41 protein-coding genes and 1 pseudogene are annotated in these 48,660 nt (G+C 44.8%); 13 read left to right on the top strand and 29 right to left on the bottom strand.

Annotated elements, in window-relative coordinates; genetic code table 11:
* Nucleotides 1–85: 85 nt before the first annotated feature.
* Nucleotides 86–577, bottom strand: coding sequence for a SprT family protein (locus PV407_RS15035; protein ID WP_332090746.1), 492 nt, complete (start codon nucleotides 575–577; stop codon nucleotides 86–88).
* Between the two features lie 207 nt (nucleotides 578–784).
* Here PV407_RS15035 and PV407_RS15040 point away from each other — a divergent pair, with 207 nt between their 5' ends.
* A complete protein-coding gene (locus PV407_RS15040; RefSeq protein ID WP_332090747.1) occupies nucleotides 785–1,138 on the top strand; it encodes a hydrolase/acyltransferase in 354 nt (117 codons plus the stop codon).
* A gap of 103 nt (nucleotides 1,139–1,241) precedes the next feature.
* Entirely contained in the window at nucleotides 1,242–1,385 is a 144-nt protein-coding gene (gene cmpA / locus PV407_RS15045; RefSeq protein ID WP_332090748.1) for a cortex morphogenetic protein CmpA, read from the top strand.
* A gap of 59 nt (nucleotides 1,386–1,444) precedes the next feature.
* On the opposite strand, the gene PV407_RS15050 is transcribed toward cmpA, so the two are convergent.
* From PV407_RS15050 to PV407_RS15070, 5 genes are all read right to left on the bottom strand, one after another.
* Complete coding sequence (locus PV407_RS15050; protein ID WP_332090749.1) at nucleotides 1,445–3,691, bottom strand: Tex family protein; 2,247 nt, start codon at nucleotides 3,689–3,691, stop codon at nucleotides 1,445–1,447.
* 179 nt (nucleotides 3,692–3,870) lie between these two features.
* The gene (locus tag PV407_RS15055; RefSeq protein WP_138878988.1) at nucleotides 3,871–4,221 is read right to left on the bottom strand and encodes a type II toxin-antitoxin system PemK/MazF family toxin; all 351 of its coding nucleotides are present in this window, start codon (nucleotides 4,219–4,221) and stop codon (nucleotides 3,871–3,873) included.
* Between the two features lie 3 nt (nucleotides 4,222–4,224).
* Nucleotides 4,225–4,506, bottom strand: a complete 282-nt coding sequence (locus PV407_RS15060; RefSeq protein WP_332090750.1) for a CopG family ribbon-helix-helix protein — start codon at nucleotides 4,504–4,506, stop codon at nucleotides 4,225–4,227.
* Nucleotides 4,507–5,138: 632 nt separating this feature from the next.
* Nucleotides 5,139–6,299 (bottom strand): alanine racemase, encoded by a 1,161-nt coding sequence (gene alr / locus PV407_RS15065; protein ID WP_332090782.1) that lies wholly within the window; start codon nucleotides 6,297–6,299, stop codon nucleotides 5,139–5,141.
* A gap of 217 nt (nucleotides 6,300–6,516) precedes the next feature.
* Nucleotides 6,517–7,641 (bottom strand): outer membrane lipoprotein-sorting protein, encoded by a 1,125-nt coding sequence (locus PV407_RS15070; protein WP_332090751.1) that lies wholly within the window; start codon nucleotides 7,639–7,641, stop codon nucleotides 6,517–6,519.
* Nucleotides 7,642–7,796: 155 nt separating this feature from the next.
* Here PV407_RS15070 and PV407_RS15075 point away from each other — a divergent pair, with 155 nt between their 5' ends.
* The 3 genes from PV407_RS15075 to PV407_RS15085 are packed head-to-tail and all read left to right on the top strand — an operon-like array spanning nucleotide 7,797 to nucleotide 11,087.
* Nucleotides 7,797–8,927, top strand: coding sequence for a mannosyltransferase family protein (locus tag PV407_RS15075; protein ID WP_332090752.1), 1,131 nt, complete (start codon nucleotides 7,797–7,799; stop codon nucleotides 8,925–8,927).
* Nucleotides 8,928–8,939: 12 nt separating this feature from the next.
* Nucleotides 8,940–9,536 (top strand): hypothetical protein, encoded by a 597-nt coding sequence (locus tag PV407_RS15080; protein ID WP_332090753.1) that lies wholly within the window; start codon nucleotides 8,940–8,942, stop codon nucleotides 9,534–9,536.
* A gap of 45 nt (nucleotides 9,537–9,581) precedes the next feature.
* Nucleotides 9,582–11,087 carry a sugar transferase gene (locus tag PV407_RS15085; protein WP_332090754.1) on the top strand — a complete coding sequence of 502 codons (1,506 nt, stop codon included), beginning with the start codon at nucleotides 9,582–9,584 and terminating at the stop codon, nucleotides 11,085–11,087.
* A 477-nt stretch (nucleotides 11,088–11,564) separates the two neighbouring features.
* Here the strand turns inward: PV407_RS15085 and PV407_RS15090 are convergent, their stop codons facing one another.
* The 13 genes from PV407_RS15090 to PV407_RS15145 all read right to left on the bottom strand — a co-directional run bounded on the left by PV407_RS15090 (nucleotide 11,565) and on the right by PV407_RS15145 (nucleotide 27,030).
* A complete protein-coding gene (locus PV407_RS15090; RefSeq protein WP_332090755.1) occupies nucleotides 11,565–12,437 on the bottom strand; it encodes a methyltransferase domain-containing protein in 873 nt (290 codons plus the stop codon).
* Between the two features lie 192 nt (nucleotides 12,438–12,629).
* On the bottom strand, nucleotides 12,630–13,751 hold the full coding sequence (locus PV407_RS15095; protein ID WP_332090756.1) for a glycosyltransferase family 4 protein: 1,122 nt from the start codon (nucleotides 13,749–13,751) through the stop codon (nucleotides 12,630–12,632).
* 66 nt (nucleotides 13,752–13,817) lie between these two features.
* Nucleotides 13,818–14,693, bottom strand: a complete 876-nt coding sequence (locus tag PV407_RS15100) for a decaprenyl-phosphate phosphoribosyltransferase (protein ID WP_332090783.1) — start codon at nucleotides 14,691–14,693, stop codon at nucleotides 13,818–13,820.
* An 81-nt stretch (nucleotides 14,694–14,774) separates the two neighbouring features.
* Nucleotides 14,775–15,185: a GtrA family protein gene (locus PV407_RS29570; RefSeq protein WP_442951665.1), complete on the bottom strand. Its 411-nt coding sequence runs from the start codon at nucleotides 15,183–15,185 to the stop codon at nucleotides 14,775–14,777.
* A gap of 28 nt (nucleotides 15,186–15,213) precedes the next feature.
* A complete protein-coding gene (locus tag PV407_RS15105) occupies nucleotides 15,214–15,627 on the bottom strand; it encodes a divergent PAP2 family protein (protein ID WP_332090757.1) in 414 nt (137 codons plus the stop codon).
* A 97-nt stretch (nucleotides 15,628–15,724) separates the two neighbouring features.
* Nucleotides 15,725–17,893 carry a hypothetical protein gene (locus tag PV407_RS15110; RefSeq protein ID WP_332090758.1) on the bottom strand — a complete coding sequence of 723 codons (2,169 nt, stop codon included), beginning with the start codon at nucleotides 17,891–17,893 and terminating at the stop codon, nucleotides 15,725–15,727.
* Nucleotides 17,894–17,946: 53 nt separating this feature from the next.
* Nucleotides 17,947–20,472, bottom strand: coding sequence for a glycosyltransferase (locus PV407_RS15115; protein WP_332090759.1), 2,526 nt, complete (start codon nucleotides 20,470–20,472; stop codon nucleotides 17,947–17,949).
* Nucleotides 20,456–21,865 (bottom strand): FkbM family methyltransferase, encoded by a 1,410-nt coding sequence (locus tag PV407_RS15120; protein WP_332090760.1) that lies wholly within the window; start codon nucleotides 21,863–21,865, stop codon nucleotides 20,456–20,458. The genes PV407_RS15115 and PV407_RS15120 overlap by 17 nt, the downstream gene beginning before the upstream one ends.
* A gap of 27 nt (nucleotides 21,866–21,892) precedes the next feature.
* Entirely contained in the window at nucleotides 21,893–23,179 is a 1,287-nt protein-coding gene (locus tag PV407_RS15125) for an ABC transporter ATP-binding protein (RefSeq protein ID WP_332090761.1), read from the bottom strand.
* Nucleotides 23,179–23,952 (bottom strand): ABC transporter permease, encoded by a 774-nt coding sequence (locus PV407_RS15130; protein ID WP_332090762.1) that lies wholly within the window; start codon nucleotides 23,950–23,952, stop codon nucleotides 23,179–23,181. Before PV407_RS15130 ends, PV407_RS15125 begins: the two co-directional genes overlap by 1 nt.
* A gap of 32 nt (nucleotides 23,953–23,984) precedes the next feature.
* Nucleotides 23,985–24,926: a GDP-mannose 4,6-dehydratase gene (locus PV407_RS15135; protein WP_332090763.1), complete on the bottom strand. Its 942-nt coding sequence runs from the start codon at nucleotides 24,924–24,926 to the stop codon at nucleotides 23,985–23,987.
* 13 nt (nucleotides 24,927–24,939) lie between these two features.
* Nucleotides 24,940–25,914, bottom strand: coding sequence for a GDP-mannose 4,6-dehydratase (gene gmd, locus PV407_RS15140; protein WP_332090764.1), 975 nt, complete (start codon nucleotides 25,912–25,914; stop codon nucleotides 24,940–24,942).
* A gap of 39 nt (nucleotides 25,915–25,953) precedes the next feature.
* Entirely contained in the window at nucleotides 25,954–27,030 is a 1,077-nt protein-coding gene (locus PV407_RS15145) for a mannose-1-phosphate guanylyltransferase (protein WP_332090765.1), read from the bottom strand.
* Between the two features lie 333 nt (nucleotides 27,031–27,363).
* Here PV407_RS15145 and PV407_RS15150 point away from each other — a divergent pair, with 333 nt between their 5' ends.
* From PV407_RS15150 to PV407_RS15180, 7 genes are all read left to right on the top strand, one after another.
* The gene (locus PV407_RS15150) at nucleotides 27,364–28,590 is read left to right on the top strand and encodes a glycosyltransferase family 4 protein (protein ID WP_332090766.1); all 1,227 of its coding nucleotides are present in this window, start codon (nucleotides 27,364–27,366) and stop codon (nucleotides 28,588–28,590) included.
* On the top strand, nucleotides 28,529–29,623 hold the full coding sequence (locus tag PV407_RS15155; protein ID WP_332090767.1) for a glycosyltransferase: 1,095 nt from the start codon (nucleotides 28,529–28,531) through the stop codon (nucleotides 29,621–29,623). The genes PV407_RS15150 and PV407_RS15155 overlap by 62 nt, the downstream gene beginning before the upstream one ends.
* 94 nt (nucleotides 29,624–29,717) lie before the next feature.
* Nucleotides 29,718–32,201 (top strand): O-antigen ligase family protein, encoded by a 2,484-nt coding sequence (locus PV407_RS15160; RefSeq protein ID WP_332090768.1) that lies wholly within the window; start codon nucleotides 29,718–29,720, stop codon nucleotides 32,199–32,201.
* A 144-nt stretch (nucleotides 32,202–32,345) separates the two neighbouring features.
* Nucleotides 32,346–34,145: an S-layer homology domain-containing protein gene (locus PV407_RS15165; RefSeq protein WP_332090769.1), complete on the top strand. Its 1,800-nt coding sequence runs from the start codon at nucleotides 32,346–32,348 to the stop codon at nucleotides 34,143–34,145.
* Between the two features lie 281 nt (nucleotides 34,146–34,426).
* Nucleotides 34,427–36,031: an S-layer homology domain-containing protein gene (locus tag PV407_RS15170; protein WP_332090770.1), complete on the top strand. Its 1,605-nt coding sequence runs from the start codon at nucleotides 34,427–34,429 to the stop codon at nucleotides 36,029–36,031.
* A 180-nt stretch (nucleotides 36,032–36,211) separates the two neighbouring features.
* A complete protein-coding gene (locus PV407_RS15175) occupies nucleotides 36,212–37,885 on the top strand; it encodes an S-layer homology domain-containing protein (RefSeq protein WP_332090771.1) in 1,674 nt (557 codons plus the stop codon).
* A 281-nt stretch (nucleotides 37,886–38,166) separates the two neighbouring features.
* Nucleotides 38,167–38,382, top strand: a complete 216-nt coding sequence (locus PV407_RS15180; RefSeq protein WP_332090772.1) for a hypothetical protein — start codon at nucleotides 38,167–38,169, stop codon at nucleotides 38,380–38,382.
* A 227-nt stretch (nucleotides 38,383–38,609) separates the two neighbouring features.
* On the opposite strand, the gene PV407_RS15185 is transcribed toward PV407_RS15180, so the two are convergent.
* The 9 genes from PV407_RS15185 to PV407_RS15225 form a co-directional block, all read right to left on the bottom strand.
* Complete coding sequence (locus PV407_RS15185) at nucleotides 38,610–39,053, bottom strand: hypothetical protein (protein ID WP_332090773.1); 444 nt, start codon at nucleotides 39,051–39,053, stop codon at nucleotides 38,610–38,612.
* A gap of 337 nt (nucleotides 39,054–39,390) precedes the next feature.
* Nucleotides 39,391–41,022 (bottom strand): chaperonin GroEL, encoded by a 1,632-nt coding sequence (groL, locus tag PV407_RS15190; RefSeq protein WP_332090774.1) that lies wholly within the window; start codon nucleotides 41,020–41,022, stop codon nucleotides 39,391–39,393.
* 107 nt (nucleotides 41,023–41,129) lie between these two features.
* On the bottom strand, nucleotides 41,130–41,411 hold the full coding sequence (gene groES / locus PV407_RS15195; RefSeq protein ID WP_332090775.1) for a co-chaperone GroES: 282 nt from the start codon (nucleotides 41,409–41,411) through the stop codon (nucleotides 41,130–41,132).
* 220 nt (nucleotides 41,412–41,631) lie between these two features.
* Nucleotides 41,632–42,393 (bottom strand): twin-arginine translocase subunit TatC, encoded by a 762-nt coding sequence (gene tatC, locus PV407_RS15200; RefSeq protein ID WP_442951666.1) that lies wholly within the window; start codon nucleotides 42,391–42,393, stop codon nucleotides 41,632–41,634.
* A 77-nt stretch (nucleotides 42,394–42,470) separates the two neighbouring features.
* On the bottom strand, nucleotides 42,471–42,764 hold the full coding sequence (locus tag PV407_RS15205) for a twin-arginine translocase TatA/TatE family subunit (protein WP_332090776.1): 294 nt from the start codon (nucleotides 42,762–42,764) through the stop codon (nucleotides 42,471–42,473).
* A gap of 47 nt (nucleotides 42,765–42,811) precedes the next feature.
* Complete coding sequence (locus PV407_RS15210) at nucleotides 42,812–43,834, bottom strand: molybdopterin-binding protein (RefSeq protein ID WP_332090777.1); 1,023 nt, start codon at nucleotides 43,832–43,834, stop codon at nucleotides 42,812–42,814.
* A 3-nt stretch (nucleotides 43,835–43,837) separates the two neighbouring features.
* On the bottom strand, nucleotides 43,838–44,326 hold the full coding sequence (locus PV407_RS15215; protein WP_332090778.1) for a MogA/MoaB family molybdenum cofactor biosynthesis protein: 489 nt from the start codon (nucleotides 44,324–44,326) through the stop codon (nucleotides 43,838–43,840).
* A 90-nt stretch (nucleotides 44,327–44,416) separates the two neighbouring features.
* Nucleotides 44,417–44,905 (bottom strand): cyclic pyranopterin monophosphate synthase MoaC, encoded by a 489-nt coding sequence (moaC, locus tag PV407_RS15220; protein ID WP_332090779.1) that lies wholly within the window; start codon nucleotides 44,903–44,905, stop codon nucleotides 44,417–44,419.
* Between the two features lie 268 nt (nucleotides 44,906–45,173).
* Nucleotides 45,174–45,794, bottom strand: a complete 621-nt coding sequence (locus tag PV407_RS15225) for a 5-formyltetrahydrofolate cyclo-ligase (RefSeq protein WP_332090780.1) — start codon at nucleotides 45,792–45,794, stop codon at nucleotides 45,174–45,176.
* A 347-nt stretch (nucleotides 45,795–46,141) separates the two neighbouring features.
* Between PV407_RS15225 and PV407_RS15230 the strand changes: the two genes are divergently transcribed.
* On the top strand, nucleotides 46,142–48,130 hold the full coding sequence (locus PV407_RS15230) for an ABC-F family ATP-binding cassette domain-containing protein (RefSeq protein ID WP_332090781.1): 1,989 nt from the start codon (nucleotides 46,142–46,144) through the stop codon (nucleotides 48,128–48,130).
* Here the strand turns inward: PV407_RS15230 and PV407_RS15235 are convergent.
* Nucleotides 48,100–48,660 (bottom strand): annotated as a pseudogene (locus PV407_RS15235) (hypothetical protein); the annotation flags it as partial. The gene PV407_RS15230 and the pseudogene PV407_RS15235 sit on opposite strands and share 31 nt — an antisense overlap.

Raw genomic sequence — 48,660 nt, forward strand, 5'->3', positions numbered from 1 at the left:
CCAAGAGGCTCTGTATTCCCAGCACAACACCTATCATGAGGCCTTCTGGTGACGGGCGGCCTCCACACTACAAAAAGTGACATTTTTACTGCTCAGTTAAGGTGACATTTTCACAGACGCTTGACAGTTCCACGAGCCGCAGTTTTCCCCGGCATTTGCCGCAGGCGTATTTCCGCGGATCCATCCTGCGTTTGCGCAAATATGCGGTGCCGCAGGATACGCATTCGAGCTTGTAGCGGTAAGCGGCCGCCCGTTTCCGCATGCCGAGCGATTGGCAATAACGCGTTCCGCCCACTTCCGCGAGCAGCTTTTTAAAGTCCGCGTCCCGATGCCGGTAGCCTTTTCGCTGCAAATGCAAATGGTAATGGCACAGCTCGTGCTTAATGATCTTCTCGACTTCCTCCGCTCCGAACGCTTCGTACTGGTGCCAGCTGATGTCGATATTGTGCGAGCGCATGAAATACCGCCCGCCGGTCGTCCGAAGCCGCCGGTTAAACGTCGCCCGGTGCAAAAAGGGCCTTTTGAAGTACTGCAAGGACACCCGTTCGACCCATTGCTGCAGCTGCTTGTCCTCCATGCCCTCTCCCCCTTTACGAACGGCATTTCCGGCACGAATCCTTACTTGAATTTTTACTAGATCATAAGCTACACTGTCAAGTATAAGCCCCCCACAAAAAAGAAGCGTACCTTCGAAACCCATTCCGCTTTACGGGGACCCCAGAATGATCATTTAAAAAGTAGATAGAAAGCGACCGCGAAAACCCGAGAGGAGAACGAACCTGCCATGCCCAAAATGCGATATGCCGTGCTCAAGCTCGGCGATGTCCTCGAATTCGTAGAGATGCCGGCCGATCACGCCTACCAGCTGACGGCGCTGAATCGCCGCCTGCACAAGGAGCTGAGCAAGCTGACCGCCGCGAACGTCCCGCAGCTGCCGCATGTCGTTGCGGAATGCGACGCCCTCGATGTCGTCGACAATGCGTGTCCCGTCCTGCACGGACTCGAGTATATGAACCAGCTGGAGCGCTCGTTTGCCGCTCTGGACGAGAAAGCGTACCCGCTCATTTCGCTGCTCACCGAGATCCGCGCGCTGCAAGCGCAGCTCGAGCAATGGTACGAAGAAGAGGCGGAATCGTAAAACCCGCTTTTTCCGGCGGGACCTGCACCGGATTCGCTCCTTCCCCATATCCTATAGGTAGAAGCACATCATGTGAAGAGACCTTGGAAAGGGGATGGAAGCTATGCCGCAGTGGCTTTGCCATCAGCTGGAGAAAGCGTTCCGCAAGCAGGATATTCGGCAAATTCGGCTGCTGAACGATTGCTGGTTCTTTTATCGAACCAAAATCACCGACTCGAAGGAGTCCGTTCATATATCCCGACCTTAACAACGCCCCGGGGAAACGTCCCCAGGGCGTTTTTTTCGCCAAGCCGGCAGCCGGCCGAATCAAGAGCTTTTGCCCGGATTTTTCATCGTCAATCCGACGCGGCCCTTTTTCAAATCGATGTTCAAAACCCATACCGTCACCGTATCGCCGACCGAAACGACGTCCATCGGATGCTTCACGAACGTATCGCTCAGTTGGGAAATATGGACGAGTCCGTCGTTTTTAATCCCGATGTCGACGAACGCGCCGAAATCGATCACATTGCGAACCGTTCCCTGCAATTGCATCCCCGGCGTCAAATCTTCGATCTGCAGGACGTCGGTGCGGAAAATCGGCGGCGGCAGCTCCTCGCGAGGATCGCGCCCGGGCTTCTGCAAGCTGTCCAATATGTCTCTCAGCGTCGGCACGCCGACGTTCAGCTTCACCGCCAACGTTTCCACGTCCGCATGCTGCAGCTTCGCCTTCAGCTCCGCGGAGCCGAGCGCGTCCAATTCGAGCCGCAGCTCGCGGAACAGACGGTCCACGACCTCGTACGACTCCGGATGGATCGGCGTATTGTCGAGCGGGCTGACCCCTTCGCTGACACGCAAAAAGCCGACGCACTGCTCGAACGTTTTCGCGCCGAGCCGGGGCACCTTTTGCAGCTGCTTGCGGTCCGTGAACTTGCCGTTTTCCTCGCGGTATTTTACGATATTTTTCGCTATCGTCGCGTTGATGCCCGATACATAAGACAGCAGCGACGGCGACGCCGTATTCAGATCGACGCCGACATGGTTGACCGCCGATTCGACGACCGCCTTCAGGCTCTCGTCCAAATGCTTCTGCGCCACGTCATGCTGGTATTGGCCGACTCCGATCGCCTTCGGCTCGATTTTCACCAGCTCCGCGAGCGGATCCTGCAACCGGCGCGCGATCGAAATCGCGCTGCGCTCCGCCACGTCCAGCGTCGGAAACTCCTCCGCCGCCAGCTTCGAGGCGGAATAAACGCTCGCCCCCGCTTCGCTGACGATCAAATATTGCAGCCCGCGTCCCTTCATTTTGCCGATCAGTCCCGCAATGAACTGCTCCGTCTCGCGGGAAGCGGTGCCGTTGCCGATGACGATCAGCTGCACGCCGTATTTCTCGATCGCGGCCTTCACCTTCGCTTCGGCTTCGGCGACCTTATTGTTCGGCGGCGTCGGGTAAACGACATCGATGTACAGCATTTTGCCCGTCTCGTCGACGACGGCCAGCTTGCAGCCGGTGCGGTAAGCGGGATCGACGCCCAGCACGACCTTTCCTTTAACGGGGGCCTGCAGCAGCAAATTCCGCAAATTTTCCGCGAAAATTTGAATCGCATGCTCCTCCGCCTTCTCGGTCAGCTCGCCCCGAACCTCGCGTTCGATCGATGGCGCAATCAGCCGCTTGTAGGCGTCCTCGATGACGAGCAGGAGCGTTTGCTTCGCCGCGGACTCGCCTTTGACGATTTGCTTCGCCATGTAATCGTGTATGCGCTCGACCGGGACGTCCAGCCGTACCTTCAGCACCTCTTCCCGCTCTCCGCGGTTGATGGCGAGCGTCCGGTGCGGCGGCAGCTTGCGAACGGGCTCCTGGTACGCATAGTACATTTCGTACACGGACTCCTGCTCGGCATCCTTCGCTTCCGTTACGACAATGCCCTGATCGTGCGTAAACCTGCGCACCCACGCCCGGATTTTCGCATCGTCGGCAATATTTTCGGCGATAATGTCCATGGCGCCCTGGATCGCCTCTTCGACCGAGCCGACCTGCTTCTCCGCATCGACGTATTTCGCCGCCTCCTGCTCCAGGGAGCCTTGCCGATGCTGCGCCAGGATCCATGCGGCGAGCGGCTCCAGCCCCCGCTCCTTGGCCACGCTGGCGCGTGTCTTCCGTTTTTGCCGGTACGGGCGGTACAAATCCTCCACTTCCTGCAGCTTGACCGCCTGCTCGATCGAAACGCGCAGCTCGTCCGTCAGCTTCCCCTGCTCGTCGATCAGCCGAACCACTTCCAGCTTGCGGTCCTCCAGGTTGCGCAAATATTGCAAACGCTCCTCGATATCGCGCAGCTGCGTCTCGTCCAGCTCGCCCGTCATCTCTTTCCGGTACCGGGCGATAAACGGAATCGTATTGCCTTCGTCGAGCAATTGGACCGAAGCGCGCACCTTGCCGAGCGGCAGCTCCAGCTCCTTGGCGACCTGCTTCAAAATGCGCTCCTGCCTTTGCGCCTTTTGCTCGTCGGTAAGCTCGTATTTGCCCGCTTCCGTTGCCCGGGCGGGTGCTTGTTTCGTTTCCAATTCGTTAGCCATGCCTTACCTCGCTTTTCGCTGTATTCGTCCGACAGCGGGTTTCGGAGCGTTCGGCGGCGCGTTGGTACGCGGCGATCGTTATGCCGTGCGCCCGATCCCGACCCTAAGGGCAATTATACCATACTCCCCCGAAGGCAAAACAAAAAACGAGGGCATCCCCTCGCTTTGTTCTGCCGCTTCTAAAATTCAATCAAGCCGACGCTCACTTGCAGCGCCTCGTCCACCTTCCGCATCGACTCGTCGTCCAGATGGGTGATTTTGTCGGTGAGCCTCTGCTTGTCGATCGTCCGGATTTGCTCCAGCAAAATGACCGAATCGCGGTCGAACCCGTGCGCCTCCGCATCGATTTCTACATGAGTCGGCAGCTTCGCTTTCTGAATTTGCGCGGTGATCGCCGCAACGATGACAGTCGGGCTGAATCGGTTTCCGATATCATTTTGAATAATGAGTACAGGCCGTACGCCGCCCTGTTCGGATCCCACGACAGGTGACAGATCCGCAAAAAATACATCGCCACGTTTCACAATCAAGCTCTACACCCCGCTAACTAAGCGATCGAGGGTACCGTCCGCATCTTCCTCCGCTTGAAAGGCCTCCGTTGCCATATGCAAATTGATTTTCGCCATTTCCAAATAACCGCGCTGCATCGATTCGCGCAAGTGCCGTTTCTTGCGTTCCATCAGGTACAATTTCATGGCCTGACGAATGAATTCGCTGCGATTGGAGTTTTCCTTCTCCACGATGCCGTCCACTTCCTGCAGCAAGTTATCCGGAAGACTGATCATGATCCTTTTCGTGTTATGCGCATTGGCCACCGATCTCGCACCCCCAAAACATTCCCAAACCGTTACTTCCATTATGCCGTTACTGAAGTCATTTTATACAAGACCAAGTATATGCTTGGGATATATCACGTATGTATATCCTTTTGCAAAATATTGTCCGTCGCGAAAAGCCCCAAAAAATCATAAAAAACGTTTCCCCCGAAGGCCGGAAGCGGCATCCCCGAGATTCCGCTTACAGCCGCAAGCAAAACGCCTTTTGGAGCGATCCCCCTAAAAGGTCCGTCTATATCTATTCGATACGGGTCCGGGTTTTCCTTCGCCCGTTTCGCAAAAAAACGCTGGAAAATGTTTCACATCGCAATGCGGACACCTGTCCCGTATTGCATGCAGACCGGTTCCCGCAAGACTTTGGCTGGGTTAGGTAAAGCTGCATTGAAGCTTAGTAAAGGGCGGCAGCTTATATTGCAAAATGCGAAATTGAAAAAAAGCTTTCGCGGGCTTTACGTGCCGGCGAGAAAGGCGCCGCCAATGTCCGACGACCAACAAATCTCCGCACACCTATTTTAAAAGTCGGCCCCCGAGCTTCTTCGATACGTACGCACTAAATGTCGATTTGTCCGAGACCTTCCCGTCTCTGGTCTCGAATTCTCTGCCTCGAGCCTTTAACGCACCAGAGGATTAACTACGCTAACGCGTTTACCGCCTCTCGTATAGACGCGGGGCACCCGATGCGACACCATGCACGTAATTTCGTAATTGACCGTACCGAGCAGCCGGGCCAGTTCTTCCGCGCTGACGACTTCGTCGCCTTGACGGCCCAGGATGACCACTTCCTCGTCCTTCGACGGGTCCGGGATCGAGCTCACGTTCGCCATGCATTGGTCCATGCAAATGCGCCCCACGATCGGCACCCTGCGACCGCGCACGAGCGCATGCGCTTTTTGCGACAGCATCCGGCTGTAGCCGTCCGCATAGCCGATCGGAAGCGTGGCGATCGTTTCTTCCCCTTCGGTTCTGTAAATGACGCCGTAGCTGATGCCGGAGCCCGCAGGAACCGTCTTAATATGCGACATCTTCGTTTTAATGCTCATGACCGGTTCCAAACGAATCCGCTCCCGGTTCACTTCCTCCGAAGGATACAGACCGTACATCGAAATGCCGAGACGAATCATATTGTACGACAGCTCGGGACAATCGATGCCCGTCGCGCTGTTTCCCGTATGCAAATATCGAAACGAAACGCCCTTTGCCCGAAAATAGGCCGCAATCCGTTCAAACTTGGCGTGCTGCGCCAGCGTATACGACTTATCCGCCTCGTCGGCGCTCGCAAAGTGCGTATACATCCCTTCCACGTCCAAAGCCGGGTGCCGAAGCGCCCGCTCCACGTAAGCAACGGCTTCTTCCTCCGTTTGCAGGCCGAGCCTTCCCATTCCCGTATCGATCTTGACATGCACCTTCAGCTTGCCGTCCCCGATCGTATCCAGCGCCGCCCACAGCTCGTCGTGGAATACGGTCAGCGTAATGTCGTGCTCCCGGGCCGGTCGTACGCCTTCCGGAGGCGTATAGCCAAGCACCAAGATCGGTGCGGTCACACCCGCCCGCCGCAGCTCCAAGCCTTCATCCAAAAACGCGACGCCGATATAATCGACACCGCAATCCATCGCTTCCTGCGCCACCTTCATCGCGCCGTGTCCGTAGGCGTCCGCCTTGACGACGGCCATCAGGCAAATATCCGCCGGGAGCGCCCGCCGAAACGCCTCGATATTGCTTCGCAGCGCATCAAGCGAAACCTCTACCCACGTCGGGCGATAAAACGTCTCCAAGCTGTTCACCTTCTTCTCCGAAGCAACTCCTCTCAGGCGGAGGCGCCATCTAAAACCCTTCATCTATGGTAATGCGCCCGTCGCCGACTGTCAATGAATAAACGGTCATAAATCGATCACCGTCTGCGGGAAAATAAAGGAAACACCCACGCGCTTGCCGTCTTTACGGTGCGGATGGGTGTTTCATTTCTACAATTATCGCCTAATTCGCCTTATCTCATTTACCGACTTGCCCTTGAACCGACTGCGCGATTTTAATCATTTCCGTATTCGTAGGCAAATCTCCGGAAGACAAACGGTATTCGATGCCGTCATACGTCCACGTCAACGTCCGCATCCCCTTCTCCTCGCCCGTTAAAATGCCCAGCGTATACCCAAGATCGACGATATCTCCCGTAAGCGAAGTAACCGTCTTGGCCTGCGGCATCGACTCAAGGAGCGTATAGTTATACGTTCCGGAGTAGCGGAACAGCACCGCTTTCTCGTCGCCCAGCTTCACTTCCTTCAAATCTTGCTTCTTCACGCCTTGAGGCATATAGCTCGGCTCGACGATGCCGAAGCTTTGCGCCGCTTGTGTTTTGCTATCGGTCGTACCGGCTTGCTGCGGCGAAGTTCCCGAGGAATCCGGCTTGACGGTTCCAGTCGCGGTTGCACCTTGTTTGGCAGCATCGCCTGCTTTGCCGCCGGTCGGCATCGTTTGCTGAACGTTCCAGCTCGTCATATTGCGCTGCATGTCGAAAGAATCTTTATCGAACTTTTTGCCGAATTCGAACTGCGAAAATTTCACCGACACCATGACATTGTTGTTCTCGTCCGATACTTGCACCTGTTTGGGCGCATAATCTTTCTTGCTCAGCCAAATTTTTTGCCGGGACAGCAGTCCGTTCTGGTAGTTGGCCGCGACATCGAACACGTAAGCATCTTTTTCTTCCGTAAAATGCCGTTCGTTATCGTTCACAATGCTTTGCACAAGCGACTGAAACAAATAAACTTGTCCGGAATTTTCCGGCCAATCGCTTTGGAAACGGAACATTTTATTCAAATGCGGCGTCAGCACGAACACGCCCTCATCGTTACGAAGCACGATCTGCGTAATATCCTTCGCCTCATTCGTGAGCGCAATCCGGTAATAGTGCGGATTTTTGTACCAAACATCCACATTATAATCCTGCGCCTGCTGTCCGGTTTGCAGCGTCATTTTGCCCGATCCTTGATAGCTGTCGAGCTTCCCGATCACATGATCCAAATCTTTGACAACCTGTTCCGCATTTTTCGTCCCACAACCGGCTGCAATCCATGCAACGCACATCACGATGGCCAGCATCCATGTGACCCGACGCATCTCATCAACCCCTCACACGAAATAATGATTACTTGTACATCTCTATGTGGGGGGGTGGACAAATATGCATTTGTAAAGCGTCTATTAATTTAGTGCAGTTAATGATATCATATCGCTGACAAAAGATCAGAAAAATTTGTTACTAAGGTGAATATATGCTTAAACTAAAGCAATGGACAAAAAACGACCTTCTGCTTGCACTACTGCTAATTTTAAGCTCCCGAATATTCTATATTTTTTTCGGAATCATTTTTAATATTTATAAAGGTAGTGACAAAAATTATTTCGATTTGATGAATCAGTGGGATGCTGGATGGTACTTTAGCATTTCTGAAAATGGATATGCCAAGGAACCAACCGGACATGCAAAAGGGGACGCGGCAAACTGGGCCTTTTTTCCTTTATATCCTTTAGGTATTCATTTTTTTTCACGTTTAGTTTCATTGCCGATACAACAATCCGGCGTCATACTCTCGACAATCTCACTGATTGTAGCTACATCGTATTTACTAAAATACGTCACAATAACCCGTAATCGAACTATTGCTGTCATAGCTGCTGTATTGATCACGTACGGACCGTATTCATTTTATTTTTCCTCGACTTATACAGAATCGCTTTTTGCAATGTTGATCATATTGACCCTCTATAATGCACAACAAAAACGTTGGTTGTTATGTGGATTGTTTGGCGCATTTTTATCAGCAACAAGACCAACTGGCGTTTTGATATTCATCCCTGTATTACTGGAGATCGTAATTCCCATTTTTAAAGAAAAAAGAAATATAGCTAACGTTTTTCTCGATTTAATCAAGGATAGCAAAATCCTATTCTCATTATTACTGATCCCCTCCGGTTTGTTTGCTTACATGACTTTTTTATACTTTCATGTAGGAGATGCATTCGCTTTCAGCCACGTCCAAATTGCATGGGACCGCGAAAACGGAAACCCATTTAAACTATTGTTGGACGGTCTTTTTCTAAAAGGGCTATACTCTAAATACGCTTCGATCTGGGGAATTGTCGCAATATCATTGTCTGTATATCTTTTTATTCGTAAAAAATTTGGCGAAGCCATATTGGGTTTTTTATGTATTATTATTCCTTTATTATCAAGTCTGCAATCCATACCTAGATATGTCGTAGGATGTATTGTCCTTACCATCGCTTTAAGCGAAATTATATGTCGTTTAACTAAATGGAGATGGGCAATAGTAGTTCTATTCTGTATCGTTAACGTCCCGCTCACATATCTTTGGTTTTCGGCAAGTCCGTATATGGCATAGGAGATTAAAGTCATGAAATCATTATTATTAAAAATCACTCTTTATTCTGCCGCATGTTTACTTTGCATCTGGTATGTTACGGTATTGTATTTGTCACAAAGACCCAATGTGAGTACAGAATACTATATGCACTACATTGCCAAAACATTAGTTGATTGGCCTGGAAACGGAGGGCTCCAGTATCAGATAGGAACTAAACTTTTTATGGGATCGAGAGCTACAACAAATGAAATAACCCCGGCTAAAAATCGTGGACGAGGTTGGTTGGCCCAGGAATACGATGGGCAGTGGGCTGATAATGATGCACAATTATTTTTTATTATTAATCAAAGTGCTTTTACCCATGATCTCCGGCTTGTCGTGGACGCTACCATTAAAGGCACTACTCGAAAAGTCAATGTTCTTATTAATGGAATGATGGTTGGTCAAATTAATTCAAATGGATCCAAGAATACTTATGAAATCAACATTCCGTATACAGTAATTAATAAATTTCCAATTGTATGCGTAGAATTTAAAATAAATGACGAAGTAGTCGATCCAGAACTGCTTATACATTGGGTCAGTATTAGCGCATCAAGAGGCCCCAATAACGGATCTATTCTGTGATATAATGAATAGAAAAGAATTTTTAATATTCTAAGGAGCCTTTTCATGAGTATTCAGGTTCATACAAATAATTCTTTGAAACCAGGACGACTTTTAATTGCCGAAGACATTGTAAGCTATAAAAAGAAAACGCACCGACTTGAATTTTTCTTAAATTTTATTTTTATCACTCTAGAGTATCTTTTTTACTTAATTAGCTTTTTATTCCTTTTTTATTTCAAGGTAATCCCTGATTACGACAATATAAATTTCGAAAATTGGTTAAGTAGTTTACTACAGATTCCGGTTATCGGTGAGTATGTGTTGCTACTAACAGTCATTTTCTCTATTTATACCGGGTTCCTTTATCAACGAGGAATGTTTAAGTGGAATCGTGACATCAAAATTGTTGAAGATACAATAATAGCTTGTAAGGCTGCCGCATTCTCTTTCTTAATTGCTTTGGGACTCTTCTTTTTTCTTAAAACAAGTATCATTTATTCTCGTATTCTGATCCTTTCCCTTGCCCTTTTGATGGTAGCATGCTTTCTCTTGACGAGAATGATAAGAATCGGAGCAATACGAGCTTTGCGGAACACCAAATATTATTGTAAAAATGTATTGATTATCGGAGCAGGCCGCGTCGGAGAACAAATTCGCAATAACTTGATCTCCAATAAAATATCAAGTTCCCGATTTATTGGTTTTCTGGATGACTACAAAAATGGCGATCAAGTTCTTGGCAAAATCAGCCATATTGAGGAACTTGTACAGAAGTATAAGATTCACGAGATGTATATTACCATTCCTTCGGAAAGAGGTATGATTAATAAGCTTATTACAAACGTACGAAAATACGATGTTCAAATAAAAATTATTCCAGAGATGTTTGAACTAGTAACTTCAAGCGTTTCGTTTGATCACGCATTCGATTATCCATGCATCGAAATCGTAAGGACACCGCTTCGCGGTATTAATTTATTTATGAAAAGAAGTGCTGATTTTATTTTGTCAGCTATTGGAATTGTTCTGATTTCACCATTACTGGTGATAATTGCATTGGCTATAAAGTTGGATTCTAAGGGACCAATTCTAATCAAACAAAAACGAATAGGTAAAAACGGTGCTCCTTTTTATATGCTTAAGTTTCGATCAATGGTTGAAAATGCGGAACAACTTAAGGCATCATTGGTAGAAAAGAACGAAGCAGTGGGGCCCGTATTTAAAATTAAAAACGATCCTCGTATAACACGAATTGGCCGTTTTATCAGGAAATATTCTTTAGACGAACTCCCCCAGCTTTTTAATGTACTTTTTGGCCAAATGAGTTTAGTTGGACCACGTCCACCATTGCCTAACGAAGTAGAGCAGTACTCAGATTATCAATGGAGAAGATTCGACGTTCGACCAGGAATAACCGGACTGTGGCAAGTAAGCGGTAGGAGTGATTTACCGTTCGATGAGTGGGTAAAACTTGATATTTACTATATCGAAAGATGGAGTTTATCTTTGGAGTTTAAAATAATTCTCAAGACGATACCAGTTGTCTTAAAGGGCGAAGGGGCCTATTAGTTTAACATTAAGTTTAATTCCAATTATCCCTAGGCAGCTCCCTCTTTTACAAAGAGAAGCTGCCTAGATTCCTGTTTTGACCATAATATTCGTATAGGGTCAAGCATCTTAAATAATTCCAATTCATATATCATAATAGCACATAACGATTTGTCGGTATTATTTGACTGTTTTACATCTTCTGACTTCAACTAAATTGTTCTTTTCTATTTTATTAGTAGCGAAGCAGAAGAATCATGGTGAACCCCAAAGATAGCGTAGTTCTAAGCTCCATAATCACCTATAAACGGTTTATACTGCTAAGCTAATTCGTCACGGAAAATCCGCCAAAATCTTCTCTTTCTAGGGATTGCATATGTGATTGAGAATGAATCTCAAGGTATATAACGAAGGGGAGTTTTGTCTTAAGGTTTATGTCAGACAATGAATGCATTGGGTTCAACCATTTTTTTCACATTGTATTGACTCCAAAGTCTATTATCTAACCTGGGCTTCACCTCTGAGCCAGTAGGGAATCCCAAGTAAATAATCTACTGGGATAAATTTCAGGAATCGTACCGCTAACTTTGTTTTTAGACTCAACTTCTCAGATTGTAATAAGTATGCAACCTGCTCATCCGATCTAATAGCTTTATATTTTACACTTATATTTACAAACGACGCTTTTAGGAGAGTGTATCTTAGTACACGCTTTGTAAATAAATTAATATGACCGGGAAATGTAGGGGGCTTTTTAAAGCCTCGAATAAAATCCTGAATCTCGGCCCTCCATTTCAAACCCGCTTCATTTGGAACTTCAATACATATAATAGAACCCGATGGCGAGATGCTTTGAAGAAAATTCAAATATTTCGTTGGGTAAGGAACATGTTCCAATACATTGTCCATCAAAAATAAAGCCTTTTTATTCAATGAAATAACCTCTTTAACCGCGTTCTCCAAGGAAACTAAGGGATCACCGGTAAAAACTTTAGTTCCTTGCCCCATCAAGTAGTCAGCAAATGTTGAATTAGGTTCAATGGCCATATAAGGTATACTAGGGTTTATTTCTCTAAGTTGTTTTGCAACAGAACCTAAACCAGCCCCAATTTCTACTACAATAAAATTTTCATTCCATTTAGATAATAGCCAGTTTGCTTTTTCCTTAGCGATTTTATCAAATATTCTACTGGACTCAATGTATCTTTTATAAACGTCATGCAGCGTATCACTTTCTCTTTCCAACTCACTTATATAGGACTTCAACCTTCCTCCATTGCAATTATTACACTTTACCCAAATTAAATTACTATATTGTATAATTTTTTTGTAGGTCGCTGCATTACTACAAAAGGGACATTCTTCATTCATTTAGTATTAACCTCTTTTCGATATTATGATAATTTTACAATCTATACTCAAAGTGGACCAAACAAAGTATTTAATACCAAACCACCCCATTTAAAGCGGTTAAATAAATTTAAGCAACTGCTATTCATAATAGTGGTGTAAGTGCTAGGATCCCTGGTGCCTTATTCCAATTACTACCCAAGATGCCAACTCTCATTTAATAATTTTACTTATCAGAATTTTATATTTATCTATTGCGCTTTCGATCCCATAGCATTTTTCTACCAGATGCCTTTCTTTTATATATTTCCTCTTATTTGATGCCACTTTAATTATTCCCTGAGCTAGACTCGATACGTTACCTGGTTCTATTAATTCACCCATACCTGTGTTTTTAACTACTTCTCTAACTCCTGCAATATTTGAAGCAACCACAGGGGCTCCACTTAACATAGCTTCAACTTGGACCATTCCGAATGCTTCGAGCGAATTAATACTTGGTAAAATAAATACATCAATAGAGTTATAGAACTCTATAAGTTCATCCTCTTTAAGTTTTCCAACGAATTTAATATAGCTTTCATCCCATGCCAAACTTTTTTTCAACTTCCTGTAAATGCTTCCGCCTGCAATCCCCTCGTAATCACCAACAATTATAACTTCAAGATTCGGAAATCTTTCTCTAACTAAAGGCGCAGCTTTAATTAGTACGTCTATCCCTTTTTCTTCGACAATCCTACCACAAAATCCAATAATAATATTACTTTCATCAATGGTATTCTTATTTTTATTTTTAAGTTTTTTGTAAAAAGATGAAAAAGGGTGTATCTGTTCCCATTTCGATCTGAACTTTGGAAGTATTCTTGAATTTTCAGCATAATCATAACTTCCTACTACAATTTTTTTAGCCCTAAATAAACAAAAAAAAGAAGATATATCCATGATTCGAACCATCAAATTGTTAAATAGTGAATGGGGTAAATTAATATCACAATGATAAGTTACAACAATTTTCTTCCGATTAGTAAGCCATGCAAAAAGGCCGGCTTCAACCATCGGTAAATGCAAATTAACTATATCCATTTCTTTTTGTAATCCAATAAATTTATATATGAAAGATGGACTAATATAACCCTTACTTATTTTAGAAACGATACTGGCTCTAATAACAGTAACTCCATTAACTATCTCTGTATCTTCAAGATCTTCAATATGTTTCCCCGTTAGTACAGTTACGTTATGTTCCTTTGCTAACTCTTCAGCTAAAGCTCTTGCATATTCTGATAAACCACTTATATATGGCCAGTAGTAATTAAGCACAATAAGTATTTTCATTTTTTTCATCCTCTAGCAATTGTAGTATTACACAGTTCCCTCATAAAAAAGCCGTAAAATCATTAATCAATCTAAATATAGTATGACTAATGTAGCAACAACATATAGAAATACGGTCAGCAAAATGTGCTTATCCTGTAATAGAAGCTTTTCTGGTGCCCCTCCTTTGCCCTCCACATGAATGATATATAAATATCTGAATATCCCATAAATAACTAGAGGTATCGTCCACATTAAATATAAAGAGTGCCCAGAAGTAAAAGTAAATATCGCATAACATATAATTGTCGCTGTTGTTACAATTCCGGTAAACTGATCCAACAATGTAATCGTATAACTATCAAGCACCTTCCTGTGTATGCCTTTGTTTTGTTGTAATAACACTAACTCATGCCTTCTCTTTCCAACTGCTAGAAACAAGGCAAGCAATAAAGTACATAATAAAAACCACGGAGTAAATTGGACATTAATTACTAATCCCCCGCCAATAGCTCGTAAAACAAAGCCAGACGCAATTACCATAATGTCGAGTATAACGATATGCTTTAATTTGAAGGAATAGGCGATATTAATTAAAAAATAAAGAAAAATCAATAAGCCAAATAACATTTTTAGATAAAAACCAACAGCAATCGACAAAGTTAAAAGTACCATCCCAAATATTAATGTCATAACGGGATTTAAGGCGCCAGAAGCCATTGGACGATACCGTTTTTCAGGATGGAGCCGGTCAGCCTCCCGATCAACATAGTCATTAACTATATATACACAACCTGAAACTAAACAAAAAAGAATGAAGGCTACTATAGTTTTTAAAGTGCCTTCCAAATTAAATAGATTTTCTGAGAAGAATAGAGCAGCAAAAACCAACAAATTTTTCGTCCATTGTTTCGGTCTAAGTTGTTTAATTAGAAGAGTTATTATGTTTGAGTTCTTTTGTATATTAGCAGGCTCGAGTTTGGCAATGTCAGAGTTGAAATTGTTCACAAATTTTCCCCAACTTTCTCGAAACATTCTATATGATCACTTATTTTTAAAGATAATAAACTTTGATAAAATAAAATTCAGTCCAATGACCAACACACTAGCAATTATTTTTGATAGCATAATAGGTAATAGAAAAAATTCGATAAATAAGGTTAACAATATACTATCCAAAATAAGTGTAGTTATTCTCATAATAATAAACAAGCAGAATTCTTTAAAAATGATATATATTCCTGCAGAAATGTTTTTAAAAATATAATATTTATTGATTATGAAGAATAAAAGGGTAGCAATTAAATATGATATAACATTACTTGCAAGGTAACCTAAAGAAAATTTCAATAATAAGTAAAACAATATAAAATTTATGCTAGATATCAATATCCCGGTAGCTACATATTTCAATGTCTCAATTATATTTTTGGAGGATATATATCTCTTTATCACAATTTTTGATCCTCTTCACTTTGATTTTTTAAAATATTAATAGTGATCCTAGGTATCCAAGAATTGCTCCCACCATCAATCCTCCAATCACCTCGAATATGTTATGCCCTTGCTGCTCTCTAAGTTTATTAAAATCTTTTATATCTTTGTTCATAAAATTAATTATAGTTGCATGTTTACCTAAAGATCGTCTAATCCCCGTCGCATCAATAATAACAATCATCAAAAGAGCAACCGAAACTGAAAATGTACTCGTAAAACCTTCACTGAATAGTATAAGAAAAGTAACAGATGAGACGACACTGGTATGAGTACTAGGAAATCCTCCATTCCCGACTTTCTTCAATGCTTCAGAGCCATTTTTGAAGTAATTAATCAAAAATTTGATAGTCCCGGAAACTATCCAAGATAGAATTGGGATGACAAGATATAGTATATTCATTTAAATTCCTCTTGACTGGTTCAATATAGATATTCGACTGCCCGACATTCTTAAAAAACATATTCGAGCAGCCGTGAAAATGCAATTTGTGCCAGTACTAGTATATTTCGATTTCCTGAAACGCTAGTCCTAGGACCATTTCTGATGTTGATTGTGCCGGTAAATCCTTCAATACAAATTTGACTTGATTCTTTTGGGTGAAGTTTATTGGTTTCGACTCATAATGTCTCTCATTACTATTTATATTTAATTCATCAATAGTTTGACCGTTCACAATTATTTGCAAAGTTGCACTAGTTTTATTTGGTGGTAAATAAGCCTTAAATCTTAATCTTCCTATTGATTCGTTCCTACAGCTAACTTCAATGGATGCCTCTTTAGAAATCCAGCGAGCAGGTAGATTGTCCCATATAATGTCATAATGCGGCCATCCTTCAGAAAGTTTGATATCATAATTGGTTTGGCCATTAATTTTGAAAATATTAATTGCCCCGTTACTATAGATGACTTCATTTTTTTCCTTGATGATATCATTTCGTCTTTTTATTACATAAGAAACCGGTTGATCTTTTATTCCTTCAATTGAGTTATCCTTTACTTGCAAAAAGAAATCACTAGGGTTATTGAATATGACTTTATTATCTTTTAAGTAGTATGCAATTATATGCTGCTGATTAATATCAAACCCATCCACTTGTATAATATCATTCTTACTTATTGTACGAGATATATCTTTAAGATCGTAGAATTCTTCTGTTAAATAAGAAGAAGAATTTATATAAGCTCTCTCATGCAGTATTATATTCTTTATATTTATGCCTACAATCATGCACAATATTATGCAACCTATTATCAGTAAAGGTCTGTATTTAAATTTTACAAATAGCTGATATATACCGAATGCTAATAAAAAGGCAAAAATCCAATAGCTATAATATAAATTTTTTAGAAAGTGGTTATCAGCATTATGAAGCACATTAATAAATACAAATAAGTAAAAGAAAATGAAAGGGGCAAGAAATATTAGAATATCTTTTCTCAAGGTTATAGCACCTATAATAAGCAATACAACAAGAATACTTGCTATAAAATATTGAAGCGCAGTTGGTTGAGCATAAGAACCTTCATGAAAACCAAACATCATTAAGATTCTTTGTATGATAGTCATGAATTGTTCTGTATCATTAGTAGTAGTAACAATATTAGCAATTAATAAATTATATTTAAATGTGATATAGGATGAAATAGGGTTAAATAATATTGTTCCTACAGACATAATCAGTCCATAAGCTATTATTCTCTTTACATTTTTAAAGTCTGAAAGAACTTTATATAAAACTAATAAACATACCGGTATAATGACATATGCAGTAAATTCACTGTAAACCGAAAGCATTCCACTAAAAATAATAGAAAAGTAAAATATATACCTTCTATTCATTTCAAATAGCACTTTATAAGCCAACCCAATACTCATAATTATGAAAGCTATTCCTGCTGTTTGAGGCACCATATGGTGTGATAAAGTTGAAAATATAGTAAAACTTAATGCCATTAAGCCGCAATAAAAATACGCTAATTTCCTCGGTAATTTGAACACATAAAAGCAAAGAAAATAACACGCAAAAATTATTAATAGATAATAGAAAGCTGCCGATATAAAAAAAGTATTAAAAGGATTTACTTGAAAAACAGAATTTGGCATAATACCAAAAAAATCCGTTCCGACTCTGGAGAATCTAGAAAAGTGCAACGCTGCGCTCATGTAAAAAGGTTGAATCATAGAATACGTTGGTGATGTAAAATAACTATTATTTTTTAGCCATTCTTGTATAGAACTATAATAAGCAATATCGCCACCACCGTACATGGTTGGTAATCCTATGTTAAATGAAGGATATAAAATAAAAAAAACTGGCAACATACATATCGATATTACAATTAACTTTTCATTAGATATCGGATTTTTTTTAATTACCATTATTAATATTAATAAAGATATAACCATTATATATGTCAAGATAATTGATATTAATTTAGAACTTATGAATGGATTGGTGTTTTGTAGGATCGTTATAAGTGCTGCCATGCCGAGAAAAGGGTACAAAAAAAACTCCTCTTCACTCTCTATGCTAGTTAATTTGTTTAAAAACTTAAATCTTTCGGATAATTTATTACCGACGTACTTATACAACGAAACTATCAAATATCCTGCAGTAAAGCTTATTAAAATAAAATAAATTAATATACCTAGAGTGTTAAACATCAAAATTTTACTCCTTATTAAACTAATATCGCTTTATATTGACAAACTACTTATTATTTTAGATATACTAGTGTTTTAGACAATTCATAAATATCCTCTTCATTCTTTTTATTGGATATATATTCTATAAGATCTTTTAATACTTGTTCAGTTAGATATGATTGACGGTTACTTATAATACAATCAACGTATTGTTTTGTAATTTTTTCAATATCTAGATTATTTTTTGCATATTGCCTTGCATTTTCACCAAGCTCTTTGATTTTTTCTGGATTAACTACCAGTTCTTTTAATTTTTGATAAACCAAACTAATTTCTTCTTCCAGAGTTAAGTTTTCTGGAGATTTAATTTTAATACAACAATGATCAGGTATTTCCTTGAAGCTTCCAATATCAGAAATCAAAACACATTTCCCTTTTGCTAAAATTCTCATAAGACTTCCCGATGTTTCACCGTTATAAGGAAACCTCAAATTCATACAAATATCTGTAGCTTCCATGTATTCTTCAAATGAATCTAATTCAGTATATCCGGTTACTACTACTTTATTTTTTAAATCATTATTCTTTAAATACTGCTCCAGTTCATCCTTAATACCCGTACTGGAAGAAGGTTGTCCTACTAAATACAATAATACATTGTCGTGATTTTCCGACAGTTTTTTGAACGCTTTAACGATGGGCATTATCCTCTTCGTTTCATGAATGTGGCCGAAGGCAGATAGAATGATTTTGTTTTCATCTATTTTATATTTTTTACGGATCTCTTTTAAATCAGGGATTTCTTTAATTTCAGCGTAATGCAATATTTTTCGCACACTTCTCTGGATATTTTTTTCCAATAAGAGTTTCTTGGCATAGTCGCTATGAACAATTATTTTTTTGGCATAATTAATGACGACTCCATTAGTTGGAAGTTCGAATATTTTTGGATGAGATCTTCCCATTCTGAGTTCGTTAATATAATGATCAACGAAATCATTCGGATAATCTTCATACAAAAATCGTTTATATTTTTCCATATCGCCGGTTGCTGCAGTTATATGATACAGCAAACCATGCAAATTATAATCATGCAGCACAAGAGTTCCAGAAGTGGTTTTGATATAATCTAACATATAGGCATGAAATTCGCTATTCCCCATCTGGAATATTACATCATCGTATTCGTATTTTTGAGAATAGAACGAAGTATGTTCATATACGGAAATGTTATGAGCAAATTCACACTCAGGAGTGTAGTTTTTATCAATATAGACATCAATGTCAAAAAAATTTGAGAGCCCATTTATGATATCAAAACTATAGTCCGCGATACCTGATTGTAAAGGTGGCAAAGGAGTGAAGAAGGCAATCTTCTTTTTTTTATTTTCAATTTTATTTACTTTCATAGGTTTAATGGCATTAATGGCATTAATGGCATTCAATGTACTCAAAGAAACATTGTTCCAATTAAATTGTTTAACACGTTCATATCCTTCTTCTTTCAATTTATTAAGATCTGTATTTTCAAGTATCTCTACTAGCCCCCTGGTAATATCATTGATATCAAAAGGATCAACTAGAACCGCTGCTCCTGAAGCTATTTCGCCTAGACTCGAATTGTTTGAAGTCAATACTGGTGTTCCGCATGCCATGGCCTCTACAACCGGCAATCCAAAGCCTTCATACTGAGAAGGAAATGCAACAATATGCGCAAGATTATAAAGTTTCACAAGATGATCCAATGGCACAAAATTAGTAAGTATAATCCGGTCTCTAACATTATGTTTACTTGCTATGTTATAGTAGCGCTCCATCGATTCTCTACTTAACTTGCAAGCAATAACCAGCTGGTATTGATCAATTAGTCGTCTAGGCATTTTAGAAAAGGCCGTGATTAGACCGCCAATATTCTTACGATCGTCGTCCCCCCCAGTACACATAATAAATTGGTCTTTGATACTATAGGTTTGTTTAATTTCATCTAAATCATCTTCGGATATCTCGATTTTTTTATAGCATTCATCTGTTCCCGCATATATAACATCAATTTTTTCTGGATCTATATGAATATGGTGAACAACATCAACTTTCGCACTTTTTGAAATAGCCAATAGCTTGTTTATTTTCTTTAAATTGCTTATATGGCCCATATACTGGTTGTATGTGAATTTGTCAGCAAGATATCTATTTTTAAAAACGTAAGGTATTATATCGTATAATGTAGCAATCGTCGTAACATCCTCGAACCAATCCATGTTATACGAAATTAGAGCGTCAAACGGCGAAGTGAAATAATATATTTCAATATCATGTTCTTTAATGAATTTTTTAATCAATTCGCCAAAAAGCTCCGAAAACGATTTATCTTTACCAAGAAATCCTCCTTTCCCCAAATAAAAATAATGTTCGCTTACATTGTCAGAATAATTTAGTAGTGATTTAAGGTCTATATCCTCATAAAAATTCAACAGAAAATATCTATTACTTTTATCCAATTCAAATAATTTCTTCAACTGACTTGTACTATAATTACCGATACCTCTATTTTTAGAGTCCGGTCCAAGAATAGCCAAAACATCAATTGCTATATTCATTCTCTTTATTCCTTTCGTTCATATATCTTTTGTCTAGAAAAATCGAATTAATTCCAGTAAAAGCATATTCATCATAACCCATGCTATTCAGAAATTCTTTAATTGCTGCATTCTTTGTATTGTAATTCAAATTAATATCATATTTGATCATTTCGGTTACAACAATGAGTGGTCTATAATTAACAAAATCGATTGATTTTAAAACCTCCATGTCTTTGCCTTCGATATCTATCGAAAGAATTGTAGGAGATTTACCAAGATATTGCTTTACAATTGTGTTATATGATATGGTTTCTATAACCTTTTTGTCGATTATTTTTAAACTAGGATTAATTTCACAAAACTTTACCGCAGCTTCATAATCAGGTGTGCTTAGTCCATCCCCATTCAATATATAAAATTCAATTTTATTATCATCTACAACATCTACACATTTATTAACGATTATATCTCTGTGCCGGTAAAACTTAAGTTCCGGAATAAGGACAGAATTAGCTTCTACTAGAACACCCTTTGCACCTTTTTTATAGAAAAAATACGTATTACTTAGTTCTTTTGCATGATTAGCGCCAAGATCTATATAACTAACTTCCTCAAAAGGAATTCCAAGTACATGTATGATATATGCTATTATACTGTCCTCTCCGGATTGCGCGAATGTATTTTTTTCAAAGAAACTGCTGCTTTCACTATCCCCGCTGAAAATATCCATTTCTTCAATCTTATTTACAAAAAGGGTATTTTGATTATTATATTCTTCTTGTAAGCTTTGTTTTTTTTCAATTAAAGCGATCCTATCTTCAAATTGTCGGTTCATATCATTTATTTTTTCTATAAAGCGTTCATGTAACTCTTGCTTGATTTCGGAAAGTGCTTCGTGATATTCTTGCTTGCGCACAAATTGTGGAAGTTCAGCAACAATTTGATTGTGTTCTTGTTCTTGAACATATTTCGAAAACTCGTTATCAAGCTTTATTTGCTTTTGTTGCAATTCTTGCGTAGTTTGAACAAATTGCTCAACCATTCCAGTTTTACTTAAAAGCTCTGAAGCTAACTCTGTCAACCTTCCGATTGCCGGTGTTACCGCGTTATTAAATTCTGTTTGTTGAATAGTAACAGGCTCAAGGTACCATTTTAATAGTTTTCTTACAACCTTCTTACCAAAAACTATTAACGGTCCTGTTATTTTTCGATGGGAAAACAAGTATCTGTAAGCATGATTTTCTCTTGTTTTCAACATAGTATTAATGAACCGATGAAGTTCTGATAGATATTGATGGTGTCTCTCCGCGGATGGTACTTGGTTAACATCAATAACTTCGGTATCTTTCAGGCTTTCCTTTAATTTATTAAAAATTACTTCGTGTTCAATACTTTGAAACTGCTGGCTCATAAGCTCGCCCCTATCAGTATGATAGACTTACCTAACTTCCCAGTTATAATCTATAGAAAAGAATCCTACCGCTTTATCATTTGATACAACTGAGAAATCCATATAAAATTTTATAAAGTCTAAAGCTCTGTGATCTCCATCGACAACTGCGACATTAAGTTTGTAATTGCCTGTTAAAAGACTACATTGCTTTATTTTGAACTTAATAGTTCCTGTTTGATCTATGTTATTTAATTTCATTTTTCCAATTTGTGTATTATTTCCATAAAGAAGAATCTTATCAGACGAATAAAATCCCATTCCAAAAATATACTCTTTTTGCGGCACGTTAACTTTATAATCTATTTCAATGACAACTGCTTCGCCAGCAGAAATAACATTGGTGGGTTCACCTTTATGATTTATTATTCTTGCTTCTGTAATAATTACTTCCTTGGAGCCCCATCTTACATCTTCTGAAAATTGAATATTTTCTTGAGAAATCATCGAATCTAAAGCTGCATCGACCTTTTCACTATCGTGGCTATTGCTATTTGTCATTTCTTCTAGATATTCTTGTTGCCTTTGTTCAACAAATTTTTTATGCATATGCTGAGTATATAGATTCACAATTCTATCCGGTTCACCTTGTTCTATAATGTGGCCTTGATCCATCCATACTACCTTATCGCAAATTTTCTCTATTGTCCCTAAGTCATGTGCAACTATAACAATGGTTGCTCCACTTGCTTTAAAACCTTCGATTTTGTCGAAACATTTTTTTTGAAAGTTAGCGTCTCCTACAGATAAAATTTCATCAATCAAGAGAATTTCAGGGTTTACATTAATGGCAACAGAGAACGCTAATCGCATATACATCCCTGATGAATACGTTCTTACCGGATTTTCAATAAAATGACCCAATTCAGAAAATTGAATGATTTCATCAATTTTCGAATCTATTTCTTTCCGCGATAATCCAAATATCGAAGCATTAATATAAATGTTCTCCCTACCCGTAAAATCAGGATGGAAGCCTGCACCTAGTTCAATTAGGCTTGAAATCCTACCTCTAACGTCGATATGACCGCTATCAGGGTATAAGATTTTTGTTATGAGTTTCAAGAGTGTACTTTTGCCACATCCATTATGACCGATTAATCCTACCGTTTCGCCCTTCTTAATATCCAAACTAACATCACGAAGGGCAAAGAAGTCACTATATTCGTTACTTCGTAACTTCAAAAACTTTTCTTTCAAAGTTACTGGTTTATCGCGATAAATTTTAAATGACTTACTAACATTTTTTATAGATATTACATTTTGATCATTCATTACAGATCCTCCGCGAAGGTCTTTTCACTTTTAGTAAAAATAAGCACCCCTATTAGTAATAATGCTACACCAACTAATACAGAGTACGCTAATAGGCCCCAATTAGGCTGAGTCCCATAAAGAAGAACATTTCTAAAAGATTCAATAATTGGAACCATTGGGTTATATCGAATTAGTTGAGCAATGTGTTCAGGAAAAATACTGATAGGAAAGACAATCGGGGTTAAATAGAACCAAACAAAAGTTACCACCCCTACAATATGCTCTAGGTCTCTAAACTTAACGTAGAGCGCGGATAATATAAAAGCCAGACCTACAATAAAGATAAACTCTATCAATATAATGATAGGAAGCCAAAAGACATTAAGCGTCAAATGAACTCCTGTCAGTAAAAGGGCTGCAAAAACGATAACTAAACCATAAATATAGTTCATAAGGTTAGTGCAGACGACTGATAGAGGAAGAATTATTCTCGGAAAATAGATTTTTTTTACTAAATTCGCTCCTGCTGTTATGCTTGTTGTCGCCCCTTGAACGGATGAAGTAAAAAAAATCCATGGCAATAAAGCAACAAAGAGAAACATTGGGTAGTTTTCCTGTTGTACTCTTAATAAGTAAGGAAATACAATAGAGTAAACAATCAATTGCAGTAATGGGTTAATAAATGTCCATAAAAAACCGAGAAACGACCCTTTATATCTTGAACGCAAATCTCTGCGAACTGTGTTAACCAGCATCTGTCTGTAACTAATCAGTTCTTTCAAATTATCCAACATAATAGTTTCCTTACCACCGATCTAATATGTCATTTATAAAGTATACTTTTCCAATAGAGGTATACATCTTTCAGACTGGTTTCTAGCGGGATGATAGGCTCCCAGCCAGTTGTATGGACTAATTTATTATTAGAGCCATAATATTCTTTAACATCGTTTGGCCTTAATTTCTTTTCATCAACTTTAATTTCAATCGATCTTGATGAGTACGACACAAGTGTATTAAGAATCGTTTGTATTGATATACTTGCTCCTGAACATATATTGTAGATATGTCCGGACTCACCCTTTTCGTATAATAATCGATATGCATTTACTATATCTCTTACATCAGTAAAATCTCGTTTGCTGCTTAAATCCCCTACATACAAGGTTGGTTCAGCATTACCATGTTCAATATCTACTATTTGTTTTGCAAAATCGCTTGTAACAAATCCCAGCGTTTGTCCAGGGCCTAAATGATTAAAGGCTCTAGTGTGAATAATATTTAATCCGTGGAATTTGCTGAAGTAGGTAATTACTTGGCTAACAGCAAGCTTAGAATGTCCATAAGGGTTCATTGGATTAGCTACTTCTTCCTCTAAAATAGGAAGGTTTCTAACTAATCCGTACTCTTCAGACGATCCTGAAGAAATTATCTTTACATTATTTTTAAACGAACAGCTCTTTATTGCTTCAAATAACCCGATAGCATCCATTACATTAGATTGATATGTTTCTTGAATGTGATCCCATGAATATTTTACCGAACTTTGTCCGGATAAATGAAATATAGCATTTGGTTTTAGCTCCTCTAATACATCTACAATTTTACGAGGTTGCGAAAAATCTAGTTCAACGATTTTTTCACCTGAAGAAATTCGGGTGGAACACTTACGCGTTCCACCCCATACTTCATATCCGTTTTCTATTAAATTTTGCTCGAGATGACGCCCTACAAAGCCAGTAACCCCAGTTATTAGAGCTCTCATTGGAAATGCTCCTTTAATTTTTAATTCTAAGTGTATTTCGGGCTAAATCGCTATCAACCATCATCTTAACCAATTGTTCAAATCCTACTTCAAGTCTCCATCCAAGCTTTTGCTTTGCTTTCGAGCAGTCGCCTAATAACAAATCCACTTCAGCAGGGCGGACAAATTTAGGGTCAATAACTACATAATCTTTCCAATTTAAGCCAACGTGTGAGAAGGCGATATCGACAAGTTCTTCAACAGTGTGCGTCTCCCCGGTAGATATAATAAAATCATCCGCTTTTTCTTGTTGAAGCATTAGCCACATAGCCTTTACATAATCTCCCGCAAAGCCCCAGTCACGTTTAGCATCAAGATTCCCCATACGAAGCTCTGATTGTAGTCCCAATTTTATTTTTGCTACTGTATCAGTTACTTTTCTGGTCACAAACTCAACTCCGCGACGCGGAGACTCATGATTAAACAAAATACCGGAACATGCAAACATATCGTAGCTTTCTCGGTAATTTACAGTAATCCAATGTCCATATACTTTAGCTACGCCGTACGGGCTCCGGGGATAAAATGGAGTTGTTTCTTTCTGAGGCGTTTCAACCACTTTTCCAAACATTTCGCTGCTGGAGGCCTGATAAAACTTTGCATCCGGCTTCATTAACTTTACAGCTTCAAGCATATTTGTGACCCCGATAGCTGTCAACTGACCTGTTAGCACTGGCTGCCCCCAGGAAGTGCCGACAAACGATTGTGCAGCAAGGTTATAAACTTCATCAGGATTGGATTGTTTCACCGCTTGAAGCAAAGAACCTTGATCTAACAAATCTCCTTCAATAAATTCGATTTCGTTAACGAGATGTTCGATATTTTCTAAAATTGGCGAGCTTGTCCTTCTTCTCAGACCATATACTTTATATCCTTTTTCAAGAAGAAGTTCAGCCAAATAGGAGCCATCTTGACCCGTAATGCCTGTAATCAATGCTTTCTTTACCATTTCCAAACTCCTCTGCTAAATTAATAGAGTTATATAAAGTTATAAGTATTTCTCCATCTTCTGTTCACGTAATTCTTTAAGCAGTAATTTGACTTCTTGCGCTTTGTCTTTAGAACATATTAAAGTAACATCTTCGGTATCGATTATAATAAGATCTTCAATACCTAGTGTAGCAATTAGTTTTCCATTACTTTCGATAATGCATCTTTTCGTATCCAAATTTAAAATATTGCCTTTAATTACATTGCCATTATCGTCTCGTTCGTTAATTCGATCCAATGCTGTCCAACTTCCAACATCATCCCAACCAAATACACAAGGAATAACATATATATTATTGGCCTTCTCCATAATACCGTAATCGATCGATTGATCCGGCATTTTTATAAATTCTTTCTTAACGATCTCTTCTCTGTTCGAATTTTTGAAGGCCGACTTCATTGTTTCCAATACATCGTGCATATCAGGCATCAAATCTTTAATGTATTGTCTAATAACACTTGTTTTCCATACAAATATACCGCTATTCCAATAATAATTTCCTAGTTCTAAGTACGACTTTGCTCTTTCATAGTCTGGTTTTTCCACAAATTTATTTACCCTAAATACTTCCATTTGGTTTAATTCAATCATTTCCTTGCTGCTTTCGATATAACCATATCCTGTTTCCGGATATGTAGGCTTTATACCAAGCGTAACTAAGTTATTGTCTTTCTGTGCGACTTGAACCGCTGTTTTGATAATCCTCGTAAATCCATCTTCATTTTCGATAATATGGTCAGATGGCAGCACTACCATCGTGCTTTGCGGAAATTTTTCTTCGATAATAATAGAGGCCAAGCCAATACAAGGAGCCGTGTTTCTTCCAATGGGCTCTATTATAATGTTGTCTAAGGGCAAATTTGGTAGTTGGGCTCGAATAAGTTCCGCGTAAAGTTCGTTCGTTACAATAAAAATATGAGTAATATCAATCATTCTTTCAAGTCTGGATACAGTCTGTTGGATCATAGATTTTGATCCAGAGATGTTTAAAAATTGTTTTGGTAAGTTTGTTCTACTTTTGGGCCAAAATCTTTCGCCTTTTCCACCTGCCATAATAACTGCTGTAACTGTCACAAAAATAACCTCCAGTGAAAATTCAACACTTTATTTATGTTTTTTATTAGTATTTTTCTGTAATTGATTGAATTTATAGTACACTAAAGGAAAGGCAAAGATAGGAAACTACTCTTTCGTCTATATCTGTTATAATCATAACAAGAGTTATCCTCACTTCAACCGCTTAATATTTACCAGACTCGACGGATCTTCGTATTGCATGTTTAGAACGGAAACCATCATTAGTTATTTTAGCAGATGTACTGAGCTAAGTGTGATTAATTTTCCTATTTTGTCTAAAAACCAATAATTTTGTTGTAGATAAACTAAATAATGCGAGGAGTTTGTCGAGTGAACATTTTTCTTGATGCCCAACCTTTGCTAGGAAGCAAATCCGGAGTTGCTCGATATATCGACTGCCTTTATAGCGAATTGAGTACGCACCATAACTCAAATGTATACTTAGCATTCAATAGAATTATTAAAGGAATTAATTTGACTGATATCACTGACAGGAAGCCAGGTCGGATAATTAACCAAAGGTATCCCTATAAAGTAATAAGAAGGTTATTAAATCCAAATTTCCTATATGATTTCCCTTATGATTTTTTCAAGTTTAAAAAAGCGGACATTTTCCATGGAACGAACTTTACACATAATGCAACCAGAAAAGGTAAGAGTATTATAACGATTCATGACTTGGCTTTTCTAAGATTCCCTGAAACTACTAGTGAAAAAATCTATAAGCATCATAGCAAATGGGTACCTTATAGCGCTCGCAAATGTGACCATATCATCGCAGTGTCTGAACAAACAAAAAATGACATCGTAGAGTTACTTCGAGTTCCGGAATATAAAATTTCTACCATTTACTCTGCTGCGGATACACGTTTCTTTAAATTACCGGAACCGCAGTACTTTCCCGTTATTCAACACTATCAGCTACCCGAGCGATACATTTTATTCGTAGGCACAGTGGAACCAAGAAAAAATTTGCTCGGCCTTTTGAAATCTTACTTAATCTTCAGGAAAAATTCAGCTCTGTCTGATAAACTCGTTATAGTCGGAGCCAAAGGCTGGAAATACTCGCCTATCTTTGATTTTATAAAGGAAAACAATCTTGAGTCGGAAGTCATATTTACGGGCTATATAGAGGACGAACATTTGCCGGCCATTTATAATGGAGCCACACTTTTTGTAATGCCCTCGATCTATGAAGGATTCGGGATACCGATTCTGGAAGCAATGGGCTGTGGCGTTCCCGTTATTGGATCCAACGTCTCTTCTATACCCGAAGTTATCGACTCATTCGGGGTAATGGTTTCACCTACCGACTATGAAGGATGGGCCGCTGAAATACATCGATTCTTAAGCGACGAGTCTTTACGAAATAAGTACTCTAAGCTTTCCTTAGAACGTGCCAGCCACTTCTCGTGGAAACGAACGGCCGAAGCAACCAAGCAAGTTTATATAGATGTTTTGAATTCCAACTTACCGGTAAGTAAGGGGCTATCTTATGAAAATAGCGTTAGTGCACGATTACCTCAATCAGTACGGGGGAGCGGAACGAGTACTTGAAGTTTTTATGGAGATGTTTCCGGATGCTCCGGTATATACCCTTATAGCGAATTTATCAAAGATGCCTGAAAGATTCAAAGAAGCCGATATTCGCACATCTTTTATACAAAGCATTCCTTTTTCTAAAAATCATTATAAAAAAATGCTGGGTCTGTTCCCTATAGCCGTCGAGCAGATGGATTTAAGAAATTACGATCTTGTCCTTAGTTCATCCAGCGCGTTTGTCAAAGGCGTCCTTACAACGCCGTCACAAATTCACGTATGTTACTGTCACACGCCGATGCGATATGTTTGGGATCTGTACCATCAGTACATGCAAGAAATCACAAATCCTGTTTTCTCAAGAGTGTTGCCGTACATCCTGCACAAGGTCCGAATTTGGGACCAAGTCAGCTCCCAAAGACCGGATTATTATATTAGCAATTCCCATAATGTATCGAAACGCATTCAAAAGTACTACAATCGGAATAGCCATGTCATTCACCCGCCTGTTTCATTTAGTCAAACGGGTTTGCTTGGAGAGAGTGAAGACTTTTACCTTATTGTTTCCAGGCTCCTTCCTTACAAAAGAATCGATTTGGTCATAGAAACGTTCAATCAACTGGAGTGGCCTTTGGTTATTATTGGAGACGGTTATGATAGACAAAGGCTTGAAAGGCTAGCCGGCCCTACCGTTAAAATGTTGGGTTACCAGTCAGACGCCGTAATCCATGAGCACTACTCGAAGTGTAAGGCTTTTATTCTGGCCGGAGAAGAGGACTTTGGCATAACGCCTCTCGAAGCCCAAGCGCACGGAAAGCCGGTTATCGCCTTCGGTAAAGGAGGAGCGTTGGAAACGGTTAAGGATGGCGTCACAGGCGTTTTTTTCGATGAACAGACTGTTGAAAGTCTGATTCAAGCTCTAAACCGACTTCAAAACCTTAACCTTAATCCGGCTGCTATCCGCGATCATGCCGATAGTTTCAACGAAAACCGTTTTAAAAAGCAGATCATGGATTTTATTCACGATGCGCTGAGTGCAAAGAGCCGATAGTATCCTCCATAAATCTTTATTCTTTCTTTTATAATTCCGCTTTGATAAAATCATTGTCGTATAAAGGAGAAGAGAAACGAGGTAATTTGACAAAATGAGTCGACCGGTATATGGCAAAAGTACTAATACGAAAACGCGTCTCGAGAATAATGAAACATCTTCTATGCTTTACTGGCTCACGCTATTTTTTGTCGTGTTCTTTATGTTTTTCTCGGCATTTCAAACGGCATTATTCAATGGCGAGTCGAACCAAGTCTACGCGGTGAACTCATTTGAGCGGCCGATCATTACCGCGGTTCTTTGGTGCTCGATCATTCTGCTTTTGGCTGCGATTTTTTTCTTTAATCGATGGAATTTGAAAAACCGTGCGGATTTGCTTTCGCTGTATGTTTGGTTAATCCCCCTGGCATACGTACTTTCTTCTTTTACTGCTGCGTCGTCGCATTTATCGACGAAAATGATGTTGCTTGAAATTATGTACGCCACGTTTTTCATTTTAGGTATCTATTTGACCCAAAATAAATGGGGTAATGCCATCCTTGTTAACTCCATTATGATCTGCGGATATGCCGTTGTGATTTACGGGATACTTAATTTGCTCGGCAACGCTTATTCCAGAGATGGAGTTATGTTGACCGATCAAGGGTTGCGAATGACCTCCGTGTTTCAATATGCCAATGCTTATGCAGCATTTTTGATGGCTTTGCTTTTCGCGGGGCTGTATCTTCTCATTCATTCGCGTTCTTGGTCTGCCATTATTCTGCATAGCGTGATGCTGGTACCGATTTTGCTGTCGTTTTTTCTTACGCTTTCGCGCGGCGGGCTTGTTGTATTGCCAGTCATATTGCTTCTGGTATTGCCCTTCATATCGCTTAAGAAGCAATTGCTATTCCTCCTCTATTTGGTCTTATCGGCTCTCGCATCCCTAGCCATTACGGATCGAATGGACGCATTAGGCAATGACATTGTGAAACGGGTTCTGGCAACTCGTACGGGAGCGGATCAGGTTACGCTGCTGAGTCTGTCCGATCCGAAGGTGCTGCAAGGCTGGACTACCTTCCTTATTGCAACTTTAGGGCTCGCAGCGATCGTTGTTCTTATTCAAAAATTTGCGGCGGAACGTTTTCTTGATAAGCCGATATCCTGGTTATCTTTCAAATACTCGGCATTTGTATTGCCGCTCGTCGCTCTTGTTGTTGGATTAATCGGCGCTTATATTTTGCTCAGCGATTCTCCGATTCGCAAAATGCTGCCGGATACGTTGGAACAACGGATCGACAATATTAATTTCGAGCAGCATAGCGTTTTGGAAAGAGCCACCTTTTATAAAGATGCCTTTAAGTTGATCAAAGATCATCCGGTTCTCGGCGCAGGCGGCGGCGGTTGGGCGGCTTTGTACGAAAAATACCAAAACAACCCGTATACGAGCCGACAAGCGCATAACTTCTTCCTGCAATTCTGGATTGAAGTCGGGACGCTTGGAATTCTTATTTTGGCCATCTTCCTGTTATATATTTTTTACCAGTACATTCGTAATTATATTAGAGGAAATGAATCCTCTCGTACGGATAAATTTATCTTCTACATTATCGCTCTTTCTTTGCTTGTCCATAGTGCAATCGACTTCGAAATGAGCTATGCCTTTATCGCGGCGCTTGTGTATCTTTGTTTAGGCGGGATGGCTTCCGGCCTATCTTCTGACGAACTATCTTTTGCAAAACGTCCCTTGCTCACTAAAGTGCGGATTGCCTATCCACTAGTTCTTGGCGCTGTAGCCGTTGTAGCCTTTATTATGTCCGCCATCCAATTTAGTGCAAATAACAAATATGCGTTGTCGCTCAATAATGCAGCAGCCCAGAAGCCGCTTCAGGACGTTATGACTCCTTTGAACGAAGCCTTGAAACAGAAACCGGATCATCCGGACTACGTAGCAACAAAAGTGGGATTTCTAACGCAATTATATTCTCAAAACAAAGACGAGAATTTTTTCAATGAGGCCATTCAATTACTGCAGCATACCAAACGCTACGAAACAAATAACAAAATACTGTTTGGGCAAGAACTTCAATTGTATACGTTAAAAAACGATCAGGCGAAGATCATGGATCTTATCCAAGTAGGTCTGCAAAAATTCCCATGGGATAACTCTTTGTACGAACAATCTGCTACTTTAAACCTGATGCTCTACGATCAGACAAAAGCATCAAACAAAACGTTAGCCAATTCATATGCCGATAAAGTAATTGAAGCGTATAATACCGTCGTACAAAAAGTGAAGCATCTGGAAACTTTGCCGAAGGGACAACTGCAAGGTGCAACTTTTGTCATGACTCCCGACATTTTATCCGCAGCTGCACAAATCTATATCGCTCGCGGCGACAATGCTGCTGCTGAAAGTATATTGAAAGGTTCTATAGGCGGTAATCTCGATGATGCCAAAACGCAATTGCTTGTCAGATTATACCTGGTCTCAATCATGAAACAAGGAAAGGCAGATCAGGATCTTTATAACAAATTGATTGCCAAAAAGCCCAACGAACAGGCCGAAATCGACAAAATGCTAAAAGCCGCGCTATAATGCGCGGCTTTTCGTTTTTTTCAAATATTAGATATTTCCAAAAGTTCTTCCATCCAGTAAAATAGATTAGCAGAGGAGGTGAGTACTTAACCTATGTTAATACAAAATTCAACAAAAAATAATAGAGAAAGGAGGAACCCATATATGTCCAAGCTGACGATGAAAAAGGTTTCGCAACTACTGGCTGCGGTTTTGTTGATCTCCATGTTGATGCCGATCGTTGCAATTGGTGCCCCTAGAATCAATGCGACATTTGACGGTAAAAATGTGTCCGGATCGGTTTATTCGGATACATATAACTCTGCCGGTGTTTCGGTAAGCTTCTTTTCGCCAGACGGTACCTTGCTTGGAGTTGTGCCAGCCGTGTACGTATCTGATAGCGTATATGAATGGAACTTCTCGTCCATTTCCGACTCCGCCTACGAATATGTCACGCTAGTGTATGGCGGCGTATCCCAAGCAGTTTACGACTCTAAGGCACCTGAATGGGGAACTGGAAACTTGACCGCTTCAGGCGTGACTCAAACCTCCCTGAAGTTAAACTGGCCGACTGCGCAAGATAACAATACCGTTAGTTACAAAGTATACCAAGGCTCTGCAGTATTGGGTACGGTAACGGGCCAAACGTATTATAACGTTTCTAACCTTTTATCTTCCACCACGTACTCCTTTAGCGTATATGCTGTCGACTCGCTCGGCAACGCATCGAAACCGTTGAATACTTCTGCTACTACAGGAAGTTATGGAGGCGGTATTGGCGGTCCTGGAGGCTCCACCAACCCGACCAACTCCGACGGATCGATCAATGTAACGAACGGTCAAGTTGATGCAACTACGTTGAAGAACGCTTTTGCAAACAAAGCCGAGGTTACTTTGGTAGTTAAAGGCGAAACAGTGACGATTCCGGTCTCCGCTCTTGTAGATGCTGCGAAGAAATCGGGTTCGACTCTTATCATTAAGGGCGATAATGGTACCTATGTGCTCCCGCTTTCTTTGTTCAATCTTGATGCATTGGCAAAAGAGCTCGGCGTTGCTGTCGGCGATCTGAAGATCACGGTTAGCATCAAAAAGCTTTCCAGCGATGCAGCAAAACCGGTAACGGATGCTGTAGCAGCAATCGGCGGTAAAGTAATTGCAGAATCGGTCGATTTCAGCATCACGATCGAAGGAAAAGACGGCAAGAAAGTCAGCTTCAATTCCTTCAACGATTATGTGAAGCGTTCGATTCCGTTGAAATCGAAACCTGGTAAAAACGCCACTGTCGTTCTGTATAACCCGGATACGAAAACGCTCAGCTTCGTACCGAGTTCGCTTTCGGATACAACAGCCGAATTTTACCGTACGGGCAATAGCGTGTACACGGTCGTTGAATACAGCAAAACGTTCAGCGATATCGCCGACCACTGGGCGAAAGACGAGATCGAACTGCTTGCAGGCAAGCTGATCGTGGACGGTGTTACCAGCACGACATTCCAAGCGGACCGCAACATTACCCGTGCAGAGTTTGCGGCACTGGTCGTTCGCTCCCTTGGCCTGACTCCTGTAGCAGGCGGCGCAAAATTCAGCGACGTGAAGTCGTCCGACTGGTTTGCAGGTACAGTTGGAGCCGCTGTCTATGCAGGTATCGTTAACGGCTATGAGGACGGTACGTTCCGTCCGCAAGCGCAAATTACTCGCGAAGAACTGGCGGCTATGGTTGTCCGCGCTTACGAGTTTGCAGATGGTAAAGTTGCGATCGACCAAGCTTCGATTACAAAAGCTTTATCGAAATTCAGCGATTCCGACAACATCGTTTGGGGTCAAAGAGAAGTTGCAATTGCGTTGTCTACCGGTTTGGTAAATGGCATGACGGATACGACTCTTGAGACTGACAGTCAAGCTACCCGCGCTCAAGCGGCTACGATGCTGAAACGGTTCTTGTCGAAAGTGGGATTCATTGACTAATTTTTCCTGATCAATGCCTCGCTATTCCTAACGGAATATGCGAGGTTTTTTTCTTTTCAAAATCTTCGTCGTTGCTCATATTTTTAAGTCCGTTTTTCTTTATATTTCATATATGGAATTTTTCTTCCAACCCCCTTATTCTTGTTCCATATGATCGAACATATATATTTAGGGAAATGGAAGGTGGCAATATTTGAAAAGGAGGTGAGCTGAACATGAATGGGCCAAGCCTATTCCCAAGCAAGCTAAAGAGAAAGAAAGAGGAAAGGAGCGGGAGACACTTGTCGAATAACAAAACGCTGCTCAAAAAGACATCCAGTTTTCTAGTTGTCCTTATGATTATATCCATGCTTGTTCCGGTACTGGCTTCTGCGGCTATGTACTTTAACGGTACGTTTAACTCTAATGGAGTAGTTTCCGGTCAAGTATATTTTGATGGTGAAGTTGGGGATGCCGTATACGGTAAAGACGATGTTAAACTTTCTGTGTACGGGACAGGCGGTCAACTAATCGATGTTGTCACCGTCACATATGACTCTTACAGCGATGGAAAGTCTTACTACAAGCTCCCTAATAACACGGTAATTCCTTCTGTGTATAGCGCAGTGTACTTCCAATACAGTGACGATGACATAACTGACAAAACAACCGTTATTAACCGTCAACCCGCACCTCCGACAGGTTGTACGTACTGCGGCGGCGGCTGGGGTGGCGGCGGCGGTGGCTCCTCCAGCAGCGGTGATACGATCACAGCCTTAAACGGAACCGTTACTGCGAGCGAACTGAAGAGCGCGCTGGAGAAGTACACGACGGTAACGATCAAAGTATCCGGCGATCATGTATCGATTCCGGTATCCGGTCTGTTGAACGCTAAAGAAGGTTCGATCCTGAAGATCGTGACTGATCACGGAGCCTACTTCCTTCCGCTCGATGCATTCGATTTCGAAGCTTTGGCGAAATCGGTAGAGTCTACGGTAAACGATCTGCTGCTGAATGTCGACATTAAAAAGCTTTCGGGCGATGACGCGAAAGCGGTCGCCGACGCGGTTGCCGCACTCGGCGCCAAATCGCTTGCCGATGCAGTCGATTTCGGATTGTCGGTTGAAGGCAAAACCAACGGCAAAAAGGCATCTATCGATTCGTTCGATCGTTATGTGAAACGCGCACTTCCGTTGACCGGCACAGCAGCTCAAACGGCTACCGTCGTCATGTACAACCCGAGCGACAAAAAGCTCAGCTTCGTACCTGGCACGATCTCCGAGACGGAAGCCGAGTTTTGGCGGAACGGCAACAGCGTATATACGGTAATCGAACTCAGCAAATCGTTTAACGACATCAAATCGCACTGGGGACAATCGTACATCGAACTGCTCGCCAGCAAGCTGATTATCGATGGCGTGACGGATACGACGTTCGAACCGGATCGCAACATCACTCGAGCCGAATTTGCGGCACTGGTCGTTCGTTCGCTGGGCCTGAACACGGTATCGGGTACGACTTACTTTAACGATGTAAGCTCCAGCAGCTGGTATGCGGGTGTTGTCAATGCGGCAGCGAAAGCCGGCCTGGTTGACGGTTACGAGGATGGCTCTTTCCGTCCTAACGCGCAAATCACTCGCGAAGAGCTCGCCGCAATGGTTGTTCGTTCGTATGAATATGCGGGCGGCAAAATTGAAGTTGACGCTTCCACGCAATCCCAAGTTTTGTCCAAGTGGACGGATGCCAACAAAATCGTATGGGGTCATCTTGAAGTCGCCAAAGCGGTTAAAGCGGGACTGATGGACGGTATGACCAATACGACGCTGGAAACGTACGGACAAGCTACCCGTGCTCAAACGGCCGCTATGCTGAAACGTTTCCTGTCCGAAGTCAATTTCATCGACTAATCGATTCGAACTAGCTGAAAACCTTGTCTTCCCTAGTTGGAAGCAAGGTTTTCTTTTTTCTCGTTTTTCGCCATTGTTGTTTCGAAAGTAATTCTATTGGTTAAATGGTAGTGGTACTTCTATGAAAGGAGGTGAACTTAAGGCGAAATGAGTAATGATTCGAAAAGGAGCGAGACCGTAATGTCCAAGTTTCATTTATTGAAAAGAGCTTCCGTTTTTGCTGCCGCACTATTACTAGTATCGATGCTCGTTCCTGTTTTGGCTTCCGCGGCCATCGTCGTGAACGGTTCGTTTGCGAGCGACGGCAAATTATCCGGACAAATCCGTTTCGACGGTACGGTTGGCCAAGCTGTCTATAACCAGCCGACAGTGACGCTTGGCGTGTATACCGCAAACGGTCAACACCTCCAAGATGTGACTGTATCGTACGCCACTTATGAAAACGGCGTATCGGTTTATACGATTCCGGATGCTACCGTAATCGATTCCGTATACGATGCCGTCTACTTCAAGTATGGCGCAAACGAGGTAAGCGGAATGCTGTACCGCGAACCGGATAACTCCAATCCCGATCCGGGGGATGGAGGAAGCTCCGGCGGCTCCGGCACGGATGGCAGCGGTGGCGGCTCATCCGGCGGCACTGGAGGCGGAAGCGGAGAAGGCAGCGGCGGAAGCGGCAATAACGGCTCCGGTCAACCCGGCGACGTTAGCGACACGATCGATGCGGTAGACGGTACCGTAGATGCCGATAAGCTGAAAGCGGCGCTGGCCAAATACACGGAGGTTACGATCAAAGTAACGGGAGATAATCTTTCCATTCCGGCTTCCGCCTTGGAAGGCGCAAGGGCAAAATCCCTTCTTCATATCGTAACCGATCACGGCACTTACCATCTGCCTCTATCCGCATTCAACCTGGAGGAGCTGGCCGACAAAATCAATTCCGAGATAGCCGACATGAGCATTCATGTAGGCATCAAGGTACTAACAGGCAGTGTAGCTGAAGCCGTAACGAAGGCAATTGCAGCGATCGGAGGCAAGGCGCTCTCTCCGGCATACGAAATGAGTTTTTCAGTAGCCAATAAAACCGGCGTTAAAACGAACATCCCTAACTTCGATATGTACGTAAAACGGGATATTCCGCTTACGACGGCACCGACGCAATCCGCTACGATCGCTCTATACAATCCGGATACGAACCTGCTTAGCTTCGTTCCGGGATCGATCTCGTCGACAAAAGCAACGTTCTGGCGGACCGGCAACAGTATTTATACCGTTGTCGAATTGAATAAGCAGTTTGCCGATATTGCGTCGCATTGGGCGAAAACGGATATCGAGCTGCTGGCAAGCAAACTCATCGTCGAAGGGATGAGCGAAACGTCCTTCGCACCGGAGCGCAGCGTTACCCGCGCTGAATTCGTAGCGCTCGCTACGCGCGCATTCGGGCTCGTCGACGTAAACGACGGCACATACTTTTCCGACGTGGGGCTGGGCAGCTGGTACTCCGGTATGATCGCCGCAGCGGCCAAAGCCGGAATTATTAACGGCTACGAGGATGGTACCTTTCGTCCGAACGCGCCGATTACACGCGAGGAGCTTGCCGCCATTATCGTCAGAGCCTACGCTTATGCCGGCGGGCAAATCACGGTTGACTCTTCCGAGCAATCGAAGCTGCTCTCTCGTTACGACGATGCGAACGAAATCGTCTGGGGGCATAAAGAAATTGCAAAAGCAATTTCGAAAGGCTTTGTGCAAGGAATGACAGACGATACATTGGAAACATACGCAACAGCGACACGGGCTCAAACCGTAGCCATGCTGAAGCGAGTGCTGTCGACCCTGGAATTTATCGATTAAGGGCAGGGCCATCAGCGTCTCCTCGAGACGACTGGTGGCTTTTCTATCTCTCTCAAGAAACAGAGATCTGTCGAATATCGCCAAAAACGATCGCTTATAGTAAAATAGATGGTAGAAAGGCTGAAAGGGGGCGGACATACGTGAGCGACCAATTGCTGAACCAAATTTTGATCGAATTGAAAGGAATCGGAGGACGGCTAGATCGGATCGAAAACCGATTGGACGGCCTAGAATCTCGGTTGGATCGTGTTGAAACTCGACTGGATAGCGTAGAATCTCGATTGGATAGTTTGGAAACGGAATTCAAACAATTCCGCGAGGAAGCCCGGACCGAGTTCCAAATCTTAAAAGGCGGACAAAAAGGAATCCGTTCCGAGATCACGGATCGGTTCGGAGAAGCGAAAAACGAAGTGATCGCCCAACAGTTCAGCATCGAAATTTTGAACCGGGAGCAGTTCAAAATGAAAGCCGACATCGAGATGCTCAAAAATCGGTAAAACAGTGCCGCCAGAGACCGGATATTGCACATAGGATGATGAAACATGATAAACTTCACGATATACTTGCTTGAGATTAGAAAAAGGCGTCGCGAATTCCAAATGAATTTGCAGACGCTTTTTCTATATTAAAAATCTAGTGCTTCTGCGTCTGCTAACGGCGTTAATGAAGGCCCTTGCACTTGTGCAAGGGCTGAATATTTCCTGTTAAGTATCCGAATCGACTATTAACCTTCAGATTCTGGTACAATCCAGAACCAGGCATCATCAATGCCGTTTTGTTCGTAAACGCCAGTACTTGGATTATAATGATAAGTTAATATCACAACCTGAATATCCGTAAACCTAGGAAGAGAATTCCACAAATAAGCAGACAATATAATATGGCCGTAATTGGAGCCCGGCGGGATACTGGAGTACAGCGGTTGGATTCCGGTATCTGTTGAGCTGAATGGTGACGTAATAATCATACGATAATGTGTAGTATTGGATGGATGCAGCCAGTTAAAGATTTGATCGGTATTACCCTCCATTGCTGTCGGACTAGTCTTCGTACCTTCCGGGTTCGTCATCCTAGTCGAGAAATCTGCAAAAGCTGATGAAGTAAAACTAAGAACAAGGACCAGAGCCAGTAGGATTGTGGCAATAGAACGCTTTTTCAAAAATCTCATTATAAAACACCCCTATACCGAAATTGTAGATAATCCGTTGGCCAACGACTCTACAAGAATGATTATACTATAATTACATATATTTACATGGTAAAATATAACTATATACGAGCAAAAAATGTCATATACATTGATAGTTCCTTAAATTTGCAAAAAAAAGCATTGCCTATTCAATTTAAAACTCGTTGTATAACCGGAAAAGTAACAGCAATTCCGCACACCGCAATCTCCGGCGTCAATATCAACATATATTCCTTAGTCTTGGTTAATCGGAAACGTAAAAAAGAGGCCCTCTGAGAGGACCTCTACTTGATATTTAAGGGTTCTTGAGCGGGGATTACATCATGCCGCCCATACCGCCCATGCCGCCCATATCCGGCATTGCAGCGGCTTTTTCTTTTTCTGGCTTGTCGGCGATGACGGCCTCGGTGGTGAGGAACATAGCCGCAACGGAAGCTGCGTTTTGCAGAGCGGAACGCGTCACTTTGGTCGGGTCGACGATGCCGGCTTGGAACATGTTGACCCATTCGCCGGTGGCCGCGTTGTAGCCGATGCCTGCCGCTTCTTTCTTGATGCGGTCGACGATGACGGAGCCTTCTTGGCCTGCGTTCGTAGCGATGATGCGAATCGGCTCTTCCAGAGCGCGCAGGACGATGTTAACGCCCGTTTGCTCGTCGCCGGACGAAGAGATCGCGGCTACCGCGTTGTAGACGTTCACGAGAGCCGTACCGCCGCCGGAAACGATACCTTCTTCCACAGCAGCGCGAGTGGAGTTCAGGGCGTCTTCGATGCGCAGCTTGCGCTCTTTCAGTTCGGTTTCGGTTGCAGCGCCGACTTTGATAACGGCTACGCCGCCGGACAATTTAGCGAGACGCTCTTGCAGCTTCTCTTTGTCGAAGTCGGAAGTCGTTTCTTCGAGCTGAGCGCGGATTTGAGCGACGCGCGTGCCGATGTCTTTCTTGTCGCCTGCGCCGTCGACGATAATCGTGTTTTCTTTGGATACGCGAACTTGGCGAGCGGAACCGAGCGATTCGACCGTCGTCGATTTCAGGTCGAGGCCGAGCTCTTCGGTGATCACTTGACCGCCGGTCAGGGCCGCGATATCGCCGAGCATCGCTTTGCGGCGGTCGCCGAAGCCAGGAGCTTTAACGGCTACGCAAGTGAACGTACCGCGCAGCTTGTTCACGACGAGCGTCGCCAAAGCTTCGCCGTCGACGTCTTCCGCGATGATGAGCAGCTGACGTCCGGATTGAACGACTTTCTCGAGCACCGGCAAAATGTCCTGGATGCTGGAGATTTTTTTGTCGGTAATCAGGATATACGGATTGTCGAGAACGGCTTCCATTTTGTCCGTATCGTTAACCATGTAAGCGGACAGGTAGCCGCGGTCGAACTGCATGCCTTCGACAACTTCCAGTTCGGTCACGAAGCCTTTGGACTCTTCTACGGTAACGACGCCGTCGTTGCCCACTTTCTCCATCGCTTCGGCGATCAGCTGGCCGAGCTCTTCGTCGGCTGCGGAGATTGCGGCGACTTGGGCGATCGATTGTTTGCCTTCGATCGGCTTGGAAATTTTCGCAAGCTCTTCGACAGCGGTTTTAACGGCTTTCTCGATGCCTTTGCGGATTACCATCGGGTTAGCGCCGGCCGTTACGTTTTTGAGGCCTTCGCGGATCATCGCTTGAGCGAGAACGGTAGCGGTCGTCGTTCCGTCGCCGGCGACGTCGTTCGTTTTCGTAGCGACTTCTTTAACAAGCTGAGCGCCCATGTTCTCGAACGCGTCTTCGAGCTCGATTTCTTTGGCGATCGTTACGCCGTCGTTCGTGATCAGCGGGCTGCCGAATTTTTTCTCGAGTACGACGTTGCGCCCTTTCGGTCCGAGCGTTACTTTAACCGCGTTAGCCAAAGCGTCGACACCGCGGAGCATTGCCCGGCGAGCGTCTTCACTGAATTTGATTTCCTTAGCCATGTATCGGATACCTCCCGAATTGTTTTGGTGGATCACAAGGCAATTCCCAAATGTTGCTTAAGTATAGTTTACCGGTTGCAGTGCACGCTAAAGAAAACGGCGTTTTCTTAGGACAATACAGCCAGGATGTCGCTCTCGCGCAAAATAAGCAGTTCTTTGCCCTCGAACTTCACTTCGGTGCCGGCATATTTGGAGAACAGAACGCGGTCGCCTTCTTTGACTTCCAATGCGATGCGTTGTCCGTCTTTCAAGTGGCCGCTGCCAACGGCAACGATTTTGCCTTCTTGCGGCTTTTCTTTTGCCGAGTCCGGCAATACGATACCACTAGCTGTAGTCTCCTCCTTGGCAATAGGTTCAAGAACTACGCGATCACCGAGCGGTTTGATCATGAGAAAACTGCCTCCTTCGATTAAAGTGATTGGGATTGAAGGTTTGTTAGCACTCGATTGTGGTTAGTGCTAATAACAATATTTATATTAATCATTTCACGGGTGCTTTGCAAGTATTTTTGACGCATTTCATAAAATTTTAATCGCTCCCGTTTTTTCCACACCTTGGCTATTGTATCCGCGCCCGCTCCCTTCTATTCAAAAAAAGGGAACACTCCGTTTAGGCCTGCTCCGCTTCGCTGAGCCACTGCTTGTCCTGTTCCTGCTGAACCTTGTAAATTTTCGCCGACAGCATAATGCTGATCTCGTACAACAGGATCATCGGCACGGCGACCAAAATGTCGGAGATGAAGTCCGGCGGCGTCACGAACGTCGCGATGACGACCAGCACCAAGTAAGCGTACCGGCGCAGCTTTTTCAAGCGGGCCGGATTGAGAATGCGCAGCTTCGTCAAAAACATGACGACGACCGGCAGCTCGAACAGAAGCGCCATCGGAATCAATATATTGAACATAAACGAAAAGTATTGCGCGGCGCCGTACGTTTCCGTCAAGCTCAAGCTTTTCGTGACCGTCGACGTAAAATAAAACGCCATCGGGAAAATGACGAAATAGGCGAACGACAACCCTAGCAAAAAGAGCAGAACGGCTCCCGGAATATAGCGCAGCGTCGCTTTCTGCTCATGCTCGTGCAAGCCCGGCTTGACGAACAGCCAAATTTGCGTCAAAGCGAAAGGAAGCGTGACGACGAGGCCGATGGCGAACGAAAACTGCATATACAGCCGAATCGCATCCCAGGGGGAAAACGTATTCAAAGAGACAATGCTCGAAGCCGGCTCCGTATGCATTAAATAGACGATGATGGGCTTGGCCGCAAAAAAGCCGCCGATCATTGCCACGACGAGGACGGCGACAACCCAAATAAGCCGTTTGCGGAGCTCGGTCAGATGCTCAACCAAGGATGCCGTATGTTCTTGCACCAACTTTCACCAACCTCACCGTTTAAATGGGGGCGGCGGTTGCGCCGCGGGTCTTCCCGGTCGATTCGGACTCCCCCGGCTCAGTCGGGGAGTCTTTTGTCGGCGCTCGGAGCGGGAGCGGCTTGGGCTTGCGCCCCGGACGATGCTTGAACGACCGGCTGCTGCTCCGTCTTGGCCGGTTCCAGCTTGGCGGCGGGCTCCGCTTTCGTTTCTTTGCCGTCCGTGACGTCTTCCATAATTTCTTTGGCTCCGTTTTTGAACTCGCGCAGCGTGCGGCCGAAGGCGCGGCCGAGCTCGGGCAGCTTGCTCGGACCGAACAACAGAAGGGCCACCAAAATGATCAAAATGAACCCGGTTGCGCCGATGTTAGGCATGTCAATTCCCTCCTAAAATGAGTTGGCCTTGCGTTATTCCTTTTCCCCTACCCTCTATCCGCGAACAAGCCGCCGTAGCCGAGCCGGGTAATCGCTTGACGCTCGATCGTTTCGCCCGCACATATTCGCGGCAGCAAAACGTCGAACACGGTAAATTTGTCATGCATGACGCTGCCGGGCAATCCGACAACCGGAATGGCGCCCAAATAGGCGACCAGCAGCATCGAGCCGGGCAGCATCGGCGTCCCGTGGCTGACGATGCGCGCACCCGCCTGCTTGATGGCGCCCGGCGTGCGGTCGTCGGGGTCGACGGACATTCCGCCCGTTACCAAAATCAGGTCGACCTGCTGCTCCTCGAAATATCGAATGTGCCCCGCGATTTCCGACGCGTCGTCCGTGCTGAACCGCTGCTCGGCTACGAACGAACCGAAAGCCTCCAGCTTCTTCCGGACGACGGGGCCGAATCGGTCTTCAACCAGTCCATTATACACTTCGCTGCCCGTCGTGATGAGGCCGGCCCGCATTGTTCGAAAAGGTTTCACCGATATGGGGCCTTCTCCCAGATGGCGTTCGCGCCACTCGCGAGCCAGCCGTTCGACGGCCTCCACCTTCTCCTTGGCAACGATCAGCGGAATCGCCCGCGTTCCGGCGACCGACTGCCCGCTTGAGACGACCGTATGGCTCGGCAGCGTCGCCATCGCCAGCTGGTCGATGGAGTTGACTTCGTCGATGAACGACCGGTCGATCATAGCGAGTCCCCGGATCGCCGACTTGAGCAGCACTTTCCCTTCGCCCGGTCCGAACGGCTGCAAGTTCGACCCGCAAGCCGCCTGCGCCATTCGGATCGCCGCGTCGTCCTCGTGCACGTCGCCGTCGCCGAGCTCGAGCACGTAAATGTGCTCTTTGCCGATCCGCTTCAGCTCGGGGATATCTTCCTCGCGGATCAGATGACCTTTGCGGAACGCGATTCCTTTAAATCGGCCGGGATCGATGCGCGTCAAGTCGTGGGCGAGCGGCAGCCCGACCGCATCGTCGACCTTCACTTCCCGAAGCACGCTCTCCCTGCCCATCGGTCACTCATCGCCCCCTTTGCCCCGAATTTGCGCCAGCGCCGCGGGCAGCTGATCCATGACGGCCGCCATGCACTCATGAACTCCTTTCGGGTCGCCCGGGAGATTGAGCAGCAGCGTTCGGCCGCGTATGCCGGAAACGCCCCGGGTCAACATGCCCATTCCGGTTTTCTGCATCAGGGCGGCGCGCATCGCTTCGGCAAAGCCGGGCGCCTGGCGGTCGATCACCTCAAGCGTCGCCTCGGGCGTAACGTCCCGCGGTCCCATTCCGATGCCGCCGGTCGTCAAGATCAGATCGGCTTTGTAATAGTCGGTCATTTCAATCAACGCGGCGATAATTTCGTCGCTCTCGTCCGGAACGATCCGGTATTCGATTATGTCCCCCTGCAGTTCTTCCTCCACGAGTTCGCGAATCACCTGTGCACTGGTGTCTTCCCGTTCGCCGCGAGAACCTTGGTCGCTTGCCGTTAAAAGGCCAACTTTCCAGCGCATCAGCGTTTCCCTCCCCAGTTTCGAACTACGTCGGCGGCATTCCGGCAATCTGCATGCCGGATGAAAGCCCCGCATGCCGCTTAACGACGTTTACGTTTCACTCCGCGAAAAATCGCCGCTTTTGCCGCCCGTTTTGGCGAGTAGAACGGTCGGTCCGATGCTCATCTCTTTTTCGAGCGCCTTGCACATGTCGTATACGGTGAGCGCGGCAGCCGAAACGGCCGTCAGCGCCTCCATCTCGACGCCGGTCTGCCCCCTTGTCTTGACGGTCGCTTCGATCACCAGCTCGTTCGCACCGTTGTCGGAAAAACGGATATCGATTCCGGTCAGCGGCAGCGGATGGCACATCGGAATCCAGTCCGACGTTTTTTTGGCGGCCATGATGCCCGCCACCTGGGCGACGGCGAGCACGTCGCCTTTCCCCGCCTTGCCCTGCTTGATGACGTCCAGCGTAGCCGGCCGCATCGTTACGGTCGTGCGGGCGGTCGCCGTGCGGTTCGTTTCCGCTTTGCCGGAAACGTCGACCATTCGGGCGCGGCCTTCGCCGTTAAAATGAGTGAGACCGGACGAGTCCGTCATCCCGTCACCCCTCTTTCGTTCAAACGTTGCATGAATAGGCCTGGTTCAAAAATAAGTTTCGGAACTTGTCGGCGTCAGGCAGCGGTAAAATGCTGTTTCGTGCAGCGGCTGTTACGGTTTTTTTATAGAAGCGCGATTCACTCACGCCGGTTCTTTTCACTTCGACACTCGAGGGGCCATGTCCTTTTTTTGCTTCCTAAAGAAAAGATAAATTCCGGATTGTTTCCGTACGGTTCGGTCCTCCGCACGCCGGCGCTCTCCGAAAGCTTCAGTCGGACCGGGCGATCGTCCACCCGCGCCGTTCCGTCACGACGGCGTCCACGCGAAAATCATGGTCGTCCATCGGCACCTGCGGGACGATCTGCACGTCGAAAGCGATCGCCAGCTTGAACGGCTCCCGGCCGGCATTTTCGTTGCATCTGCGCACGAATGCGTCGTAATAGCCTCCGCCGTAGCCGAGGCGGCCTCCTTCGGGATCGAAGGCGAGTCCCGGAACGAGCATCACGTCGATCTCCGACAAGTCGGCGAGCACCGGAGCGAGCATTCCCGGCTCGCGGATGCCCCATTTGCCGGCTTCCAGATCGTCCATCCCCCGAATGACGTGCAGCGACATCAGCTTCCGGTCGGGGATCACTTTCGGCGCGACGACGCGCCCTCCCCGTTCCCAGCACCAATCCATCACGGGCGTCACGTCAAGCTCCGTGCGAAACGGAACGTAGCTGAACAGCGTAAACGACCTGTCCGTGACGAGGCTCCGGCGCTCTTCCAGCATCCGGATCGCTTCGCGGCAGGCGGTCGCCGAATATGCGGCGCGCTCCGCTTCGGCAAGCGACGCTCTCGCCGCTTCGGCCCGTTTGCGCAGCTCGGATTTCAGCGCTTTTGCGGTCATCGTTTTTTCCTTCTTTCTGGCTGCTGTGCGACCATTTCGTATTCAGTTTATCATACAACCGGCGGGAAGAAAAAGCGGCGTCCGGAGCCGTTTTGGCCTGCTGCGTGCCGGTTTCTCCCGTTCGGAAAAGCATGGTGACGTCGCCGTCGCTCCGATCGGGTCCGACCTGCCTGCATTTGCCGGACGCCCGTCCCGCATCGTCCGAACGTTCGCTTCTATAGAAACTGTCATTTTACAAAAGACGGTCCCATCGGTAAACTTGGGTTATACCGGGATGCGGGCCCGCGCTTGCTGAAGCGCGGCCGACGCTCCCGCAAACAAGCATCATTTCGGAGGAAGACGCGGACATGCTTTTGCAAGTAAACGGACTCGGCAAACATTACGGCACGACAACGGTGCTGTCGAATATAAACATGCAAATCCAGGAACGCGACCGGATCGGCCTAGTCGGCGTAAACGGCGCGGGCAAATCGACGCTGCTCAAAATTATCGCCGGCGAGCTTTCGGCGGACGAAGGCGACATATTCCGCTCCAAGGAGACGCGCATCGGCTATTTGGCGCAAAACAGCGGGCTGCAGTCGGACCGTTCGATCTGGGACGAAATGATGGGCGTTTTCGCCGATCTGCTCGAAGCGGAGCGGGAGCTGCGCGAGCTCGAAGCGCGCATGGCCGATCCCCGATTGGCCGAGAACGGGAAAGCGTACGAGGATGTGCTGCACCGGTACTCGGTCAAATCGGACCAGTTCCGCGAGCGGGGCGGGTTCCGCATCGAAACCCGCGTGCGCAGCGTGCTGCACGGCATGGGCTTCGGATCGTTCGATCCGGCGACGATCGTACGGACGCTGAGCGGCGGGCAAAAGACGCGGCTGGCGCTCGCCAAGCTTTTGCTGCAGGAGCCCGACCTGCTCATGCTGGACGAACCGACCAACTATTTGGATATTCCGACTTTGACGTGGCTCGAAGATTATTTGCGCGGTTATGCGGGCGCGGTGCTGGTCGTTTCGCACGACCGTTTTTTCCTCGATGCGATGACGAACGTCATTTACGAAATCGAGCGCACGCGCTGCAAGCGGTATACCGGCAACTATACGCGGTATATGGAGCTGAAGGCGGCCGAATACGAGATCGAGCTGAAGCATTACGAAAAGCAGCAGGAAGAAATCGCCCGCATGGAAGATTTCGTCCGCCGCAATATCGTGCGAGCCACTACGACGAAGCGGGCGCAAAGCCGGCGCAAGGCGCTCGAGCGAATGGAACGGCTCGACAAGCCGGCCGGCGAGCTGAAACGGGCGTCGTTCCGGTTCGAAACGGAGCGGCAATCGGGCAAGGACGTGCTTCGCGCGCAAAACTTGTCGGCCTCATACGACGGGACGCGGGTGCTGTTCGAGCGCGTCTCCTTCGAGCTTCGGCGCGGCGATATGGCCGCCCTGATCGGTCCGAACGGGATCGGCAAATCGACGCTGCTCAAAATTTTGACCGGCCAAAAGAAGCCGGACGCCGGCACGTACGACTGGGGGACGAACGTGACGATCGGCTATTACGATCAAGAGCAGCAAGGACTGAACCCGGACCATACGGTGCTCGAGGAGCTGTGGAGCGAGTATCCCCATCTGGAGGAAGTGCGCATCCGCACCGTGCTCGGAAGCTTCCTGTTCAGCGGCGAAGACGTGCTGAAAAAAATCGCTTCGCTCAGCGGCGGCGAAAAAGCGCGCGTCTCGCTCGCCAAGCTGATGCTGAAGCAGGCGAACGTGCTCATCCTCGACGAGCCGACGAACCATCTCGACCTGTTCAGCAAAGAAGTGCTGGAGGCCGCTTTGCTCGATTACGAAGGCACGCTGCTGTTCATTTCCCATGACCGTTATTTTTTGAACAAAATGGCGGACCGGATGCTAGAGCTGCATGCCGGCGGCATCGACGATTATTTGGGCAACTACGACGACTATGTCGAGAAAAAGCGCGAGCTGGCCGCGTTCGAGGCCGAGCGTTCCGCGGAGGCGGCGACGGGCAAATCCGCCGCGGCCAAAGCGTCGGGAGCCGCTTCGGCGGGGGCCGCCGTCCGGGACGGCGCAATCGCCGCCGATACGGCGGCCGGGCCGAGAGATTACGAGGCGGAAAAGCAGCTGAAGCGCGAGGAACGGGGCCGTCAGCGGAAAATCGAGCAGCTGGAGCAGGCGATCGAAGCGGCCGAAGGCGAAATTGCCGCTTTGGAGGCCGATCTGTTGAACCCGGACGTGTACAACGACTATGTCGCGGTGCAGAAGGTAAACGCCGACCTCGAAAGCAAAAAGGCCGAGCTGGACCGGCTTTACGCGGATTGGGAGCGGCTGTCCTCCTGAAGCCGGAGCAGCAGCATCGGTACGGCGGCATATACGATCATCGTCCCCGCCGCCACGATGCCCGAATCGTTGAACGCCAGCGCCGCGACGGCGCCGACGGCGATCGCGATGAAGCCGTTCATCAAATGCGGGTACCGGCTTTCCCAGCGCCGAAACGCGCCCTTCGGGCGGACGACGGCGACGGCCATGACGAGCAAGCCCGCGGCGAGCACTTTCGTCCACGCCGATACGCCGATCAGGTGCGCGTTCATTTGCAGCTTGCGCACGATCAGCGCCGCGATCCAGTCGAAGCGGCCGTCGCCGAGCGCGTTCATCGCCCGCCCGATGTGGCTTTGCCGGCCGGCGTCCGCGGGAACGGCGCCGTTCAGCAGCCACAGCGCGGCGAAGCCCGCGCAGACGAGGACGGCGCAGACGAGCGCGAGCGGCGCCAGGCGGCCGCGGCGGAAGATGCCGCCGGCGAAGCTGCGCAGCCACGCGACGCCGAAGGCGACGGCCGCCGTGACGGCGCCGCCCGCGTTCGTGCCGAGCCG

Source organism: Paenibacillus sp. GYB003 (assembly GCF_036577625.1).
Lineage (GTDB): Bacteria > Bacillota > Bacilli > Paenibacillales > NBRC-103111 > Paenibacillus_AB.

Excerpts from the sequence above, each read along its gene's own strand:
- PV407_RS15070 (WP_332090751.1), bottom strand. The coding sequence starts at position 7,641 with ATGCGTCGGGTCACATGGATGCTGGCCATCGTGATGTGCGTTGCATGG.
- gmd (WP_332090764.1), bottom strand. The coding sequence starts at position 25,914 with ATGGTAAAGAAAGCATTGATTACAGGCATTACGGGTCAAGATGGCTCC.
- PV407_RS15040 (WP_332090747.1), top strand. The coding sequence starts at position 785 with ATGCCCAAAATGCGATATGCCGTGCTCAAGCTCGGCGATGTCCTCGAA.
- PV407_RS15115 (WP_332090759.1), bottom strand. The coding sequence starts at position 20,472 with ATGAATATAGCAATTGATGTTTTGGCTATTCTTGGACCGGACTCTAAA.
- PV407_RS15155 (WP_332090767.1), top strand. The coding sequence starts at position 28,529 with ATGAAAATAGCGTTAGTGCACGATTACCTCAATCAGTACGGGGGAGCG.
- PV407_RS15185 (WP_332090773.1), bottom strand. The coding sequence starts at position 39,053 with ATGAGATTTTTGAAAAAGCGTTCTATTGCCACAATCCTACTGGCTCTG.
- PV407_RS15120 (WP_332090760.1), bottom strand. The coding sequence starts at position 21,865 with ATGAGCCAGCAGTTTCAAAGTATTGAACACGAAGTAATTTTTAATAAA.
- PV407_RS15075 (WP_332090752.1), top strand. The coding sequence starts at position 7,797 with ATGCTTAAACTAAAGCAATGGACAAAAAACGACCTTCTGCTTGCACTA.
- PV407_RS15125 (WP_332090761.1), bottom strand. The coding sequence starts at position 23,179 with ATGAATGATCAAAATGTAATATCTATAAAAAATGTTAGTAAGTCATTT.
- groL (WP_332090774.1), bottom strand. The coding sequence starts at position 41,022 with ATGGCTAAGGAAATCAAATTCAGTGAAGACGCTCGCCGGGCAATGCTC.
- groES (WP_332090775.1), bottom strand. The coding sequence starts at position 41,411 with ATGATCAAACCGCTCGGTGATCGCGTAGTTCTTGAACCTATTGCCAAG.
- PV407_RS15205 (WP_332090776.1), bottom strand. The coding sequence starts at position 42,764 with ATGCCTAACATCGGCGCAACCGGGTTCATTTTGATCATTTTGGTGGCC.
- PV407_RS15105 (WP_332090757.1), bottom strand. The coding sequence starts at position 15,627 with ATGAATATACTATATCTTGTCATCCCAATTCTATCTTGGATAGTTTCC.
- PV407_RS15050 (WP_332090749.1), bottom strand. The coding sequence starts at position 3,691 with ATGGCTAACGAATTGGAAACGAAACAAGCACCCGCCCGGGCAACGGAA.
- PV407_RS15035 (WP_332090746.1), bottom strand. The coding sequence starts at position 577 with ATGGAGGACAAGCAGCTGCAGCAATGGGTCGAACGGGTGTCCTTGCAG.
- PV407_RS15215 (WP_332090778.1), bottom strand. The coding sequence starts at position 44,326 with ATGCGCTGGAAAGTTGGCCTTTTAACGGCAAGCGACCAAGGTTCTCGC.
- PV407_RS15165 (WP_332090769.1), top strand. The coding sequence starts at position 32,346 with ATGTCCAAGCTGACGATGAAAAAGGTTTCGCAACTACTGGCTGCGGTT.
- PV407_RS15230 (WP_332090781.1), top strand. The coding sequence starts at position 46,142 with ATGCTTTTGCAAGTAAACGGACTCGGCAAACATTACGGCACGACAACG.
- PV407_RS15160 (WP_332090768.1), top strand. The coding sequence starts at position 29,718 with ATGAGTCGACCGGTATATGGCAAAAGTACTAATACGAAAACGCGTCTC.
- PV407_RS15080 (WP_332090753.1), top strand. The coding sequence starts at position 8,940 with ATGAAATCATTATTATTAAAAATCACTCTTTATTCTGCCGCATGTTTA.
- cmpA (WP_332090748.1), top strand. The coding sequence starts at position 1,242 with ATGCCGCAGTGGCTTTGCCATCAGCTGGAGAAAGCGTTCCGCAAGCAG.
- PV407_RS15090 (WP_332090755.1), bottom strand. The coding sequence starts at position 12,437 with ATGAATGAAGAATGTCCCTTTTGTAGTAATGCAGCGACCTACAAAAAA.
- PV407_RS15110 (WP_332090758.1), bottom strand. The coding sequence starts at position 17,893 with ATGTTTAACACTCTAGGTATATTAATTTATTTTATTTTAATAAGCTTT.
- PV407_RS15135 (WP_332090763.1), bottom strand. The coding sequence starts at position 24,926 with ATGAGAGCTCTAATAACTGGGGTTACTGGCTTTGTAGGGCGTCATCTC.
- moaC (WP_332090779.1), bottom strand. The coding sequence starts at position 44,905 with ATGACGGACTCGTCCGGTCTCACTCATTTTAACGGCGAAGGCCGCGCC.
- PV407_RS15210 (WP_332090777.1), bottom strand. The coding sequence starts at position 43,834 with ATGGGCAGGGAGAGCGTGCTTCGGGAAGTGAAGGTCGACGATGCGGTC.
- PV407_RS15085 (WP_332090754.1), top strand. The coding sequence starts at position 9,582 with ATGAGTATTCAGGTTCATACAAATAATTCTTTGAAACCAGGACGACTT.
- PV407_RS15095 (WP_332090756.1), bottom strand. The coding sequence starts at position 13,751 with ATGAAAATACTTATTGTGCTTAATTACTACTGGCCATATATAAGTGGT.
- PV407_RS15175 (WP_332090771.1), top strand. The coding sequence starts at position 36,212 with ATGTCCAAGTTTCATTTATTGAAAAGAGCTTCCGTTTTTGCTGCCGCA.
- PV407_RS15225 (WP_332090780.1), bottom strand. The coding sequence starts at position 45,794 with ATGACCGCAAAAGCGCTGAAATCCGAGCTGCGCAAACGGGCCGAAGCG.